The 57,671-nt window shown below is 39.5% G+C and carries 50 protein-coding genes and 1 tRNA gene (1 of these 51 running past the window's edge); 24 read left to right on the forward strand and 27 right to left on the reverse strand.

Annotation, left to right across the window (positions count from 1 at the left end; genetic code table 11):
- Positions 1-383: 383 nt before the first annotated feature.
- The 3 genes from DEU42_RS15965 to lepA form a co-directional block, all read right to left on the reverse strand.
- The gene (locus tag DEU42_RS15965; RefSeq protein ID WP_114759334.1) at positions 384-818 is read right to left on the reverse strand and encodes a hypothetical protein; all 435 of its coding nucleotides are present in this window, start codon (positions 816-818) and stop codon (positions 384-386) included.
- A 331-nt stretch (positions 819-1,149) separates the two neighbouring features.
- Positions 1,150-1,578: a response regulator gene (locus tag DEU42_RS15975; protein WP_114759336.1), complete on the reverse strand. Its 429-nt coding sequence runs from the start codon at positions 1,576-1,578 to the stop codon at positions 1,150-1,152.
- A gap of 176 nt (positions 1,579-1,754) precedes the next feature.
- The gene (lepA, locus tag DEU42_RS15980) at positions 1,755-3,551 is read right to left on the reverse strand and encodes a translation elongation factor 4 (RefSeq protein WP_114759337.1); all 1,797 of its coding nucleotides are present in this window, start codon (positions 3,549-3,551) and stop codon (positions 1,755-1,757) included.
- Between the two features lie 1,011 nt (positions 3,552-4,562).
- On the opposite strand from lepA, the gene dusB reads away from it, so the two are divergent.
- Complete coding sequence (gene dusB / locus DEU42_RS15985; protein ID WP_114759338.1) at positions 4,563-5,555, forward strand: tRNA dihydrouridine synthase DusB; 993 nt, start codon at positions 4,563-4,565, stop codon at positions 5,553-5,555.
- 5 nt (positions 5,556-5,560) lie between these two features.
- Positions 5,561-6,622 (forward strand): FUSC family protein, encoded by a 1,062-nt coding sequence (locus tag DEU42_RS15990; protein WP_114759339.1) that lies wholly within the window; start codon positions 5,561-5,563, stop codon positions 6,620-6,622.
- Positions 6,623-6,687: 65 nt separating this feature from the next.
- Here DEU42_RS15990 and DEU42_RS15995 read toward each other — a convergent pair whose 3' ends face one another.
- The 6 genes from DEU42_RS15995 to rbfA all read right to left on the reverse strand — a co-directional run bounded on the left by DEU42_RS15995 (position 6,688) and on the right by rbfA (position 12,044).
- Positions 6,688-7,299, reverse strand: a complete 612-nt coding sequence (locus DEU42_RS15995; RefSeq protein WP_114759340.1) for a hypothetical protein — start codon at positions 7,297-7,299, stop codon at positions 6,688-6,690.
- On the reverse strand, positions 7,289-7,720 hold the full coding sequence (locus DEU42_RS16000) for an RNA polymerase sigma factor (protein WP_410501025.1): 432 nt from the start codon (positions 7,718-7,720) through the stop codon (positions 7,289-7,291). The genes DEU42_RS15995 and DEU42_RS16000 overlap by 11 nt, the downstream gene beginning before the upstream one ends.
- Positions 7,721-7,818: 98 nt before the next feature.
- Positions 7,819-8,676 carry a TraB/GumN family protein gene (locus tag DEU42_RS16005; RefSeq protein ID WP_147278142.1) on the reverse strand — a complete coding sequence of 286 codons (858 nt, stop codon included), beginning with the start codon at positions 8,674-8,676 and terminating at the stop codon, positions 7,819-7,821.
- A 138-nt stretch (positions 8,677-8,814) separates the two neighbouring features.
- Positions 8,815-10,221: an MATE family efflux transporter gene (locus DEU42_RS16010; RefSeq protein WP_114759343.1), complete on the reverse strand. Its 1,407-nt coding sequence runs from the start codon at positions 10,219-10,221 to the stop codon at positions 8,815-8,817.
- 209 nt (positions 10,222-10,430) lie between these two features.
- On the reverse strand, positions 10,431-11,636 hold the full coding sequence (locus tag DEU42_RS16015) for an ABC transporter permease (RefSeq protein WP_114759344.1): 1,206 nt from the start codon (positions 11,634-11,636) through the stop codon (positions 10,431-10,433).
- A 15-nt stretch (positions 11,637-11,651) separates the two neighbouring features.
- Positions 11,652-12,044 carry a 30S ribosome-binding factor RbfA gene (rbfA, locus tag DEU42_RS16020; RefSeq protein ID WP_114759345.1) on the reverse strand — a complete coding sequence of 131 codons (393 nt, stop codon included), beginning with the start codon at positions 12,042-12,044 and terminating at the stop codon, positions 11,652-11,654.
- A 117-nt stretch (positions 12,045-12,161) separates the two neighbouring features.
- Here rbfA and mce point away from each other — a divergent pair, with 117 nt between their 5' ends.
- The 4 genes from mce to DEU42_RS16040 all read left to right on the forward strand — a co-directional run bounded on the left by mce (position 12,162) and on the right by DEU42_RS16040 (position 13,746).
- Positions 12,162-12,563 carry a methylmalonyl-CoA epimerase gene (gene mce, locus DEU42_RS16025; protein WP_114759346.1) on the forward strand — a complete coding sequence of 134 codons (402 nt, stop codon included), beginning with the start codon at positions 12,162-12,164 and terminating at the stop codon, positions 12,561-12,563.
- A gap of 117 nt (positions 12,564-12,680) precedes the next feature.
- Positions 12,681-12,754 (forward strand) — tRNA-Ile (locus DEU42_RS16030).
- A gap of 187 nt (positions 12,755-12,941) precedes the next feature.
- Positions 12,942-13,136, forward strand: a complete 195-nt coding sequence (locus DEU42_RS16035; RefSeq protein WP_114759347.1) for a cold-shock protein — start codon at positions 12,942-12,944, stop codon at positions 13,134-13,136.
- 91 nt (positions 13,137-13,227) lie between these two features.
- Positions 13,228-13,746, forward strand: coding sequence for a GNAT family N-acetyltransferase (locus DEU42_RS16040; RefSeq protein ID WP_114759348.1), 519 nt, complete (start codon positions 13,228-13,230; stop codon positions 13,744-13,746).
- 24 nt (positions 13,747-13,770) lie between these two features.
- Here DEU42_RS16040 and DEU42_RS16045 read toward each other — a convergent pair whose 3' ends face one another.
- The 3 genes from DEU42_RS16045 to DEU42_RS16055 all read right to left on the reverse strand — a co-directional run bounded on the left by DEU42_RS16045 (position 13,771) and on the right by DEU42_RS16055 (position 18,334).
- Entirely contained in the window at positions 13,771-14,355 is a 585-nt protein-coding gene (locus DEU42_RS16045; RefSeq protein WP_114759349.1) for a hypothetical protein, read from the reverse strand.
- A gap of 52 nt (positions 14,356-14,407) precedes the next feature.
- Complete coding sequence (locus tag DEU42_RS16050) at positions 14,408-16,822, reverse strand: PAS domain-containing protein (protein WP_114759350.1); 2,415 nt, start codon at positions 16,820-16,822, stop codon at positions 14,408-14,410.
- Between the two features lie 345 nt (positions 16,823-17,167).
- Positions 17,168-18,334: an MFS transporter gene (locus DEU42_RS16055; protein ID WP_114759351.1), complete on the reverse strand. Its 1,167-nt coding sequence runs from the start codon at positions 18,332-18,334 to the stop codon at positions 17,168-17,170.
- Between the two features lie 156 nt (positions 18,335-18,490).
- On the opposite strand from DEU42_RS16055, the gene DEU42_RS16060 reads away from it, so the two are divergent.
- The 3 genes from DEU42_RS16060 (at position 18,491) to DEU42_RS16070 (ending at position 22,803) form a co-directional block, all read left to right on the forward strand.
- On the forward strand, positions 18,491-18,937 hold the full coding sequence (locus tag DEU42_RS16060) for a very short patch repair endonuclease (protein ID WP_114759352.1): 447 nt from the start codon (positions 18,491-18,493) through the stop codon (positions 18,935-18,937).
- Positions 18,938-19,054: 117 nt separating this feature from the next.
- Positions 19,055-21,331 (forward strand): DNA cytosine methyltransferase, encoded by a 2,277-nt coding sequence (locus tag DEU42_RS16065; RefSeq protein WP_114759353.1) that lies wholly within the window; start codon positions 19,055-19,057, stop codon positions 21,329-21,331.
- A gap of 2 nt (positions 21,332-21,333) precedes the next feature.
- The gene (locus DEU42_RS16070) at positions 21,334-22,803 is read left to right on the forward strand and encodes a hypothetical protein (protein WP_114759354.1); all 1,470 of its coding nucleotides are present in this window, start codon (positions 21,334-21,336) and stop codon (positions 22,801-22,803) included.
- A 1-nt stretch (position 22,804) separates the two neighbouring features.
- Here DEU42_RS16070 and DEU42_RS16075 read toward each other — a convergent pair whose 3' ends face one another.
- The 3 genes from DEU42_RS16075 to DEU42_RS16085 all read right to left on the reverse strand — a co-directional run bounded on the left by DEU42_RS16075 (position 22,805) and on the right by DEU42_RS16085 (position 29,540).
- Positions 22,805-23,416, reverse strand: a complete 612-nt coding sequence (locus DEU42_RS16075; protein ID WP_114759355.1) for a 2'-5' RNA ligase family protein — start codon at positions 23,414-23,416, stop codon at positions 22,805-22,807.
- A 234-nt stretch (positions 23,417-23,650) separates the two neighbouring features.
- Positions 23,651-24,205: a 2'-5' RNA ligase family protein gene (locus DEU42_RS16080; protein WP_114759356.1), complete on the reverse strand. Its 555-nt coding sequence runs from the start codon at positions 24,203-24,205 to the stop codon at positions 23,651-23,653.
- Positions 24,206-24,665: 460 nt separating this feature from the next.
- Positions 24,666-29,540: a PKD domain-containing protein gene (locus DEU42_RS16085; RefSeq protein ID WP_114759357.1), complete on the reverse strand. Its 4,875-nt coding sequence runs from the start codon at positions 29,538-29,540 to the stop codon at positions 24,666-24,668.
- 332 nt (positions 29,541-29,872) lie between these two features.
- On the opposite strand from DEU42_RS16085, the gene DEU42_RS16090 reads away from it, so the two are divergent.
- Positions 29,873-32,347 carry an AsmA-like C-terminal region-containing protein gene (locus DEU42_RS16090; RefSeq protein WP_114759358.1) on the forward strand — a complete coding sequence of 825 codons (2,475 nt, stop codon included), beginning with the start codon at positions 29,873-29,875 and terminating at the stop codon, positions 32,345-32,347.
- 30 nt (positions 32,348-32,377) lie between these two features.
- On the opposite strand, the gene DEU42_RS16095 is transcribed toward DEU42_RS16090, so the two are convergent.
- The 4 genes from DEU42_RS16095 to DEU42_RS16110 form a co-directional block, all read right to left on the reverse strand.
- The gene (locus DEU42_RS16095; protein WP_114759359.1) at positions 32,378-32,959 is read right to left on the reverse strand and encodes a tRNA-(ms[2]io[6]A)-hydroxylase; all 582 of its coding nucleotides are present in this window, start codon (positions 32,957-32,959) and stop codon (positions 32,378-32,380) included.
- A 79-nt stretch (positions 32,960-33,038) separates the two neighbouring features.
- Positions 33,039-33,806 (reverse strand): TIGR03915 family putative DNA repair protein, encoded by a 768-nt coding sequence (locus DEU42_RS16100; RefSeq protein WP_114759360.1) that lies wholly within the window; start codon positions 33,804-33,806, stop codon positions 33,039-33,041.
- A 96-nt stretch (positions 33,807-33,902) separates the two neighbouring features.
- A complete protein-coding gene (locus DEU42_RS16105) occupies positions 33,903-35,165 on the reverse strand; it encodes a putative DNA modification/repair radical SAM protein (protein ID WP_114759361.1) in 1,263 nt (420 codons plus the stop codon).
- 195 nt (positions 35,166-35,360) lie between these two features.
- Entirely contained in the window at positions 35,361-35,951 is a 591-nt protein-coding gene (locus DEU42_RS16110) for a riboflavin synthase (RefSeq protein WP_114759362.1), read from the reverse strand.
- A 51-nt stretch (positions 35,952-36,002) separates the two neighbouring features.
- Here DEU42_RS16110 and pdxA point away from each other — a divergent pair, with 51 nt between their 5' ends.
- The 9 genes from pdxA (at position 36,003) to DEU42_RS16155 (ending at position 42,595) form a co-directional block, all read left to right on the forward strand.
- Positions 36,003-37,052 carry a 4-hydroxythreonine-4-phosphate dehydrogenase PdxA gene (gene pdxA, locus DEU42_RS16115; RefSeq protein WP_114759363.1) on the forward strand — a complete coding sequence of 350 codons (1,050 nt, stop codon included), beginning with the start codon at positions 36,003-36,005 and terminating at the stop codon, positions 37,050-37,052.
- Between the two features lie 135 nt (positions 37,053-37,187).
- Positions 37,188-37,730 carry a YceD family protein gene (locus DEU42_RS16120; RefSeq protein WP_114759364.1) on the forward strand — a complete coding sequence of 181 codons (543 nt, stop codon included), beginning with the start codon at positions 37,188-37,190 and terminating at the stop codon, positions 37,728-37,730.
- Positions 37,731-37,739: 9 nt separating this feature from the next.
- Positions 37,740-37,934, forward strand: a complete 195-nt coding sequence (gene rpmF / locus DEU42_RS16125; protein ID WP_026993360.1) for a 50S ribosomal protein L32 — start codon at positions 37,740-37,742, stop codon at positions 37,932-37,934.
- Between the two features lie 162 nt (positions 37,935-38,096).
- Positions 38,097-39,095, forward strand: coding sequence for a beta-ketoacyl-ACP synthase III (locus tag DEU42_RS16130; protein ID WP_114759365.1), 999 nt, complete (start codon positions 38,097-38,099; stop codon positions 39,093-39,095).
- A 33-nt stretch (positions 39,096-39,128) separates the two neighbouring features.
- Positions 39,129-39,620, forward strand: coding sequence for an acetyl-CoA carboxylase biotin carboxyl carrier protein (gene accB / locus DEU42_RS16135; RefSeq protein WP_114759366.1), 492 nt, complete (start codon positions 39,129-39,131; stop codon positions 39,618-39,620).
- An 89-nt stretch (positions 39,621-39,709) separates the two neighbouring features.
- Complete coding sequence (gene accC / locus DEU42_RS16140; RefSeq protein ID WP_114759367.1) at positions 39,710-41,056, forward strand: acetyl-CoA carboxylase biotin carboxylase subunit; 1,347 nt, start codon at positions 39,710-39,712, stop codon at positions 41,054-41,056.
- 112 nt (positions 41,057-41,168) lie between these two features.
- Positions 41,169-41,594 carry a hypothetical protein gene (locus tag DEU42_RS16145; RefSeq protein WP_114759368.1) on the forward strand — a complete coding sequence of 142 codons (426 nt, stop codon included), beginning with the start codon at positions 41,169-41,171 and terminating at the stop codon, positions 41,592-41,594.
- A gap of 106 nt (positions 41,595-41,700) precedes the next feature.
- Entirely contained in the window at positions 41,701-42,084 is a 384-nt protein-coding gene (locus DEU42_RS16150; RefSeq protein ID WP_114759369.1) for a hypothetical protein, read from the forward strand.
- Between the two features lie 106 nt (positions 42,085-42,190).
- Positions 42,191-42,595, forward strand: coding sequence for a hypothetical protein (locus DEU42_RS16155; RefSeq protein ID WP_147278143.1), 405 nt, complete (start codon positions 42,191-42,193; stop codon positions 42,593-42,595).
- Between the two features lie 27 nt (positions 42,596-42,622).
- Here DEU42_RS16155 and DEU42_RS16160 read toward each other — a convergent pair whose 3' ends face one another.
- The 3 genes from DEU42_RS16160 to DEU42_RS16170 form a co-directional block, all read right to left on the reverse strand.
- A complete protein-coding gene (locus DEU42_RS16160; RefSeq protein ID WP_114759371.1) occupies positions 42,623-44,206 on the reverse strand; it encodes an FMN-binding glutamate synthase family protein in 1,584 nt (527 codons plus the stop codon).
- A 181-nt stretch (positions 44,207-44,387) separates the two neighbouring features.
- Complete coding sequence (locus DEU42_RS16165; protein ID WP_114759372.1) at positions 44,388-45,587, reverse strand: aminopeptidase C; 1,200 nt, start codon at positions 45,585-45,587, stop codon at positions 44,388-44,390.
- A gap of 83 nt (positions 45,588-45,670) precedes the next feature.
- The gene (locus DEU42_RS16170) at positions 45,671-47,578 is read right to left on the reverse strand and encodes a S9 family peptidase (protein WP_114759373.1); all 1,908 of its coding nucleotides are present in this window, start codon (positions 47,576-47,578) and stop codon (positions 45,671-45,673) included.
- Between the two features lie 210 nt (positions 47,579-47,788).
- On the opposite strand from DEU42_RS16170, the gene DEU42_RS16175 reads away from it, so the two are divergent.
- Genes DEU42_RS16175 through DEU42_RS16185 form a run of 3 tightly spaced genes read left to right on the forward strand, consistent with a single transcriptional unit; the run spans position 47,789 to position 50,901 of the window.
- On the forward strand, positions 47,789-49,021 hold the full coding sequence (locus DEU42_RS16175; protein WP_114759374.1) for a dicarboxylate/amino acid:cation symporter: 1,233 nt from the start codon (positions 47,789-47,791) through the stop codon (positions 49,019-49,021).
- A 33-nt stretch (positions 49,022-49,054) separates the two neighbouring features.
- Positions 49,055-49,792, forward strand: coding sequence for a DedA family protein (locus DEU42_RS16180; RefSeq protein ID WP_114759375.1), 738 nt, complete (start codon positions 49,055-49,057; stop codon positions 49,790-49,792).
- Positions 49,789-50,901, forward strand: coding sequence for an NAD(P)/FAD-dependent oxidoreductase (locus tag DEU42_RS16185; RefSeq protein WP_114759376.1), 1,113 nt, complete (start codon positions 49,789-49,791; stop codon positions 50,899-50,901). The genes DEU42_RS16180 and DEU42_RS16185 overlap by 4 nt, the downstream gene beginning before the upstream one ends.
- Here DEU42_RS16185 and DEU42_RS16190 read toward each other — a convergent pair.
- The gene (locus DEU42_RS16190) at positions 50,898-51,866 is read right to left on the reverse strand and encodes a hypothetical protein (protein WP_114759377.1); all 969 of its coding nucleotides are present in this window, start codon (positions 51,864-51,866) and stop codon (positions 50,898-50,900) included. The genes DEU42_RS16185 and DEU42_RS16190 overlap by 4 nt on opposite strands.
- Positions 51,867-51,997: 131 nt before the next feature.
- Between DEU42_RS16190 and mtgA the strand changes: the two genes are divergently transcribed.
- Positions 51,998-52,681, forward strand: coding sequence for a monofunctional biosynthetic peptidoglycan transglycosylase (mtgA, locus tag DEU42_RS16195; RefSeq protein ID WP_114759378.1), 684 nt, complete (start codon positions 51,998-52,000; stop codon positions 52,679-52,681).
- The gene (locus DEU42_RS16200) at positions 52,678-53,625 is read left to right on the forward strand and encodes a lipid A deacylase LpxR family protein (RefSeq protein WP_114759379.1); all 948 of its coding nucleotides are present in this window, start codon (positions 52,678-52,680) and stop codon (positions 53,623-53,625) included. The genes mtgA and DEU42_RS16200 overlap by 4 nt, the downstream gene beginning before the upstream one ends.
- Before the next feature lie 220 nt (positions 53,626-53,845).
- On the opposite strand, the gene DEU42_RS16205 is transcribed toward DEU42_RS16200, so the two are convergent.
- The 4 genes from DEU42_RS16205 to DEU42_RS16220 all read right to left on the reverse strand — a co-directional run.
- On the reverse strand, positions 53,846-55,951 hold the full coding sequence (locus DEU42_RS16205; protein ID WP_233506719.1) for a prolyl oligopeptidase family serine peptidase: 2,106 nt from the start codon (positions 55,949-55,951) through the stop codon (positions 53,846-53,848).
- Between the two features lie 61 nt (positions 55,952-56,012).
- The gene (locus DEU42_RS16210; RefSeq protein ID WP_114759381.1) at positions 56,013-56,390 is read right to left on the reverse strand and encodes a DoxX family membrane protein; all 378 of its coding nucleotides are present in this window, start codon (positions 56,388-56,390) and stop codon (positions 56,013-56,015) included.
- A gap of 142 nt (positions 56,391-56,532) precedes the next feature.
- Positions 56,533-57,096, reverse strand: a complete 564-nt coding sequence (locus tag DEU42_RS16215) for a type 1 periplasmic binding fold superfamily protein (protein ID WP_114759382.1) — start codon at positions 57,094-57,096, stop codon at positions 56,533-56,535.
- A gap of 18 nt (positions 57,097-57,114) precedes the next feature.
- A protein-coding gene (locus DEU42_RS16220; RefSeq protein ID WP_114759383.1) for a TonB-dependent receptor crosses the window boundary here: on the reverse strand, positions 57,115-57,671 show its end. The gene runs 1,828 nt beyond the window's last position; only the last 557 of its 2,385 coding nucleotides appear in the window; its start codon lies off the right edge, out of view; its stop codon occupies positions 57,115-57,117.

Here is a 57,671-nt window from a genome sequence, read left to right on the forward strand (position 1 = left end):
AAATATGGGCATAAAAACCCAGACCGCAGCATAGTTTACTTTTGCTTCCTTCTCATTCATAAATTTAAGATTTATCTAAAAACAAATCTAAAGGAACCGAAGCGTACCGCAGTGGAGAAATCTCTTTCTTAAATTGTCCTTTTGTCTTGCCTCAAAAGAACGAAAAAGGCACGGCTGAACTCCTTAGGCTAAAAATTATTACATTCGGCTAAACCATCCGAACTCGCTACGCTCAGACAGCGGATGCTTCTTAACACCTCACTTATAATTTTCTTAACGCCACAGAGTTTAATGCCGAAACTTCACTCATACCTGCTTACAGTGCTGTTGTTGCGAAGAGGAACGACGTGGCACCCGAGGCTAAAACCCAATGAACTAATCTCTTAAGATATGTAATCCTTTAAATTAAAGGGTTCAAAATTTTCCGGGACAATATTACTCGATACTATTAGTGAATTATCAATTTTATATTTTTTCAAAAGCTGGTCAGGAAGAATACAATTTTTTGGTCTGGCAACTAAATGAAACGTCGTGTCCTGAAAGTTTCCCAAATGGTATTTATCGTATGAGTAAAACCCTTTTTTTGCTAAGGAAATAAAACTGCTTATGTCGCTATTTTTCAGATTGGGATTTATTTCGATTTCAAATTCATTTGGTTGGATTGACGTTTTTTCAATGATAGATTGATTGTATGTGTCTGTATCTGTTAGGCTTTTGGGCAAATTTCCACCAGCCGATGTTATGTGAATCAGCTTTTTGTTGTCTGTGAAAAAGATGTCTAAATCTAGTGTTTGGAGATTAATATCTGTATAGGCCATAATCTTTATATTGTATTATAAGTGTTCTTACATCGGTCCCTGCATCATCCAATAAAACAATAGATAAAATAGGGACAAGCATATAAGTACAGAAATTACTCCTGTGCCTATGTTTTTATAGCCTCTCCTGATCAGAATTATTCCTGCAGCTAAACACATACTTACTGATGTAAAAACAAAGAAGAGAGTTCGATATTCGGTGTCAATTAATACAGTTATCTCTAACAATATATAAAGTGCTATCATCGTTGGGATAAATCCTATCGCTATATACATTCCCTTTACCATAATGCAATATAACAAAAAACCTCCGTAAAAGGAGGTTTAGTTGTTATGCCTGGTCTTTATCAGGAACTTTTGCGGCTTTCCAGTATTCAATAATTTTCTTAATGACATCTTTATAGTCGTCGTAATTACTGAGTTTTGTAAAGAATCCCTGTGCAGCTTTCTTATATGCTGTTTTTATAGTGTCCGGGTCGCTTGCAGTACTAAAAAAAATATAAGGTACTGTTTTGTCGCTTAGGTTTGGGTCGGCCAATACCTCGTCCCTAAGTTCGTAACCGCTCATTTTAGGCATATTGATGTCCGAGAAAATAAGGAATGGGGCAATCTCAGGCCTTTGTAAAAATTCCATTACCAATGTACTGTCAGGAAGTATTATTACCTCATTTTCATATCCCAGATCCTCAATTACTTCTTTCAGGATATCGCCATCATCTCTGTCATCTTCAATAATAATAATCTGTCCGTCTTTCTTCATTCTAAAATATTTTTTATCGGGCTAAGATATATATTTAAACCTTAAAATTTTGTTAGAATAATTCTATAAAACGATTCTGCTAGTTCTTAAAGACTAATTGGGAGGTTAATATAATAAACAAAAAACCCGGCACAAAGGCGCCGGGTTTCTAATATCTAAATTTTCAATACTGAGGTCTAATCATTAAGTTTCAATACCGCCATGAAAGCTTCCTGCGGGATCTCTACGTTACCTACCTGACGCATACGTTTTTTACCTTTCTTCTGTTTTTCAAGAAGTTTACGTTTACGGGAGATATCACCACCATAACATTTTGCGGTAACGTCTTTACGTAGTGCCTTCACGGTTTCACGCGAAATTACTTTTACCCCGATTGCAGCCTGGATAGGGATGTCAAACTGCTGGCGCGGTATAAGTTCTTTCAGTTTCTCACACATCTTTTTACCGATGTTGTAAGCATTATCCTCGTGGATAAGTGCCGAAAGTGCATCTACCGGCTGACCATTCAGCAGCACGTCAAGGCGTACAAGTTTTGATGTACGCATCCCGATAGGAGAGTAGTCAAACGATGCATAACCTTTAGATACTGTTTTTAGCCTGTCGTAGAAGTCGAATACGATCTCGGCAAGCGGCATGTCAAAGTTAAGCTCAACACGCTCCGTAGTAAGGTAGGTCTGATTCGTGATCAGTCCGCGTTTCTCAATACAAAGGCTCATTACGTTACCTACGAAGTCGGCTTTGGTAATGATGGTTGCTTTAATATAGGGCTCTTCTACGTGGCTTAGTTTAGATGGCTCCGGAAGGTCGCTTGGGTTATTAACTATAATCGGTCTTTCAGGATCTTTTTTGGTATACGCAAGGTACGATACGTTGGGAACCGTAGTAATTACCGTCATATCAAATTCACGCTCTAAACGCTCCTGAATGATCTCCATGTGCAGCATTCCCAGGAATCCGCATCGGAAGCCAAAACCAAGTGCAGCAGAACTTTCAGCTGCAAATACTAATGAAGCATCATTCAGCTGAAGTTTCTCCATGGAGTTACGAAGCTCTTCGTAATCTTCAGTATCTACCGGATAGATACCGGCAAATACCATTGGTTTTACATCTTCAAAACCACTTACCATGTTTGAGGTAGGGTTTTTGGCATCGGTAAGCGTGTCACCTACTTTTACCTCTTTTGCTTCTTTGATTCCCGAGATAAGGTAACCTACGTCACCTGCACTTACAACCTGTTTCGGAACCTGGTTCAGTTTTAGCGTACCAATCTCATCGGCAAAATATTCGTTGCCGGTAGCCATAAATTTAATTTTCTGGCCTTTGTTGATGGTTCCGTTAATAACTCTGAATATAACCTCAATTCCACGGAATGGGTTGTATACTGAGTCAAATATCAATGCCTGAAGCGGTTCGTTCGGATCACCTTTTGGTGGTGGAATACGCTCAATGATAGCAGCAAGTATTTCTTCTACCCCAAGTCCGGTCTTACCCGAAGCAGGGATGATGTCTTCCAGTTTACATCCTAAAAGGTCTACGATATCATCGCTTACCTCTTCAGGGTTGGCACTCGGAAGGTCAATTTTATTTAGTACCGGAATAATTTCCAGGTCGTTTTCTAAAGCAAGGTAAAGGTTAGAGATGGTCTGCGCCTGGATACTTTGTGCAGCATCAACAATTAGAAGGGCACCTTCACAGGCAGCAATAGAACGCGATACCTCATACGAGAAATCCACGTGGCCAGGAGTATCAATAAGGTTCAGGATATATTCCTCTCCCTTATAGGTATATTCCATCTGTATGGCGTGGCTCTTGATCGTGATACCTCTTTCTCTTTCAAGGTCCATGTTGTCAAGCAGCTGTGCCTGCTGTTCACGTTTGGTTACTGTTTGCGTAGCATCAAGAAGCCTGTCTGCCAGGGTACTCTTACCGTGGTCGATATGGGCAATAATGCAAAAATTCCTAATATGCTTCATCTTCGTCTGTTATCAGTTTTTGTTAGGGCGTGTCCCTTCGGGCTGCTATAGTTTAGCCTGCTCCTATCCCTCACGCATATTACCTGTAAAGGTAGCAAATTTAATCGGCAAATATAGTTTAAACTTAGCGAGTTGCAAACGGATAGGGGTAAATAAAAAAACAGCATTCGGTTGGGGGCTTCCGTATGCTGTTTTATACTTTTAAGTAATTGTAATTTACCCGAAAAAGTTATTTCGAAATTCAGGTTTCTGATTGGGGGGATTCAGAATCTGATCGTTTAGATAATTCCTTAAAACTACGGTGCAAATCAACAACAAAAAATAATACAAAAATACGCTTAGGTGTTATTTTTTTTTAAATCATAAAAATCCTTAACTACAACGTTGTAGTTGCGTGTTTATGTGTAGTAATTTACTGAAAATGCGCAGTTTGTTGATTATTTATGAATCGGAAAAGGATTACATTTAATCCGATAAAATGCGTATTTCTCCGTTGAACGGTAAATTTTATGAAAATTTTGAGATCTCAAATTTTTAATTGTAAAGTGTATATAAATGAAAAGTGCATGAAGAAAACTCCATGCACTAATCATAACCAATCAACCAATCTAAAAATTATTATTACCATTTGCTTCCCACCCTGTTCATTGGTGGTGAAATGATATAACCAATCTTAACACTACAAAGGTACAATGGTTAATGTGTTGATAATGAGTTTTATTATATTTTTATTCTATGCGTGCATATAAAAATCTTATAGCCGTTTATTTCTTACAAAAAGGCACATGACCAACGGAACATGTGCCAAAATAAGCAGTAAGTAGTGGTCTAATATCGTTGTTGTATGCCAACCGGGGGACTTTGGCTTTAGTTGTAGGCTTTTATAAATACTGCTCTTTTAAATCGGAATGAGCAAGTGACTAATGCTTATGTTCTTATATACGTATGCACGAATATATTGGTTTTGAAAGAAGTCATATAAATATTGTAATTTTGCACAAAATGAAGACGATGGTAAAGATTGGCAATATAGAACTGCCCGAATTTCCGCTATTGCTGGCTCCTATGGAAGACGTGAGTGATCCGCCTTTCCGCAGGTTGTGTAAAACGCATGGTGCTGACCTTATGTACAGTGAGTTCATTTCCTCTGAGGGATTGATCCGTGATGCTATGAAGAGCCGCCAGAAGCTGGATATTTTTGATTACGAACGCCCTGTGGGGATACAGATATTTGGTGGAGATGAGGAGGCGATGGCGCTTTCAGCAAAAATTGTCGAGACCGTAAACCCTGATATTGTTGATATAAACTTTGGCTGCCCTGTAAAAAAGGTGGTGTGCAAAGGTGCCGGTGCCGGTGTACTAAAAGATATCGACCTGATGGTGCGTCTTACCAAGGCAGTTGTAAACAGCACATCATTGCCGGTAACTGTAAAAACCCGTTTGGGCTGGGATGAGGATTCTATAAATATTGATGAGGTTGCCGAGCGTCTTCAGGATGTGGGTATCAAAGCGCTTACCATCCATGGGCGTACCCGTGCGCAGATGTATAAAGGGGAAGCCGACTGGTCTCACATTGCCCGTGTAAAGAATAATCAGCGTATCAATATCCCGATCTTTGGGAATGGTGATATCGATAGTCCTGAAAAAGCACTGAAATATAAAAATGAATATGGTATTGATGGTATCATGATTGGCCGTGCGGCTATTGGGTATCCGTGGATATTCAATGAGATAAAACATTTCTTCAATACTGGTGAGCACTTGCCTATGCCAACGCTCGAAGACCGTGTTGAAGCTGCGCGTAACCACTTAATGTGGGCTATTGAATGGAAAGGTGAAAGAGTAGGGGTGTTTGAAACACGTCGCCACTACACCAACTATTTTAAAGGTATTCCAAACTTTAAGGAGTACCGACAAAAAATGGTTACCCATGATGCCGCAGCCGATGTATATGCCGTGCTTGATGAGGTGTTGGAAAAATTTGCAGATTACAGACCTGTTTAGTGATTATGGGAGCAATTAGGACAAAAAAAAGAATAATTGTTGCTAAACGAGAAGCAAAGAATGTAATACAACTAAACGATAAACCCTGGAGATGGGTTGTAGGAACAGAGGCAGCGCTGACAATGGCGGTGCCTCTGTTGTTTTTTACACTGATTGGACATCAACAGCTCGGTTTTATTGCTTCTCTAGGAGGTCTAACGGCTTTACATTCTCCTCAACTGACCCGAATGGAACGGGCTGTAGTGTTGCCTATGGTTGCGGTTTGTATAACTCTTTCTGCTTTGTTAGGCAGTCTAATGGGGCATGATATTTGGCTTCGGGGTTTGTGTATAGTAATGGTAACATTGCTGGGCAGTGTATTCATGGTTGGCTACAAGCTGGGGCCTCCAGGTACGCTTATGTTAGTTTTGGTGACTGCTGTAAGCGGAAAAATTGCTTCATCCGGGACTTTTGAATGGTATGTTATTCCAGAGCTCGTAGGTTTGGGATCTATTGTTGCTTACTGCATAGTAATAGTTCCGATATTTTTTACGTATATAAGGTGGGGAGTAGTGCATCCACCCAAATGGTCTGTGCATTTTTCAGGAATTCATTTTGATTCAGTTGCCAAAGCTATAACTATCAGGATAGTGGTTGGGGTAATAATTGCCGTTGTTGTAGCCTGTGTTTTTAAGGAGCAGCGTTCCTATTGGATCGTACTTCCGGTTATTGCGGTTTTGCAGGCAAGCCATTCCAGGAGGCTGACGGTTATAAAAGCCATACACAGGGTTGGAGGTTCTTTACTGGGAGTGATCTTGTTTGGTATTATTCTTTATGTGAATCCGCAGGGCTTGTGGCTGGTGCTTGTCATTGCAGTGCTTCAATTTGCAATAGAAGTTGTGGTAATGAAACATTATGGTCTTGCGCTTATGTTTATAACTCCTATGGCTCTTACTATTGCATTGGCAGGAGGCGAAACGAATGTTGCTGATACAGTTCAGTCCAGAATAATTGATACTATGATCGGAGTAGCTATAGCTTTGGTTGTATTTTTTATATTCGAAAAGACAAGGTTTAAAACGGAATAATATCGTATATCCATAAAATAAAAAAACGCCGCATGAGCAGACGTTTTTAAAAGGGCTGTTACTTTCTATTCCTCGTCGAGCTGATCCAGTACAGATTTTACCTGCTTCAGGTGTTTGCCGTAATACCAACGAGGTATAAATTCGGCCATGAAAAGCGAAAATAATATTAACCCGGCTAATAATGCAATGCCTGTAATTCCTGCCGCTTTTTTGTCAAGGAAATTACTGATGGTATTCTGATTTTTTGTTACTGTTCCTGCCAGGACACCAAACGAAAATCCCAGAAAGAACATAATGTAGGTAAGTGCTTTGTAAAGCTCTATATTTAGTTTCAGCTCATAAAAAAACCAAAGCAGGTTTTTACGGCTGTCAAATGTCATGTCATACGATTTTTTATAGAACACAAAAAACTTATAAAAATAGTAGGTCATAAATCCTATCATTATGGCATAGAAAGGAATAAATAGTGAAATAAGCTTATCTGAAAAATCAAATATAAGAGGAGCGAAACCTACAAGTACCAGCATGAAAGCCTGCATGAAAAAGTCTGCTTTCATTTTTTTGCGCACTTTATCAATTGGAGTTTGTGCTTCTTTAAGTGTGTCTATAGTATTTGGAACACGAACGTTATCTGTAGGTTCGTTATTCCATTGTTGTTGTAATTCGTTAAAATTCATAACCTTGTTTTTTAATGATTTCCTGTAACTTGTCTTTCGTTCGGTTTAGTTTTACGCGGGCATTTACTTCGGTAATACCCAGATTCTGGCCAATTTCCTTGTGCGACTGTCCTTCGAGAAAAAGAAATATCAATGCCTTCTCTACCGGATTCAGCAACTGTACGGCTTTGTAAAAATAGTCCAGTTGTGTTTCCCGGTGCGTTTCGTCATTTTCGTCTTTAAGATCCATTTTGTCATGCATCCGGGTATTGTCGGGCTTTCTTTTTTCTTTTTTGAAAAATGTAAGCGCGCTGTTTACGGCCACCCGGTACATCCAGGTTGATATCTGACTTTCACCCCTAAAGGTGCCGTACGATTTCCAGAGCTGCAATACGATTTCCTGAAACAGGTCTTCCCTGTCTTCGGGTTCGTCCATATACATTCTCGAAACCTTATGGATAAGACCCTTGTGCTTTTCGATCAGCGCTAAGAATTCCTTTTCGTTGGTTTTCAAATCTGTTGGTTTTGGTTGGTTTGCTTTTATTTTACGGGAGTTACTTTATAACCCTGTTGTTTCAGTAATTCAATTACTCCATTTTTGCCGTATAAATGTCCTGCGCCCACCGCAAAGAAAGTACTTTCTTTTTTTGCAATTGCAGGTATTTTTTTAACCCATGCCTTGTTTCTTTCGTTAAGCATCAGGTTTTCGGCTGTTGTGTTCATAAAACGTCTGTCTGTTATGGTTCTGTAGAGTTCCGGCAGGTTTTCTTCTTTGTGAAAACGTACCAGGTTATCCATTATCTGTGCGTAGTCTGCTTTTATTTTTATCTGGTTTAGTATTTCGGAAAGGGTGTAGGATTTTTCCATAACAACAATCTGGCTGTCTATGGTTTCCAGTCCTCCTATGGTTTTATGCTGTGTCTGCGCCATAGCTACAAGTTCGCCTTCAAAAAATTTCATCTTAGCGGGAGGGCATTTCATTGCATTTGCTATGGCTATACTCATTAACCCTGAAGGAGAAACATGATCGGCTTGCTCAAGAGTTATGCCCATTTGAGAAGTCAGAATTTGGTTTGCTTCTTTTCTTTCAGCTTCATTAAGTCTGCTTGAGAGAGTAATTTCGCTTCTCATCATTTTTTGCATGGCCTCCATTTCTTTGGGGTCGGTAGAGTTTACCTCAAGTACAAGGTTAGAAGTACTGTTAAAAGCAATGCTTACTTTTTCCTTGATCTGAAAGTCTTCTTCGCAAAGTACGTGAATGGTGCCAAACAGGTACGAAGGTTTTTCAATTCCTTTGCCTTCAATTTTCCATAGCATGGAGTTGTTGTCATTAGCTTGTTGTGCGTTGCCAAATAATGTTGATGCTACTGCTGCGATTAAAAAGATTGCTTTTTTCATGTTTTTCGTTTTTTGATTGTGATTTATAACAAGTATGTAAAGCAATCGTTCATTCGTTACAAAAAATATTGAAAAAAAATAAACAGAAATAAAAAAGTCCCAGTAAACACAGGGACTTTTGGTGAAAATATTTTAAAGTTACACTTCAACTTTTTTCCATTTTCCGCGTCTGAAAAGTATAAAGCTGATTATCGTCATAAAGGTTTCGGCTATAGGAATGGCCCAGAATACACCTGTTGGCCCCCAGTTGAAATGCTTAGCAAGTACATAGGCTAAAGGTATCTGGATGATCCAGAAACCGAAAAAGTTAACCCATGTAGGGGTTTTAGTGTCACCGGCTCCGTTAAAGGCGTTCAATAATACCATGCCTATCCCGTAAAAGATATATCCGGCACTTAATATCCTTATGGCTTCTACAGCTATATCGTGTACCTGTGCGTTGTTGGTAAAAAACCACATCATTGGGTCGGCAGCCAACAGGCATATCACCATAATGATTGCCATATAGCTTACGCTGAATTTTGCAGTGACAAATACCGAACGTTCTGCCCTGTCTACCAGTTTGGCGCCAAGATTCTGACCTACCAGAGTAGCCGCTGCACCGCTCATTCCCCATGCTGGAAGCATAAAGAACATCATGATACGTATAGCGCTCTGGTATCCGGCAGAGCCTTCATCGCCTCCCGTTGTAGCTACGAGCTCTGCAAGGAAAATCCAGCTGCATGAGGCTATTACAAACTGTAATACTCCCGGTGCTGCAATTTTTACCAGTGATTTTATCTGTTCCCAATCCGGCAGGAAATAAGAAGCAGCAACTTTAAGGATGCCTTTACCATTAAACAGGTTGTATAGCTGGTATAGTACACCAATGCTTCGTCCTATGGTTGTGGCTATTGCTGCACCTGTTAGTCCCATGTTAGGAACCAAAATGGTACAAAGTATAATGTTGCATAAGTTAGCAATCCAAAGGCTTCTCATCGCGATGGCAGCATTACCTGCGCCACGAAAAATACCATTAAAGAGGAAAAGCAGCATGATTATGAAACTTCCGCCCATCATAATACGCATAAAAGGTGTTCCAAAGATGGCTGATTCTTCGGATGATCCCATCAGGATTAAAATATCTGTAGCATATATCAGCCCGAAAATGGCTAAAACAACGTTTACGGCTACGGCTATGATTATGGCCTGCATACCGGCCTTTGAGGCAGAGACAGGGTCTTTTTCGCCTATGCGTCGGGCAACAACTGCAGTGGCTGCCATGCTCATACCTATAGCTATAGAATAGACTACAGAAAGAACCGATTCTGTTAAGCCAACCGTTTGTACGGCAAAACTGCTGTTTTCTAAATGACCTACAAAGTAAAGATCTACCAGTGCGAAGACCGATTCCATAGCCATTTCCAGCATCATAGGAATAGCAAGCAGGATAACCGCACGGCGGATGCTGCCTTGTGTAAAGTCTATGTTTTCTCCCTTAAGGGATTGTTTGAGCAGTGCAAAAAAACGTGATAATGCACTGGTGTGTTGAATGTCCTGTGTCATTGGTTTGATTTGATAAGATTGATGAAATAGCGAACGTGGGCATTACGTAATGCCGTAAAAAATTTATGTGCGGAGGTGGCAATCCCTAGCGGATAGGGATAACAAAAATTTTCATAGTTCGTAAAGAATTGACGGCAAAGAAAATGAATTTCTGCAAAAAGAAAAAGTTATTGTGTTATTTTTTAGATAATTAATAACTATTTAAATAATTATGCTGACTCCATAAGCTTTTTGCTTACACGGGCTGCGGCTATGCGGGAAGCAAAAACACCAAGGATAAAAATCGTAAGTAATACGATTACAATATTCATAACACTGAATTCAACCGGATATGCCATGGTATTGGTAATCATAAGAAGGCTGAATTGCTTTTGGACAAATATTACACCTGCGCCAAGCAGCATTCCAAAAGTTGCACCCAGTGTAGTGATAAAGATCCCTTGATAAAAAAAAATATTGCGAAGTGCTTTTACTTCGGCACCAAGGCTGTAAAGTGTTCTGATGTTTTCTTTTTTATCGAGTATCAGCATGATAAGTGCTCCTGCAAGACAGAACAAGGTAAGTACCACTACTAACGAGCAGAAAAGGTAGGTCACCAGATTCTCGGCATTCAGCATCTTGTAAAGCGAGTCGTTTAGCTGTTCCCTGTTTTTTAATATCACCTTATTACCAAATAGCTTTTCAATGTCTTTACGCATATCGGCTTCATTGGTTCCGGGCATCAGTTTAAATTCTATCGAAGTATACTGATTGCGTTTAAACTGAAGCATTTCTTGTGCAAGAGCGACGTCTACAAAAACATATTTGCTGTCCTGTTCGTCGTTGATGTTGTAAACGCCTGTAGGGATGAGTAAGGTCTTATTAAAAGCATCTTCCGGATTCTGAATGGCACCTTTGCCCGCTTTGGGTACAAATACCTCGAAATCCCTGTTGAATTCGCCAATGAACATTGAAAATTTGTTCATGATGTTTGCCCCAACCACTGCCTGTCCGGTATAAGGCTTAAGCCATTGTCCGTAAGGAACGCTTTTTTTGATAGGGGTTACGGTTGTAAAAAGGCTGTCTACGCCCTTCATGTAAGCCACCTGTTCTTTCCCGTCAAAATAAAAAAGTACTCTTTCTTCGGCTATTTTGCTGTATGCAGTAATGTTTTTAAACTGGTGAAGTGTAGCTTCCTGCTCAGGTGTAATTAACAATGACTTTCCTGTTGCGGGAGTAAGCTTCAGATCGGGATCGGTAGTATTGGTGAAAGAAAGGCTGAAATCCTTTAGTCCGCTAAAAACCGAAAGGATAATAAAAAGAGCTGCCGTACTTACTACAATACCCGTTGCTGCAATACCAGTAATAATATTAATGGCAGTGCTCTTGCTTCGGCTTATGGTATACCGACGGGCTATGTAAAACGGAAAGCTCAAATTATGATTCCGGAATTATGATTTTTTACGTCTGTCTAAAAGCTCAGGATTTGTAATAGGATTGTTTTCTCCTTTAAGCTCATTGTCAATTTTTTCTATCTGATCCAGAGAGTCGTCTATGTAAAATACCAGGTTAGGTACTTTGCGCAACTGAAGCCTTACACGTTGTGCAAGATCGTGTTTAATAAGCGGTGCATTAGAGCGTACTGCTGCAAGTATTTCGCCACCACGCTCCGAAGGGAATACGCTAAGGTATACTTTAGCTATAGAAAGATCGGTAGTAACCGCAACTTTAGATATAGAGATGATAAGATTAGTGATGCCGTTTTTACGTATCTCACCCTGTAATATATCTACAAGGTCATTCTGTAAGAGGGCGCCTATCTTTTTTTGTCTGTTTGTTTCCATCTTGCAAAAGTACTTAATTTTCTTAGAAGTTGCAGAGTCTCAAAGATACAGAGTTGCAAAGTTTAAATGATTACCCAAAGTTTTATATTTGCTTCCACAAACAACAAACTAAATAGTATGAGAAAAATTGAACATATAGGTATCGCTGTAAACAGCCTTGAGGTTTCTAACCAGCTTTTTGAGAAACTTTTCGGCGCGCCGGCATACAAAATGGAAGAAGTGGCAAGCGAAGGGGTAAAAACTTCCTTCTTTATGAACGGACCTAACAAAATAGAGCTTTTAGAAGCGACAACTCCGGATAGCCCAATTGCTAAATTCCTTGAGAAAAAAGGGGAGGGTATCCACCATATCGCTTTTGATGTGGAAGATATCGTTGCTGAAATCGCCCGATTAAAAGCAGAGGGTTTTACCGTGCTTAACGAAATACCTAAAAAAGGGGCAGATAATAAACTGGTAGCATTCCTGCATCCAAAAGGTACGAACGGCGTGCTGATTGAGCTTTGCCAGGAAATAATTTAAGGTTGCAAAAACTTCATTATCAGTCAGTATTTGTGGTTGAGGTGTTGTTGATGTAATAATCCTTTAAAATTATTTGCATTGCATGAAAAATAATAGTAATATTGCAACCTCAAAACTGGTCCTATAGCTCAGTTGGTTAGAGCACCTGACTCATAATCAGGTGGTCCCTGGTTCGAGCCCAGGTGGGACCACTGGTTTTACAAAACCCTTCACAGCAATGTGGAGGTTTTTTTTGTTTGTATTTTCCTTCTTTATTATTGGATTTAGGCCACAAGTATTAAAAAATGAATAAATTTTACATACTTGATGAAAAATAATTAAATAAAAATGTTGTATAATCAATTAATTATTACATTTTTGCGCCATTAATTTATTTTTATGAAATCAGGAGTTGTAAAATTCTTCAACGAAGAAAAAGGATTTGGATTTATTGTACCGGAAGATGGTTCAGCTGATGTGTTTGTTCACATTTCAGGTGTGGTAGGACAAATCAGTGAAAAAGATGCTGTTGAATACGAAGTAGAAGACGGCAGAAAAGGCCCTACGGCCGTTAATGTTAAAGTAGTAGGCTAATTCAGCCCGGAGGATTTTTACTCCGGCTTCCCTATAACTTACCAGCACAGAGTCCCTTGCCACGGCAAGGGACTTTTTTTATTTTTACACCATGCAAAACCGTATTCTCCAAAAAGTTGATGTATCCCGGGTTAAAATGCTAAGGGAAATAAGTATTGAAACTTTTGTGCATACTTATGCCCAATTCAATACCGAAGAAGATATGCAGCATTATATTGCAACCGAATTTTCTGAGGAAAAACTATTACAGAGTATCACAAGCGCTTCTTCTGCGTTTTATTTTGCTATGGAGGACAATGAGGCTATTGGTTATATAAAAGTCAATTATGCCCCTTCGCAAACGGATATTAACGATCCTGAAAGCCTTGAGCTGGAGCGGATTTATGTTAGTGCTCAACATCAGGGGGAAAGAGCAGGGCAGTTTCTGCTTAATGCTGCCTGTAATATCGCTTTAGAAAATAATTTTAATTATTTATGGTTGGGTGTATGGGATAAGAACACCAATGCTCAAAAATTCTATGCTAAAAATGGTTTTGTGGCTTTCGGGACCCATGATTTTATGTTGGGCAATGATGTTCAGCGCGATATTTTGCTGAAATTAAAACTATAGATATAAAAAAATAGGCTTAAAAGCCTATTTTGATGAATCAGAGTTAAGCGTTTTTGATACAAGTTCAAAATTCGCTTTCATATAATTTCTTGATTTTGATCCTATTTTGTATTCCTGAGTGGTTTCAGTTGTGATGAGCTTTATTTTTGAAATACCTACTGTCTGTAGTTTTTTAAAGTTCTTTTCGTTTTCTTCAAAGTGGCTGTTTTTTTTGCTAAGTGCAAAAGCTGCTTTGTATTCTTCCTGATTGCAATCAGTGTCTGATATCTGGAAACATTCTATCTCGCTATTGTCTTCAAGGACAAGTATAAGGTTGTTGGCTGATTGCCTGATGCATCCAATAGTATTGTTGTGATGGTAAATATTCAGGTCTATAAAGTAGGTTTTAATGTCGTTATTCCCTACATGATGGCTTTGATAACCAGCAGAGAAAAACACCAGTCCTCTGTTAGCAACGCTATCTTCAACTTCAGCTTTTTTGCCCTTATAGCTTTTTGTTAGTATTACCCGTGAGCCTGTTTTAGTATCGTTTGTGTTTACGGCAAGAGTTTGTGCTGTTGCAGTAACTGAAGAAAGCAGCAGCAAAAAGATAATTTGTCTAAGTTTCATTGGTTTCAGTTGGTTTAATTATGACAAATATAATTGTTTGTCGCAACTGAATTTAATTTAGAGGGAAATAAATATTAAAAGTGGCTCCCTCTCCGGGTTTTGATGACGCATTTAAAATAGCCTTATGGTTTTCTGCAATTTTCATGCATATAGCCAGTCCGATTCCTGTGCCTTCATATTCTGTTTTGCCGTGCAGGCGTTGGAAAACTTCAAATATGCGTGATGCATACTGTGGGTTAAAGCCAATGCCGTTATCGGTTACTGAAATGTGCAGATAATTAATGTTACTGTTAGCGTTAACATTGTCAATAGTGGTTCCGGCTACGGTTTCGGATAATATGGTTATCTCGGGCGGAATGCCATCACGGGAGAATTTAAGCGCATTAGATACCAGATTGTTGAATAGCTGCCTGATCTGAAACGGAATAGCTGTAATTGTAGGCATTAGGCCAATGGATATTACTCCGTCCTTTTCATTTATGGCATCAGCAAAGTCTGAAGCAATTTCCCTTAGCATGATATTGAGGTCAACGTCTTCAAAAGTTTTTTCCGTAGCATTAGAACGCGAATAGGTAAGCAGATCCTGGATTAGTTTTGTCATCCTTCCTGCTGCGAGCTGCATACGGGTAAAGTTTCGTTTGCCTGATTCTGATAGGTTTTCAAACTCATTAGCCATAATAATACCTCCAAAAGTATGGATTTTTCGTAATGGCTCCTGTAAGTCATGACTTGATATATAGGCGAATGAGGACAGTTCTTTATTAGTGCTTCGCAGTTCCTGATTGGCAATCTTAAGTTCGTTAGTGCGTTCAGAAACAAGTGTTTCCAGAGATTCTGATAAAAGTCTGAACTTCTCTTCGCTTTTTCGTAATGCTTCTTCAGCTTCTTTTCGCTCTGTAATATCTATCATTACCTTAGTGGCGCCTATGGTTTTGCCATTTTCGTCAAATAGGGGCTGAGGGTGCACAATAACATGGCGGCGGTCGCCATTGCTGCGGTACATGTATATTTCAGTTTCTATAGAGCGACTTTCCTTGAAAGCCATTGCCATAGGGCTGTTATCGTGGGAAATAGGTGTGCCATCAAAGGCAGAGAGCTTATATGATCCACACCAACGGTCGATGCCGGGTTCGGGCTTACGTGCCCAAAGGGTTTCGGCAGCTTTATTGTATAGGTCGATATAACCATTTTCGTCAATGGTGTACATGGCAATTGGCAGCGTTTCAATGAGTTGTGCATAACGTCTATTAGCTGCCTTTTCCACTTCACGGGCTTTGACACGCGGAGTGACGTCATTAACCGTACACATAATACCGTTTATCGATCCGTCTGTTTCATACAGAGGAGCGTATTCATAATCAAGGTAGTACAGGTTTCTGCCATCATGCGAATCTACATAGGCGGGTGACTCTGAAGCGCGGTGTGGAATACCGGTTTTCATAACCTTTCTGAGTAACTCGGGATAGTCCTGTTCCAGCAATTCCGGGAAAACTTCAAGGATGCTTTGTCCTACAACTTCATGGAATTCTTTGCGCCATAGGTTTTTAAGCATAACTTCGTTGGCAATATCAATAATAAAATCTTTGCCTTTAAGAATGGTCATCGCTATGGGTGACTGCATTACTATGTTTCTGAATTCCTGCTTTTTAACGGTTAATTCCTTCTTGGTGTTTACGATATCTGTCACTTCAGTACAGACAACAATAATGCCTGATACGCTGTTATCTTCCTCATAAATAGGTTGGTATACAAAGTTAAAGTAACACATCACCTTATGTCCGTTGCGCATCAGGTAAACGCCAAGCTCGTTACCTACATATGGCATTCCTGAGGTATAAACCCCTCTCATGATCTCTTCGATAGCCTGGCCTTTTATTTCCGGAAGGGCTTCAAATAATGGCCTGTCGATAAAGTCTTTTGCTTCACGATCAACGAGTTGCAGGTAAAGCGGATTGGCCATTTCTACCATCAGTTCCGGGCCTTTCAGGATGAGTATACCTATGGGAGCCTGTTTAAAGTAGTTGTCAATTTTTGTTTTAGCTGACTCATTTTCAGTGCTTTTGTCGGAATACAACTGATTAATCCCTTCGATGCCTCGCGTAAGTTCACTATGGTGGGTTAAAACAGGGTTATCTTTTTGCTTGTCAGTAGTTTGAGTAGTGTTGGCTTTAAGTTCCTGAAGCTGGAGTTGCAGCAGATAGTTTTCCGCTTTAAGGTCCAGTATTTCAATGGTTTTATGTGCTTCGGGAGTATTGCCTTCGTCGTGTAAGTTTATAGCTTTGGCTGCTGTATCTATAATGCTAAGCCTTATGTTTTCAAGACTTTCGGGGACTTCTGTTTGTGAAAATGTATAATCCGTAAGGATGACTTTTGCGCCATTTCCGGACACATAATCCTTAACAGATTGTACTAATCTGCCGGTTAAATTACGGGGTGTAGCAAAGTTCATTTCGTTGCGGGTATTCATATAGTAAGAATTCTTTTGGGTAAAAGAGGTGCATCCGCTAAGGTAGCTTATTTGGTTGTTAAGTATTCATTAAAAATGTTATTTTGTAACGAAATATGCAAAATCTCATAACCAGTCCACAGTTGTTAATTTTACGCTTTTTGTTCTCAAAACGCCATTTTCGTGCGTAAAATTAAAGGTAGTCAAAATATTGAAAAACAGTCAAATAAAATTTAATATTACTTTTGCCGACTCTAAAAAGAAAAACGGTTTTACAAAACCTCCAAAACACATTTTTTGACCAAAAAATAACCCCGGAAAGTGATTTCCGGGGTCATTCGATATTCAAAAATTAAAGACGTCTTTTTATGCTGTTTTCAGCTGTGCCGCTTTTCTGTTTCGGCTAATCAAAACCAAAGTGGTAACCGAACCCGTTAATGCCATAGCAACACCCACCAAATTTGGCGAAGCATAGCTATAACCCATAACCAACGGTAATCCACCCAGGAAGGCTCCAAGTGCGTTCCCTGTATTAAAACTGGCTTGTAACGATGCCGACGCGATCATCTCTGAACCTTTAGCAGCCTGAATGATAAGCATCTGAACGGGTGCGACTACCGCAAACGACAAGGCTCCTGTAACAAATACCAGTATAAGTGATATAATCTGGTTGCCGGAGAACAGGTATACGGCCAACAGGTTTGTTGCCATGATAAGCAATACCGAAAGTACCGTAGTGGCAGGTGAGAAACGGTCGGCTAGGCGGCCTCCAATGAAGTTGCCTACTACCATTCCCAGTCCGGCGAGGATAAGGATGTAAGGGACATTTTCTGCAGAGAAGCCTGATATTTCTGTAAGTAGCGGGGCAATGTAGCTGATCCAGCAGAACAATCCGCCCGTGCCTATGGCAACGATAAATATGATGAGCCATGCATCGACCTTAGTGAAGAACTGCAACTGCGTTTTGATGCTGTCTATCCTTTTCGATTCGAACTTTGGCATGAGAAGTAGCAGGGTAATTACGGTAATGAGCCCTATAACGGTAACCACCACAAAGGTATAACGCCAGCTATAGTTGTGGCCTATATACGTACCCAGCGGAACCCCAACCACGTTAGCGATGGTAAGCCCCGAGAACATAATAGCGATTGAACGCGCTTCTTTACCGGCATCGGCGAGGCGAGAGGCCACTACGGCACCTACACCAAAGAAGGCCCCATGCGGCAGCCCTGAAAGGAAACGTGACGCAAACAGCAGGTTGTAACCCGGTGCGACAATAGAAAGCGCATTGAAAACCGTTAGCATAATGGCCATAGCCAGCAGCATCTTTTTGGGAGGGAAGTTACGCCCGGCAATAACCAGTAGCGGTGCGCCAATGACCACACCCAGGGCATACGCCGAGATAAGATGGCCCGCCTGCGGGATGCTGATGTTAAGGTCGTGTGCGATATCGGGCAGAAGGCCCATCATTACGAACTCTGTGATGCCTATGGTAAGGCCGCCCAGAGCGAGTGGTAGCAAACTTAGTTTCATGGCACAAAGGTACTACATCTTTTTAGTGTAATAACTAAAATTACAGTTACAGTTTGTTTACGAAAAGGTTATTGTTGATAAAAGTTTAATTTTGAAAAGAAATACAGTTTAAAGTCTGTTTATGTCTTGCCAAAATCTAATAATTATTTTATAAGCATGAAAAAAGAGAAACAAGAAATGTCACAAACAAAACGATATATTTTCGAAACGACTTTAGCTAGGTCTAAACAAATGAGTAAGATCAAGTGCAAAAACACAAAACCGGAAATGAGTTTAAGGAAAGCTCTGTGGAAGCTTGGGATAAGATATAGATTAAATGTAAGCAAACTTCCAGGAAAGCCTGATATTGTTATTGAAAGAAAAAAAATTGTAATTTTTTTAGATGGTGAATTTTGGCATGGATTTGATTGGGAAAATAAAAAAGATAAAATTAAAGCAAATCGTGACTATTGGATACCGAAAATTGAGAAAAATATGATGCGAGATTTTGAAAATAATAAAAATTTAGAATTGAAAGGTTATAAAGTTTTGCGTTTTTGGGCTCAAGAAATTCATAAAAATTTGCCTAAATGTGTATCTCTAGTGTTGTCTTGTGTAAATTAATCCGAGTGTTTATTATGGTTGAAAAGTTTCTATATTAAAATGAAACTATATTGAAATTCAAATTATATTTGAGGATTATTGAATGCTTTTTTTTTAACACAAAATAACTAAAAAGGGATGGCGAAACAGAGTCAAGAAAATGTAAAAGACCTTTATGGTTATAGTTTATTTAGTGGAGGTGGTGGATTTCATATAGGCATGAAAAAGGCTGGTTTCAAAGTTTTGGTTGCCAATGATATAGAGCCGAAAGCTGAAGAAACACATAAAAAAAACTGGCCAGAAACACCTTTTTTATTGAAAGATATAAGGCTTGTTACTAGTGAAGAATTATTAAATCTTGCAGGAGGAATAAAGCCAGATATAATTTTTGGTGGACCGCCATGTCAAGGCTTTTCTACATTAGGTGCGAAACTATCAAGTGATCCCAGAAATATATTGTTTGATCATTTTGTAAGGATAGTTGATGAATTAAATCCGAAATATTTTCTATTTGAAAATGTTAAATCATTAACCACGATGTATAATGGTCAGTTTAAAGAAAATATTATAAAAAAATTTGAGGCTATTGGTTATAATGTCACCTATAAAATCATAAACGCAGCAGATTATGGGGTTCCTCAGCATAGGCATAGAGTCTTTTTTTGTGGAACAAGATTAGATCCTGCTTTTGAGTTCCCAGAACCAACCCATGGCCCAAAATCGAAAGAGAAAACGCCATATAAGACTGTAGGGGAGGCTATAATGGATTTGGCAAATCTAAAAGAACAAGATATTGAAAATCATAAATCTTTAGAGCATTCTCAAATAGTTGTTGAAAGATATAAATTAATAAAGGAAGGAGGTAAATTACCTCCTAAAGAACTTCTTCCAAAAGAACTTCAACGAACTAATTTTGGTAATACATACAAAAGATTGGATAGGAATGAACCATCATTAACAATGGTTCCAGGGAATAATGCATTTCCTATTCATCCTGTATTAAATAGAAGTCTTACGCCTAGAGAAGCTGCAAGAATACAAACTTTTCCGGATAATCATGTTTTTATGGGTGACAGGAGGAGGCAATGTATTTTAGTGGGCAATGCAGTTGCGCCTTTATTAGCAGAGATTTTAGGTAATCAAATAATTAAACATCTTTATAATTCAAAAGAAAAAGTGATAAAGAAAGGACTAAATAATAAACAAACTTTTGAGGATTCTTTATTAGAAAACACATTTGCTTTAAAAAAATTTAATAAGCTGAGTTCGAAAGATGGATTTATAGATTTGTTTAGTGGTGCTGGCGGATTTACTATAGGATTTGGAAAAGCCGGATGGAAACCACTTCTAAGCGTAGATATAAACAAAAACGTAACTGCAACTCATGAATTTAATATGCCTTCTTTTCCATATTTGGAAGGTAATCTTGGAGAAGACAATTTCAGGAATTCAATTATTGAAAATTTTAAAGGCAAGGAAATTGGTATAATAGTTGGAGGGCCGCCTTGTCAAGGTTTTTCTATTTTTGGAAAAAGGAGATTTGTAAATACAAAAGGATATGATCCTCATATAGATCCTAGAAACAAATTAGTGTATGCCTATTTAGATGTTATAAAAGAACTTAATCCAAGATGGTTTTTAATGGAAAACGTTCCGGGATTAACAAATCTTGATAATGGTTTATTTTTAGAAAATCTGATTACTGAATTTAAATCGTTAGGGTTTAATAATACGGAATTCAAAGTTTTAAACGCAGCAGATTATGGAGTTCCACAATTGAGGAAACGTCTGATAATAATTGGTAATAGAACTGGACACATTATCCCATGGCCTAAAAAAAAATATTTTGAAAAGCCTAAGGACTGGCAAAAGCCATATAGAACTGTTGGCGAAGCTATATCTGATTTAATGAGTGATAATTCATATCAGAAAGTTCCGAATCATGTTCCGATGAATCATAAACCACTTTTAATAGAAAGGTATAAATATATAGAAGAGGGCTGTAGGCTTGATATTTCTAAACTTCCAGATGAACTTAAATCTGGTTATAGGACTGATGAGGTAAAAAATTTTAGTCATGTATTTAAAAGACTTCATAGAGAGAAGCCTGCAAATACAATGGTTCCTGGCCATAACGCTTTTCCTATACATCCTGTTCTTAATAGAGCATTAACTGTACGCGAAGCTGCAAGAATACAAACTTTTCCAGATGAAATTATTTTTCAAGGAAATAGACAAGAACAGTGTATACAAGTAGGAAACGCTTTCCCTCCCATGTTGGCCGAAATTTTAGCGAATAGTATTATGAAAGCTGAAATTAATAATTGGTATCCAAATGAGGTGCCTGCTTCAGCTTGGTACAGCCTTTTGGATAAACAAGGGTATGAAGAACAACCGATTGAAGAAACTTTTTAGATATGAGTCACGATTTATATGCTTCATGGGCAACGGCTGAAATCTCAAGGATGATAAGGGATACCCCTCAATTTATGTTTGATAACATTGAAGTTAATAATTTTGATGTTTTTGCAAATAGGGAAAGTGGAAGAATATGGCCAATTCCTGATGGTAGATTAAGTGCTGAAATTAATCCATCAAAATTTGAAGTAGCAATTGAGTTAAAAAGAACGAATGAAGGTTTGCATGGAGTATTAACAGCTATTGGTCAAGCTCAAGCGTATATACACAAAGGATATTCTGGTGCAGCTATAATTGTGCCAAACAGTTATGATTCATTCCCAGACCCAGGAACATATATTTCTAATGTTCTACATAATACTAGTGGGAATTTACCTATCGGAGTTTTTACTTATGATAGCCCTGATACAACAAATTCATCACCGTTCCTCAATAAGGTTAGATGTATTAGGCCTATCAATTTATCTTTAGAATCAAGAATTGGGAGAGAAAATTTTTTGTCAAGGCAGAGGTCTGTTACTCAATGGGCACATTTAAGAGAGGGTAGCACAGAAGCTTATGCTTTTTATAAATATTTACAGATTGCTAAGCAATTAAATGCGAATGATCTTGTAGAGCCAAATCCTCATCTTCCACAACAATTAATTGATGCAGTTTCGCGTATTAATGTGAGTCTTAACCCTATATCCTATTTATCTTTTGCTACTGGTATTGCTTTTCATGATGTAGTGTGGAGAACCTTCTGGTATAATAATGTTTTAACTGATGAAGTTGCTATACCTTGGTTTATAAGGGATGGAGAATATGTGGTAAATTCAGTTAAGACTAAATTGAAATTACCAGACGGAACATATCAGGAATTCTTTTCCTCAAGAGTGGACTCTGTTAAGCAAAAAATTGTTTTAGGTTTAAATAATAATGGATTAACTGAGGAAGAGGCTTGGGATATTTTTGCTAATAACATTCATAATAGGGCGCATAGTTATAGAGAAGATATTGATTCAGGTTTGGAGCATTTGGGGCTAATAAATTCTGACGGTAAACCAAGTGAAAATGGTTATAAATATGTAGATGCATGTGAGAGAACAAATAATTGTCATTTAGGAAAACCGAAATTGATACTTGGGGCTTCAATATTAAAAGAAGGAAGTTTAGGAGCTTTCCTGCATTATGTATATAAAGTCTCTGAGAATCGATTTAAATTAGACCCATTAGCTTTTACTGAAATACTTCCAAATGGAAGAAGAAGATTTAATAAAAATACTTATTTAGCATTTATTAGAGAAGAACTAGCTAATACATTACATGTGATGAATACAGCGACTATAAGAGGTGGAGCAGCTAGAAATCCTTTTCAAGGTGAATTAGCAATTTTAAGAAAATTTGATTTTGTTTCAGGATTTCGAATTGGAGTTGGACTAGAAATTAATTGGCCGCTAGTTCAAGAATATCTTGAATATAAAATATAACCTACCCCAACTTCACTTCCTTTACCGGACTAAAAATCCCCGTACTTCCGTCAAGGCGGCGTAAAATGGTAATGCGGTCGCACAGCCATTCGGCCTGGTAGTCAAAAGGCGTCAGGTCTTCAAGGCGGTCAAAGTCGGCCGTAGCAATGTTGCGCGCAATGGTAACGTGTGGGTGTATCACCTTTTTGGCGCGTGGCCTTTTGTCCAGTATGCTGGTCTGGCGGTAGCTGCGCTTTGCCTCGGGTTTCGGGTCAAGCAGCGCTACAATATTGTTTATAGGTTCGGGGTCTTCTATCTTCAGGCACAGCGTACGCGAAACACCTCCGTGTTTCAGCACTTCGTGGCCGTCCAGCTTTATGGTAAAAGGCTGCTGTGCGGCAGCAGCTTTTTTTACAAGCTTCAATACCTGGGTGTCGGTGGTGGCTTTGGTCTTAAACAACGACACATGCGCAATGCTCTTGCGGTTATAATCTTCCAGGCCTATCATGCCGTGCAATTGTTCCTTTAGCCCGTCTACCGCCTCCTTAATGGCTTCGTCGGGAGAGAGCAGCACGAAGTACTCGTACACATTCTCGTTAAAAAGGGTTAATTGCGCGTTGTTCTTTTTGGCCATGTTTGATTGTTGTGTTGCAAAAATAGAGAATTTGTTTAAGGTTTAATGTTTAAAGTTGCCACTGTTGCGTTTAGAGATTCTTCGACTCCGTTCCACTCCGCTCAGAATGACAGAACGTAAAGATAAGGAGCGCAGATTTTTCATTATAAGTGAGCCGGTTGAGTGCTCCCCTCTCCTTTGGAGAGGGGCAGGGGGTGAGGCCTAAAGCAGGAGTAAGCAACCATCAACCATCAACTAAATACTTCTTTCCGCTATTACATTCCATTGTTCGCCGTTGTGCTGTAGCAGGTAAAATTTGTCGGCACGGAAGGTGGCACTGTATTTCTTGTGCTGGTAAACGTCCATGGCGCGGGCATACTGCTCGGGCGTAAGGTCGCGAAAGGCAATCGTCATGTGCGGGTGAAAGTTGCGTTCGGTATACGGTATGCTAATGTCGGGGTAGGAGTGCTCAAAGGCATTCAGTATTGATTTTTGCAGGCGTTCCAAACCGGGTGTCATTACGGGTTTTACATAAATAACAGGGTTGTCCTTATTGGGGAAACTGCCAAAGTCTTCCAGTTCTACTATAAAGGATTCTGCCATTGGGCGTATGCCGTCAAACCAGTTAAGGAGGTTGTTGTGTTCGCGTGCCTCAAGCTTAAAGGGAGCCTTCAGCGTGATGTGCGGCATGGTGCGCAGGGCACGGCTGCTGTTGTAATTGGCGGCAAAATCATTTTTAAAATCTGTTACCTCTCCGGCTACGGTTTCATGGGGTATAAGGGCTATAAAGTATAAATTCTGATCAGACATATTCGTGTGTGTTGTATTACAAATATAAGTCTTATGGATGGTCAATTTTGGTGGTATTATGTTATTTGTTTTGGCTTTAAGTGCTTTTTAACGATTTTTTTAACAAAATTTTCAATCGTATATTTTTTTGTTATATATTTCCTAGAGAATTGGTAGAGTTATAAATATCACTTAATACAGTGGAATTGTGGAATATAGAATTTTTCTGTCTTTTTGTTATGTATGATTTGATTTATAATTTATATTTGCACCACTTATTTGTTAATTCATAAATTAATTGAATTTTAAAAGTAAGAATAAAACTCATTTACAAGTATACCTTTAAGATAAAAAAGTGATAGGCAAGATTTAGTAGTTTATGTTTTTATTACTTTTAAATGCGGCTCCGGCCGCATTTTCTATTTACAGCAAAAAAAGGAGGCCCTGTTAAGGGCCTCCTCGGGTTTAGGTATTGAAGGTTTTACTGAACTATGATCGCTTTCTGATCTATTAGTTCGCCGTCTTCTTTCATGACAACAATATATTGTCCTGCAGCGTAACGGCCTAAATTAATATTCCATACACCATTTTGGGTTTCAGGAGTGTATTTCTCAAGAAGTACACCCATCAGGCTGTAAATTTCAAGAGATCTTACCTGTGCTTTTTCGTTAGCAAAAGTATAGCTTAGTCCTGTTGCATCCCTTGTAGGGTTAGGAGATACTGTAAGTCTGTTCTCAAGGATTGTTTCGTCAGATACTTCACGAGATTTCATCCTACAGCCAGGGAAATCGAATTTCTGCGTTGTTTTACACAGATCGCCTTTTTCATTAACTGCTGAAAGAGTAATTTCAAGCGAACCTCCTATGAACCAACCAGGAATGAACTGTACTGTAAATCCTGCTCCTCCCGGTGGTACTGAAACTGCACCCGGAACAAATGTTCCGCTTCCGGCAGGGCCACTCAGGTTCACTGTTATAGGTGTTCCGTAAGGGTTGTCGATATAGATATCTATAACATAGAAGCAGAATTCTTTGTATTCAGCTTTGATAGATTTGATGTCATACCTTACATCACATTTACAGTGGTTCATGGTTACGTTCATCTCGTCTGTCGTTTTCTTACATGTACCATTGTCAAGAGACATCTGGTATGTGCCTGATTGCGAAACAGTGTAGTTAGGAACAGAGCCACTTCCGGCAACATCAACACTGTAGTCTCTTATCCATTCCCATCCAGCAAATATAGCTCCCGGTGCAGGGCCAAGGATTTCAAACGGACTGTTTTCTTCTTTTTCGCTACAGAATTCGTAACAGCCTGTAGGGAATATCCAGAAGTAAACTTCAGGATCTTTAGGTACGTCAAACTGATATGTTGCAGTACATCCTCCAGGGTTTGTAAATGTAAGCAGGTAAGGACCTCCTTCTGTTACCACAACACTTTGTCCGCTCATACCATTGCTCCAGTTGTAAGTACCAGCTCCTGAGGCAACACCGTCAAGCTGTACCTGGTAAGGATTGCAGCTGATGATATGCCAGTTAGCATATATACCTGTTGGAGCAGCATAGGTTGTAACCTGGTAGTTAGCAGAACCAACACAGTAACCTGAACTACCGTCAGAAACTCTTACTTCAACAGTAAAGGTTGCTGTAGCAGGGCTTGTTATGTATGAAGTGTAGTTAAGGATTGGCGATGAGCTCCATGTTGTAAGTGCAGTGCCGTTTCTTAACCATCTGTACTGAAGAGTTCCTGCTCCGGCATAACCAGATAGCTGGAATGATTCTCCTGCACAAACTGAATCTGGGCCTGTAATAATAGGATCCGGACTCATGATGTATGCTGCATTAGTACCCTGAAGCTGCTTCGTACAACCATTAGTGTTATTAAGCATTACCCAGTAGTTTCCAGAAGTTGGTGGAGAATATGTTGGTATTGTCGTTGTTGCCATAACAACATTTTCTTTCATCCATGTATACGAAGAAACCGGAGTTCCTGTATTGTTAAATGTAATTGTTATTGGACTTCCCTCACAATTAGGAGAGTCTGATGACAATGTACCGGCTAGTCCGTTAGGAGCTACGGTAACAGTATGGGTATCAGTTAATGTACAAAGTCCTAAAACTGAAACCGAAACTGATACTGTATAAGTACCCGGTGTTGAATATACCTTGTATGGTGATGGCATACCGCTGAAAGTTCCGTCGCCAAAGTTCCAACTGTAAGATATGCCCGATGCAGCGGCAATATTAGTAGTAAAGTTAAATGCTGAGTCGCTACATGCACTTGTTGGTCCTGAAATAACAACAGGAGCAATTACAGGAAGTGACTTAGGTGTGAAGGCAGAACATGTTTGGAATCCTGCTCTTGATAACTCTATACCAAAGTTATAGTTGCCACCCGGTATTGTAACAGTGTACTGTGTTGCACTGGCAGGTACAGAGTATGGCGTTCCGTTTACATAGAACGTTTTGCCTGTTGCCGGTGTAGGAGGATAGTACTGAGACTGGTCGTATAGCGTAACATCATACATTCCCGGTGTTGAACTACATTGTACCTGATACAGTACTTTAGGAATAAATGGTATGATCATGCTTTTGTAAGTAGGTATTACACATGTACCTCCACCAACAGCATTGTATGTTGAGTAGTAAATAATAGTGTGGTTACCTGCTTTTAGATAATCAATATTCGCCGTTGTAGAAGTTGAACTTAACAAGTTAGCTTCTGGCCCTACTGACCATGAAGTTGCCAGCGGTGCCGGGCTTGCACTTGCAGTTGCCGATACCTGAGTACATGAAGTTTGTGTAGCATTTACAGTTATTGATGGTGTAGGTGATACAGTACAGTTAGCACATCCGTTAAGGACTTTTACTGTATTGGTATAAGATCCACATCCATTACTGTTAGCAACATACACTGTATATACACCAAAAGCTGATACCGTATAGCTGCTTGATGTTTGTCCGGACTGTGCTACACCGTCTTTATACCACTGGAAAGTTGTTGTACCAAAGCTTCCGTAATTTACAGTAGCTGTAAGTGTAAATGGTGTTACTGTGTTACAGAATATTACATCCGGAGCCGGAGAAATAAAAGCTACCGGTGTAGGCATAACTGTAATGGTTCTTGTAACAATAATAGGTGTGGAACATCCATTTGCACCTGTAACAGTTGCAGTAATAGTGTAATTAGTGTTTGAAGTCTGCAGTGGGAAATAATGTGTTTGCGGAGCGCCGTTATAAGGGAAAACGTCATCCGGAGTACCGTCGCCGTAGTTAAGGCTTATAGTTCCTGATGTTAATCCTGGAGTTGAAGAAATTGTAGGTATTAACGGGCTGTTGGCACATATGCTGTTCGGTGCAGTTAGAGTTATTGTAGGCAGGCTGATAAATCCTACGTTTAGCGATGCAGTATAATACGTGTCGCATTTTCTAACCCTTACTTTGATTTGTGTACCGGCTGAAGGACTTTGATTCCATTGAATCATTGCCGAAGCGGTATTTTGTCCTGAAATCACACTTCCAGAAGAAGCAGGTGATATTGACCATTCATAAGTGTCTCCTTCTAAATAGCTTGCGTTATAAGGGCCAGATATTGAGTTTGGACAAATGTTTGAAACCTGTGATCCTGAAATGGTAAGAGGAGTAGCAGTGTGAGGTACTACCGTTTTGCTCACAGTACCGGATGGACAATGAGGATCAGTTGCGTTTTCTCTTCTTACAGAAACAGTATAGCTGCTAAAACCAGGGTTGAAAGTAACGGTTACTGCATTACCATAGTTAGATCCGCTAAAAGTACCATTAGTAACCGACCATACAAGAACAGTACCCGGCTCAGTGTTAACCATGCTGTATTCTACCGGAGTAGAAGGGCATATTTTTGCAGGTCCTACAATAGCTGCCGCATTTGGAGTTACAGGTATTTTGTCTACTCGTATGATAAACGGTTGATCAGGAGGACAGAAGTTAGTTCCTGTTACGTCAAGGCTGTAGTTTCCAACCATGGTAAATACATGGCTAAAGCTATTTCCTGTTCCGCTTACCGTTGTGTTGTTAGGACGTTTTAGAGTCCATGTACCGCTAAATCCTGCGTTTAAGGTATAAGTATTGTTACTATTTTGGCATACTGCCTGAGGTCCTGTAATAACACCCATTGGTCTTACATAGATGTTATATTCTGCTGTTCCACCGCAGCCTAACATTGTGTTAGTATAAGTGCATCTCAGGGTAATGTTTCCAGTGCTGCCTGTTGTTAAGATCACTTCATTACGTTGGTCGGTGTCCATAACCCAGGCTCCTGTACCATTATTATCTACTGACCAAACAAAGTCTGTTGTAGGCCATTGAGGTAATTTATACCTGTACTGACTGCCTTCACATACCACAGCGTCGCCCACAATTGTGCCTACACTTTTTACAACAGGAACTTTTATTGTTACTGATGAACATGGTGAATTACAGGCGCTGGCATCAAACATTACATAACCAAAACCGCTATCGTCAACATTATCCCAAACAACATCTATAGATTGTCCATAAGGCATTGGGCTTAATATTGTTCCGCCAAATACTTTCCAGTCAAACTGGCTACAATCTTTTGCTACACTATCCGGGATGCTGTAGGTGTCTGTTGCATTTTCGCAAACCACAGAATTACAGCTTATTTCGAATGCTTTAACGTCATGTACGTGAATTATTTTTGTAATAGTTGCTGTACAGTTACAAGAGTTGGTAATCGTTAAAGTTACTTTGTAATCCCCACCCTGATTATAGGTGTGTGAGGGTTCAAAAGCTGAAGAGTATGTGTTATCCCCAAAGTCCCAATAATATGAAACTATTTCTGATCCGCCTCCGTCATTTGAAAGATTTGTAAAATAAATTTCTTCAAGTGCACAGGCATAATAATCGTAGTCTTGTTCGCTATATGGGAATACAGTGAACTGTGCATAAGGCCCTTCAATAATTTCAATACAGACTTGCTCTGTTTTTGGACCGTTAGGTGTGGTAATGGTTGCTGAAACCGATCCCGATCCTGCATTACCCCAGGCAACTACACATGAAGTGTTGTTTGATCCCTGAATTGTACCTCCCGGTGCCGACCATGCTACTGGCCAGGAAGGGTTAGATCCTGTAAGGGTGTAAACTACAGTGCTTAGTTCGCACACTTTTACACAACCGCCAGTGCCAATGTCTTCCTGAAAACCTTTACGGTCATCTGGTTTGTAGGTTTGACATCCCGATTCGCTGTTCCAGGTGAGACTAATGTTTTGTGCCTGGAGGGGAATGGTAAATAAAAGAAATAGAAAACATGCTAGAATTGGCAATTGCCGAATTCTACTACGCGAAAGGTAATTTTTCATTGATAGTAGGTTTTTTTAGTTGTTAAACAGTGTTAAAGCTAACTAAATGTTTGCCTATAAAATGTTAAAAAAATGATAATATTAACGTTTGAAAATGCTTATTGTTCGGAATCGGTTAATTTTAAAGGTGTTTTCAATGTTTAACATTTTAACAAAAAAATGTTATTTATTTAACAATGTAGTTGAATTCTGAATCTTTTTAAAACATTTCGTTTTTAAAATTAATAGGTTCTTAATTGTTTTATAATGTTAATGTTTTGCAGTTGTTTAGCATTTTACTGAGTAAATATTTTTAATTTTAAGACAAGTTTTTTGGTTTTATAAGTAAAAAAATGATTAAAAATTACCCATTTAACATCATTAAAAATAAATTTCCACTTTGGATAAAGCGAGTATTGCTTTTTCTAACGGGAGTTTTTTTGCTGGTTATAATGCTCTATGTAGTGCTGGGTGTATATGTAAATAACAATAAAACCGAACTTCAGGCCCGACTTCTTAAGGAGCTGAATGGGGGAATTTCCGGAACACTTAAGGTGAAAAGCATGGATCCTACTTTTTTTACCGGATTTCCTCATGTCTCATTAAAATTAAAACAGGTAATTCTTCGTGATAGTCTTTATGCGGTACATCAAAGGACATTTCTTAAGGCGGGAGAGCTGGATGTAAAGGTTAATCTTATGGCGTTGTTGCGAGGTGCTATAGATATCCGGAAGATGAGTATCCGTAATGCAGCGATTGACTTGTATACTGATGCTTCGGGCTATAGTAATAGTGCTGTGTTTAAGAAGAAAAAAAATGCCGATTCAAAAGATAAATCTGAAGGGAGTTTTCCTGAACTGCGCAGCCTTATTCTTGATAATGTTACCTTAGGTATTGAGGATGTCAAAAATGGTAAAAGCTATAGCTTTACTGTACATGAACTTGATGCCGAAATTGGTTATACTTTTTCCGGTTGGGAAGCTGAAGCTAATCTCGATGCCCGTGCCCATAGTATGGCATTTAATACAGTGCATGGGAGTTTTATAAAAGAGAAAACCTTAGAAGGCAAGTTTGACCTGATATATGATGAGGATGAGGGTTTTATAACTGCACTTCCTAACACGTTGGAAATAGGGGGTGATGCTTTTGTGATAGGAGCTAAAATAAGGGTGGGCAGTGAAAAGGCTGATTTTACTTTTACTATCAGTAATGAAAGTATACTTTGGAGCAGAGCATCTCATTTACTGTCTCCTAACATATCAAGTAAGCTGGATATGTTTGCAATCGATGAGCCTATTGCTGTAACATGTGATCTTATAGGAGACTTTAATGCTGAGGGAGATCCCTCAATACTTGTAAAAGCAGAAGTAAGAGATAATGTATTGCATACTCCCGGAGGGAATGTAACTGATTGTAATTTTAGCGGTGTATTTACCAATCATCATGTAAAAGAAAAAGGGCTTAGTGATGCCAATTCGGCTATAAAGCTTTATAATTTTAAGGGTTATTACAACGGATTGCCTGTAAATATGAAGAAGACATTCATCCTTAATCTTGAAAAACCTATTGCTGTTGGTGATTTTTCCTCGCAGTTCGAAATGACGAAGCTCAAAGGGGTTGTAGATGAAGATTTACTGGCTTTTGCATCGGGTACTGCTGAAATGAATGTTGATTTTAAGGCCGATATCGTGAATTTTATGATAGCGCGTCCCTACATAAAAGGTAAGATAAATGTGAAAGATGCAGATATTACCTACGTGCCCCGAAAGATGAAATTTAAAGATGTTTCAGTGCTGCTCGATTTCACCAGTGAAGATCTTACTATAAGTACCATTTCGCTTACAACAGCAAAAAGCACCATAAATATGGATGGGTATATTAAAAACTTTATGAATTTGTATTATACCGATCCGCAAAAGATAATCCTTCATTGGAATGTGAAAAGCCCCAGCCTGAACGTGGCTGAATTTATGCACTTTTTAGGGAGCAGGGGTAAGGCTAAAGCTGCTATCCGGAAGACTGATAAAGGTAATTTTACGAAAGAGATGAACGAGTTTTTTGAGAAAACAAATGTAGATATTCACCTGAATGTAGATAAATTGTATTACAATAAGTTTTTGGCAACTGCTGTAAAAGCGAATGTGTTTTTAACGGATAACGGTATCTTGCTAAAAGATTCAGGACTTAATCATGCGGGAGGTACATTAAGGCTAAGCGGTAGTATGGTACAACAGGGCAATCGTAATAAATATAAGGTTCAGGCGAATGTGAATAATGTTGATGTGAACATGTTTTTTCATGCCTTCAATAATTTTGGATTGGAAACGCTTAAGGCAGATAATCTGAGAGGTAGATTTTCTTCTGATGTAAATATCAGCGGGAGCGTTACCAATGCCGGAGAACTGGTGCCCAAAACAATATTCGGAACGGTTTCTTTTGGGTTAAAAAATGGTAAGCTGCTTAATTTTGATCCCGTACGGAAAGTAGGCAAGTTTGCCTTTCCGCTACGTGACATGAATACAATTGAATTCGCAAACCTGAAGGGTAGTTTTGATGTTGCCGGAGAGAAGATAACCATTAAGCCTATGCAAATTAATTCAAGTGTGCTTAATATGGATGTGCAGGGAGTTTATTCTTTGGGTAAAGGTACTGAGTTGTATGTTGATGTTCCTTTGCGAAATCCTAAAAATGATGAAGGTATTACCGATAAAAAAGAATTGGCCAAACGACGCAACCGTGGTATTGTAGTGCATCTTAAAGCGGAAGATGGTGATGATGGCAAAGTAGGGATTAAACTTGTTGGGAAAAATGCCGATGGTAAAAAGTAAATGCCTGCTGGTGGCAGGCATTGTGTGTTTTTATCCGTGTATCGTTTCCGATTTTCCGTAGCTCTGTATTAGTTCGCCTTCAAATTCCAGCCATTCGGCCCAGCGTTTTTCTACGTCAACATCTTCAGCATATTTTCGGGCGAAGCCCAAAAACGTAGTGTAGTGTGTTGCTTCCGACACCATCAGGTCATAATAGAATTTTGCCAGCTCTTTGTCGGCGATGTTTTGTGAAAGCACTTTAAAGCGCTCACAGCTTCTCGCTTCGATCATGGCTGCAAACAAAAGGCGGTCAATAAAGGATGTGTTTCGGCTCGCATTTTTCTTCATGAATTTTGCAAGCTGATTTACATAGTCGTCACGCTTTTCTCTCCCCAAAGTATAGCCACGTTGTTTGATTATATCAATAACCTGATTGAAATGATCCATCTCTTCCATAGCAATTTCCGCCATTTTTTGAATCAGTTCGATATGTTCAGGGTTATTGGTAATGATGTATAATGCATTAGCTGCCGCTTTTTGTTCGCACCAGGCATGATCAGTAAGGATGTCTTCCAGGTTCGATTCGGCTATATTCGCCCAACGGGGGTCGGTCAAAAGTTTAAGTCCAAGCATGATATTGATTTGAAATGCAAAAATAGCAAATTAGATATTTGGATTGTTAGATTATTCGATCCTTCAAAAAATCCAAGAATCAATTCTTCTCATTCAGGTACTTCCAATACCTCTTTGGCACATGCTGAATGTGCAGTTTCATGTTCTTTCGGGCAGGGATGTTGGTGCTGTTAAAGTAGTCTTTCCATAATATAGAAGCCAGTTCTTCTTTCTCATCGGTTAGTTCAGCCGGGAGTGCTACTTTCTTGGTGTCAATTTCTGAAACAAATTCATAAGTTATCTCCTGAACCGTATGCAGGTCGTAAAACAAACCGTATTTGCGTTTAATATCATATATTATCCATTGTTGGTCGGCATAGCGGTTCCTGAAAAAAGAAGCAATGAGAGGGAGTACATTAAAATCAGGTTCTACGGGACAATAGTAAATGCCATCGGCAGTTTTCTGGAAACGGATAAAAGCCTTCATGCGGTGTTTTTCACGGTTTACTTTTTTATCCATTTTTGAAACTGCCATCACAGAAGGATTGCCAAAGTTGGCTTCGGCACCTTCTGGATTGTCAAAGATATAACGGGCAAAATCAAACAGGTCCTGAAAAGTTTGGGAGTCTTCCGATAAATATGCTTTGTAAAAGCGGGTGCGCCATTCGGGCGAAAGCTTTTTCTTCAGGCCTTCCCATACGCGTTTGGCTTTGGCTTCATCATTAATTATTTCCAAAGCTTCATCCAGCATTGAGGGCTGGTAATATTTATCCCATACCAACTGAACGGCTTTTTCTTTCCGGTCGTAAGACTCGAAAATTGCGGTAAGAAGCCCTTCAAAAGAGCCGTCGAAGGTGTAGGTTATCATCTTGTTTTTATTTCCTGCAAGGTCTCTAAGGCCTTGTAGGTATTATTTTGATTAAACCTACAAGGTTTTCAAAACCTTGCAGGTTGTATGCCGGGTCTAAAATAACGACAACTGATTCTGCGCTACTTTCAAATATTTACTGTTGCTGTCTGCAAGTATAATATTCTTTAGATGAGGTGCGTCGGGCTCGTTTAGTATAATGGGGCTATCGGCACAACGTATAAAATGTTTTGCTCTGTTGTAGGCAATGCCTATTTTCTGTAGCTGGTCGCTGCGCAATTTTCCAAACTTACGTGCCTGTACAATCTTGTTGGCCGATTGAACACCTATTCCAGGTACACGCAGTATCATGCGATAGTCGGCAGTATTAATGTCTATGGGGAACTGGTCGAGATTACGCAAAGCCCAACTCAGTTTAGGGTTAATATCGGTATCCAGATGTGGATTATTGCTGTTTAGAAGCTCCTTTACATTAAAACCGTAAAAGCGCATCAGCCAGTCGGTCTGGTACAACCTGTTTTCACGTAATAGCGGTGGCTGGCTGCCAATCATTGGCATGCGTTCATCATAGCTAATCGGGATATATCCGGAATAATATACTCTTTTAAGAGAGAAGTTTTTGTAGTACTCATCGGCGCTATACATAATTTCCATATCGGTTTCAGGTGTGGCGCCTATCACCATTTGGGTACTTTGGCCGGCAGGAACAAACTTTGGGGTGCTTTTTATTAATCCTGTTTGTTTCTCGTCTTTAAATTGGGTAATCGTATTTTGTATAAAGCCTAAAGGCTTCTTTACGTCTTCGTGCGATTTATCAGGGGCAAGTAGCTTCAGTCCACTCTCTGTAGGCATCTCAAGATTGATGCTCATACGGTCAGCATACAATCCGGCTTCGGTAAGCAGTTCCTGACTGGCTCCCGGAATAGTCTTTAAATGGATATAGCCGTTAAAGCGTTCTTCAATACGCAGTTTTTTTACGATACGTACCAAACGCTCCATGGTAAAGTCAGCATTCTTGAAAATACCTGAACTAAGAAATAATCCCTCGATGTAATTTCGGCGGTAAAAACTCATGGTAAGCTCTACCACTTCGTCAACGGTAAAAGCTGCGCGTTTTACGTCGTTACTTTTGCGTGAAACGCAAAAAGCGCAATCGTATATGCAATGATTGGTGAGTAGTATCTTTAGTAATGATACGCAGCGTCCATCTTCGGTATAGGTGTGGCATATACCGCTACTGCTGCTGTCGCCAATGCCTTTATTGTCATTCTTACGGGAGCCGCCGCTCGAAGAACAGGACACATCATATTTAGCGGCGTCAGCAAGTATGTTGAGCTTTTCTCTAATCCTGTCGTACATATTGGGGGTGTTTTATACAAAAATAAGCAATAACCGTTCCTGCTAAATCGCAGAAATGTTAAATGTGAGGGGTGTTGAAAAGTTGTTCAGAGTCAGATGTCCGAAGTCCGATGTTTTTTGCGTAATAGCTCCCTCTCCTTTGGAGAGGGGCTGGGGGTGAGGATGAAAAAAGCCCCACTTTTGTGAGGCTTGGTATTAGTTTCTTAAAGCGTGTAGCCTGGCTACATATTTGCCTATTACGTCAAACTCAAGGTTAATGATGGTTCCGGGTTTGATAGCGTTAAAGTTGGTATGCTCAAAAGTATAAGGAATGATAGCAACGCTAAACTCGTTCTCTTTTGAGTTTACTACCGTAAGGCTAACACCATTTACGGTTATGGAGCCTTTTTCGATGGTAATATTGTTAGCGGCTTTGTCGTATTCAAACGTAAAGTACCAGCTTCCGTTGGCATTCTCAACCGATTTGCATACTCCTGTCTGGTCTACATGCCCCTGAACAATGTGCCCGTCAAGGCGGTCGCCTAATTTCATGGCGCGTTCAAGATTTACTATTCCGCCCACAGCCCAACCTTTTAGGTTGGTTTTTTCGAGTGTCTCTTTTATGGCGGTAACAGTATAAGTGTCATTGTTTATGGCAACCACGGTAAGGCATACTCCGTCATGGCTTACGCTTTGGTCGATCTTAAGCTCATGGGTAATAGGAGATGTAATGCTTATGTGAATATTGTCGTTATCTTTTACTATTTCTTTTATTGTTCCCTGGGTTTCTATAATTCCTGTAAACATGCTGTTTATTTTACTAAATTTGTGGCTTCAAAAGTACAACAAAACAGCATCATGACAAAAAAGGCAGAAAATGTAATTGTAGGTATATCAATAGGAGATCTTAACGGGATAGGGCCTGAGGTAATCCTGAAAACCTTTGAAGATAACCGTATGCTTGAGTTTTGCACACCAATTATTTTTGGCAATGTAAAAGTGCTGTCTTTTATTAAAAAAACATTTGAGCTTACGTGTAACCTGCATGGTATCGATAATCTTGATCAAATGGTGATCGGGAAAATAAACGTATTGAATATCTGGAAAGAGAGCGTAAATATCGATTTTGGTAAAAACGATGAAAATGTCGGTAAATATGCAGTTAAGTCGTTTACGGAAGCAGTTGCCGCTTTAAAAAATAAAAAGATCGATGTGCTTGTAACGGCACCTATCAATAAGTACAATATACAGTCGGAAGATTTTAAGTTTCCGGGCCATACGGATTATCTTGATCAGGAACTGGATGGGGATGCGCTTATGCTGATGGTTCAGGATAAACTTCGTGTAGGTTTGCTGACAGATCATATTCCGGTAAATGAAGTTTCGGTTCATCTTACAGAAGAGCTTATCCGCAAAAAACTACTAACGGTTAACCATTCGCTTAAGCAGGATTTTGCTGTTAACAAACCTAAAATTGCTGTACTTGGCGTAAATCCGCACAGTGGCGATAATGGTGTTATTGGTAAAGAGGATGATGAGGTAGTAAAGCCGGCTCTTAAAAAACTCTTTGAAGAAGGGGTACTGGTTTTTGGGCCATTCTCTGCAGATAGCTTTTTTGGTAGTGGGCAATATGAAAAGTATGATGCCGTAGTTGCGTCATACCATGATCAGGGGCTGATTCCTTTTAAAACACTTGCGTTTGGTGGAGGTGTAAATTACACAGCAGGCCTTGAAGCTGTTAGAACATCGCCGGATCACGGTACGGCTTATGACATCGCCGGAAAGGGTATTGCCGATTTTAATTCGTTTAAAGAAGCCTTATATATGGCATTGGATATTTTTCATTCGAGGCAGCAGTATGAGGAAATGACAAAAAATCCTTTAAAAATCAAGGAAAAGCAGTTGTAAACAAAAAAATGTTGATAACCGTTTTGGAATTGCGATAATTTTATATCTTTGCACGCTCAAAAGTGTTGTAACGAAATGAGTTGCGGTGTTTTAGACCGTAAATATTGAGTTTAACGAAATAAAAAACCAACTGGAATGAAAGTGAATAAAGAATTTTTGATTCCTTTTGTGGGATTGAAACAGGGAAAGCACCAGTTTGAGTTTGAGATAAATAAAGAGTTCTTTGATGACTTTGGTTTTGATGAGTATAACGACGTCAATGTCAAAGTGAATTTAGTTTTGGAGAAAAAAATCACAATGCTGGAGCTTAGCTTTAAGCATAAAGGAACGGTAAACGTGCCTTGTGATATCACTAACGAGGATTTTGATTTGCCAATAAAAGGTAAGTTAAAGCTTGTGGTGAAGTTTGGAGATGAGTATAACAACGATCACGATGAGATACTAATTCTTCCGCACGGTGAGTATCAGGTAGATGTATCACAGTATATTTATGAGATGATCGTGCTGTCGGTTCCTTCAAAGCGCATACATCCAGGAGTAAAGGACGGTACCGTCGCCGCCGATATATTAGACAAACTGAACGAGCTTGCCCCGAAAGTGGAAGCGAAGAAAGAAGAAACAAAAGAAAATACAGATCCCCGTTGGGACGAATTAAAAAAACTATTAACGGATAAATAATATAGTAAAATGGCACATCCTAAAAGAAAGACCTCGAAAACAAGAAGAGACAAGAGAAGAACGCACTATAAAGCGTCTGTACCTCAAATCGCTACATGTCCTGTGACAGGAGAAGCACATTTATACCACAGAGCTTACTGGCATGAAGGTAAAATGTACTACAGAGGCCAGGTTGTAATAGACAAAGCAGAAGCTGTAGCTTAATTGCAGTAAAAAATAGGGTAAAAACTCTCACGCCGTGAGAGTTTTTTTATTACATGCCAATTTTTTTAATTTAAAGGAGGCTGATTACAAGTCAATTTGCAATTTTTTTGTAATTTCCACCGCTTTTTCAAATTCCTCAACCTGAGTTGAAATAATTGACCTATGAGTAAACTAACAGCCGCCATTACAGCAGTAGGGGGATATGTTCCGGATTTTGTGTTATCGAACAAAGTTTTGGAAACAATGGTAGATACCAACGATGAGTGGATTACTACCCGTACTGGTATTAAAGAAAGGCGCATTCTTAAAGATAAAGATAAAGGAACATCTTTTTTAGCTATCAAAGCTGCCGAAGACCTGATACAAAAATCAGGTGTTAATCCAGCAGAGATTGACATGGTGCTTTTAGCAACCACAACACCGGATATGCCGGTAGCTGCAACAGCAGTTTATGTTGCAACACAAATTGGAGCAGTTAATGCTTTTGCCTACGATCTTCAGGCAGCATGCTCCAGCTTCCTATACGGTATGAGTACCGCTGCAGCCTACGTACAATCGGGCAGATACAAAAAAGTATTGCTGATAGGTGCAGATAAAATGTCTTCAATTATAGATTATACTGACAGAGCAACTTGTATTATCTTTGGTGATGGTGCAGGTGCTGCATTGTTTGAGCCTAACGAAGAGGGCCTTGGTCTTCAGGATGAAATTTTAAGGAGCGACGGTATTGGCCGTGAATTCCTTAAGATAGAAGCGGGTGGTTCGCTACTTCCTCCGTCGCATGAAACTATCGATAATGGTCAGCACTATGTGCACCAGGACGGTAAGACAGTATTTAAGTACGCTGTTTCTAACATGGCTGATGTGAGCGAAAGAATCATGCAGAGAAACGACCTTGGACATGATGATGTAAACTGGCTTATAGCGCACCAGGCTAACAGAAGAATTATTGATGCTACTGCTTCAAGAATGAATCTGGATGAGTCTAAAGTGCTTATAAATATCGAAAAATACGGAAATACAACCTCGGCTACACTACCTTTGTTGTTAAATGATTTCGAACACCTTTTTAAAAAGGGAGATAATCTTATCTTTGCTTCCTTTGGAGGAGGCTTTACATGGGGTTCGATTTACCTTAAATGGGCTTACGACAAAAAATAGAAACAAAACAAACTATACAAAATAACGGAAATTATGGACATTAGAGAGATTCAAAACCTAATCAAGTTTGTAGCAAAATCCGGAGCTACAGAAGTTAAGTTGGAGATGGATGATTTTAAAATCACCATAAAAACAACTGAAGCCGGCGCTGCTGAAGCTACAACTTATGTTCAGCACGTACCAATGGCACAGCCAGTACAACAGGCTATTGCTCCTGTGGCTGCTCCTGCTGCTGCACCGCAAGCTCCTGCTGCCGCTGCTCCTGCTGCTGATGATAACTCAAAATATATTACTATCAAATCGCCTATTATTGGTACCCTTTACAGAAAACCTTCACCGGACAAACCTGTGTTTGTTGAGGTAGGAACTACAATCTCTAAAGGTGATGTTGTGTGTGTTATCGAGGCTATGAAACTATTCAACGAAATCGAGTCTGAGGTATCTGGTAAAATCGTTAAGGTTTTAGTTGATGATGCTTCTCCGGTAGAGTTCGATCAGCCATTATTCTTAGTAGATCCGTCTTAATATTATTTTGAATGATGAATTTATAATGTCTTTATCAGGCATTAATGAATTTAAAATTTAAAATTTAACATTTAAAATAATCAAACAGGATGTTTAAAAAAGTATTAATTGCAAACAGGGGAGAGATTGCACTTCGTGTAATCAGAACCTGCAGGGAGATGGGGATTAAAACCGTTGCGGTTTACTCAACTGCTGATGCGGAAAGCCTTCACGTAAAATTTGCTGATGAAGCAGTTTGTATCGGGCCACCGCCAAGCAACCTGTCTTACCTTAAGATATCTAATATCATAGCTGCTGCAGAAATTACTAATGCAGATGCTATTCACCCGGGTTACGGGTTCCTTTCTGAAAATGCTAAGTTTTCAAAAATATGTGGTGAGCACGGTATCAAATTTATTGGTGCTTCGCCGGACATGATTGATAAAATGGGAGATAAAGCTACGGCTAAAGCTACCATGAAAGCTGCAGGTGTACCTTGTGTACCGGGTTCAGACGGTCTTCTTGAATCGTATGAACATGCTGAAAAACTTGCAAAAGAATTTGGTTACCCTGTAATGCTTAAAGCTACTGCCGGTGGTGGTGGTAAAGGTATGAGGGCTGTATGGAAACAGGACGAGCTTTTAAAAGCTTGGGAAAGTGCTAAACAGGAAGCGGCTGCTTCGTTTGGTAATGATGGTATGTATATGGAGAAACTTATCGAAGAACCTCGTCACATCGAGATTCAGGTTGTAGGTGATTCATTCGGTAAAGCATGTCACCTTTCTGAAAGAGACTGTTCTGTACAAAGACGTCACCAAAAACTAACTGAAGAAACACCTTCTCCGTTCATGACTGACGAACTTCGTGATGCTATGGGTAAAGCTGCTGTTAAAGCTGCTGAGTTCATTAAATATGAAGGAGCAGGTACAGTTGAGTTCCTTGTTGATAAGCACAGGAATTTCTACTTTATGGAGATGAATACACGTATTCAGGTAGAGCATCCAATTACTGAGCAGGTAATTGATTACGATCTTATCCGTGAGCAAATACTTGTTGCTGCAGGTGTGCCTATCTCTGGTAAAAACTACCTTCCGCAACTTCACTCTATCGAGTGTCGTATCAATGCTGAAGACCCGTATAATGATTTCCGTCCGTCTCCGGGCAAGATCACTACCCTTCACATGCCGGGTGGTCACGGTGTAAGACTTGATACTCACGTATACTCTGGTTATACAATTCCGCCAAACTACGATTCAATGATCGCTAAGCTGATAACTACTGCCCAAACAAGGGAAGAAGCTATCAACAAAATGAAGCGTGCCCTTGATGAGTTTGTAATTGAAGGTATCAAAACTACTATTCCTTTCCACAGACAATTGATGGATGAGCCGGATTATGTAGCTGGTAATTATACTACAAAATTCATGGAATCTTTTAAAATGAAAGATCCTGCATAAATAAAAATAGGCCCTGCTGATAAGCAGGGCTTTTTTTATTTTATATTAGTGCCTGAAAAAAATGGCACAAAACTTGCCATGCCAATAAAAACCTATTTAAAAAATTATAATTATGTTCAAGACTCTTATTTCAGCAGCTAAAGCTATGCTTAGCGTAGTTGCTTTATCGCTTGCATTTACATTAAATGCATCTGCACAGGACCGTTCAGCAAATGCGGCCCAAAGAATGACTGACAACATGAAAGCAGAGCTGTCTCTAACAGATGCTCAGTATGCTAAAGTGTTAGATATTAATAAAGATTTCACTGCAAAATCTGCTGAAGCAAGAAAAGCTTCTACAGATAAAACTGTAGTTGGTAAATCAGTAGTAAGCCTTAATGAAGAAAGAGAAAAGCAGCTTAAAGCAGTACTTACTGAAGAGCAGTACAAAAATTATCTTTTAAAGAAAGATGAGAAAAAGAAAATGGCAAGACAGCGTTTTGACGGGCAGGCAAAACCTATGAGGACAGCTCAACCGGTGGAATTGAGAAAAGAATAATAAGAGCCTCGTTTAGCGAGGCTTTTTTGTGTACTATTCCTTTCGTTTTTCTGTTATATTTGTAACCACGGCTTTGCCGTTTATCATTAACCAAATAATAAAACCAATGATTAAAAAACTTACTACGAGTGTGAGAAATGTTTTAACGGCAGCTGCTTTATTGCTTGCAGTAACAACAACAGTAATGGCTCAGGAAACGGATGTTATTGCTGAGGCTGCTAAAACATCGGCAAACCAAATGAAATCGCAACTTACTTTAAATGATAATCAGTATACACAGGTTGTAGAGGTAAATAAGTATTACCTGAAAAGAGTGAAAGACTGTAAAGCTTCGGCCGATTCTACACAGGCAAAAGCAAAAAAGATGCAGGCGATTAATGAAGAAAGAGATACTAAACTTAAATCAGTACTTACAGTAACTCAGTATAAAAAATATGCTGCTGTAAGAGCAGAGAATGTAAAGAAGCTTAAAGAAGCCGCAAATATTTAAAAAAGCATAGCCCCGGTAAGGGGCTTTTTTTATGGATTTTTTCCTTTACATGTAGGGTTTTTTCTTTGATGGCTGTTATATGTTTCCGAGACCAACCACTACAGCTATGGAAACGATATCGCTGCTGCATAAAAGCAGGAAAAAACAACATGAGGCTTTTATTATACCTGCGAAAGTTTCAGGGCAAAGCATTACAGTAGATTTTGACGAAGTGAAATCGCTGAAATTTTCAACCATTATCAGTCTTAAATCCCTGCTATGGGCGCTGATATTCTTTTTATTCTTTCTTGATCTGTGCCTGAGAAGAAATCCGGATAACTGGTTTTTTTCGAGTATGGCCGCTATGGCTGTAGGTTTTGTAGTATTATCGTTTATTTTTTTAGACAAGCAATATTATATTTCATTATGCATGACCGATGGTACTAAACTTAAAATAAAGGTGCCTAAAGATAATAAGGAAGTTGCCGAAACATTTGTAATTGAGGCTAATGAAAAGATCACAAAAAAATAAATCCCCATTTATATGGGGATTTATTTTTTAAAATCGTTCTGAAGAAGCTTTCTTCCAGAAATAAATAAGTTTTTTTGGTACGGTGTCCTCGTTTAGGAGGCAACCGCTATCAAGTTCAGGATAAGTTTCCATAAACGTTTCAATTTTGGTCCTGTCTACTCTCATGCTCACCACGCTTCTGTCTACTTCGTCAGGATGTTTAAGTCCCGCCGAAGCCATTAATTCCATTGCGCTTTTTACCGTCTCATGCTGGAAACGGAATACACGCACGCTTTTTTCTTCAGGAACTAGTCCCTTAACGAGTTTTGGGTCTTGGGTGGCAACTCCGGTAGGGCAGGTGTTTTTGTGGCATTCCAGGGCTTGTATGCACCCTAGGGCAAACATCATCCCGCGTGCAGAATTACAAAGATCGGCACCTGTAGCCAGTGTTTTGATAATGTCAAATCCTGTAACTATTTTGCCGCTACAGATAATCTTAATTTGCTTACGAATACCAAAACCTACCAATGCATCATGTACAAAAGCCAGAGCGTCTCGTAGAGGCATGCCTACGTGGTCGGTATATTCCTGAGGGGCAGCACCTGTTCCACCTTCTGCTCCATCAACGGTAATAAAGTCAAGGTAGGTTTTAGTTTCTACCATTGCCTTACATATCGAAAGAAACTCAGATTTGTTACCAATGCATATTTTCATGCCTATGGGTTTTCCGCCAGATCCTTTTCGTAATGTTTGTATAAAATCCATTAGCTCAAGAGGTGTGGTAAATGCAGAGTGATAAGGAGGTGAAACAATATCATGTCCTTTGCTCACAATACGGATAGCGGCAATTTCGTCGGTTACTTTCTCTTTTGGTAAAATTCCTCCATGACCCGGTTTAGCACCTTGTGAGAATTTAATCTCGATCATTTTTATTTTATCCAGAACCGCACGTTTGGCATATTCATCATACGAGAATTTACCCTCTCCATCACGGCAGCTAAAATATCCCGTACCTATATTCCATACAATATCACCTCCGGGCTCAAGATGGTATGGTGAAAGTCCTCCTTCGCCTGTATTATGATAGAAGTCTCCCATTTTTGCACCTGTATTAAGTGCTAATATTGCGTTTTTGCTCAGTGAGCCATAGCTCATGGCGCTTATGTTGAAAAGGCTTGCTTCATAAGGTTGTGTACATTGCTCAGAACCTATTCTTACCCTTGGGTTATGATCTATTTCATTAAGAGGTAAGGCTCTTATGCTGTGGTTTATCCACTGGTAACCTATTTGGTACATGTCAAGCTGGGTGCCAAAAGGTATAGTGTCAGTTTCTTTTTTGCTTCGTTGGTAAATAAGGCTTCTCTCAATCCGGTTAAAAGGTTTACCGTCGAGATCGGTTTCTATGAAATACTGACGCATTTCCGGGCCGATGGATTCTAAAAGGTATCTAAGCCTCCCTACGAGCGGAAAATTTCTTCTGATCGATTTTTTTGACTGATACATGTCGTATAGTCCCATGATGTAAAGGGGTAGGAATATCAGTAAAAGAAAAATTGATTTCCAGTTAATAAAAGTCAGAAGGGTGATAATGGCTATAGATGTGGTACAGAAAACTACAAATACTTTTCTCATACTTGCATGGATTTGTGCTTTCGAATTTAATCAAAAGCGGTTAGTTTGTTGTTTTATTTGAGTAGTGATTCCAACAAAGATAGCGAGTATTTTTGCTGGTTTAACTTTTGAAATCGTATAAATAAGGCTATAAAAAATCCCGAAGTATTGCTTCGGGATCTTTCATCAATAGTGTAGCTGATTATTTAATATCAAGCTTTTTAGCTATCGAAGATGGGATTCCGCCTTTGTGAAGCAGGATGGCTGTAGACTTATATTTTACAAAATTTTTAGTCATGTACATGTATCCTTTGTAATCGTTAGATGCGCCCCATGAGTTTTTGATGATGTAGTATTCTTTACCACCCTGATCTTTAGCGATGCCAACAATGTGCATACCATGGTCATCCTGAGTTTGGTAGTTGTCAAATGCTTTCTGGCGAAGCTCAGGAGTAATTTCAAGCTCGTCTTTTGGTCCAAGGAACATGCCTTCTTTTTCTTCAGGAGTCATGTCGGCAACGTTTTTAGCCGGGATGTAAGCTACACCATTTTTCCAGCTAAAGCCTTTTTCGCTAACGTCTCCTGCCCATCCTACTGTATAACCGTTTTTAAGAGCGTTGTCAATAACGTCTGTAAGTTCGTTTAGTTTTACGTTGTATACCTGATCAAGCGACCAGTTGTCCGGTACCATAAGAACAAATTTAGAATAGTATGGGTGGTCTGAGAATGAAGATAATTCAACATAGTCATCCGGATTGATTCCGATAACTTCTTTTGCGAATGTTTGCGGAGTATATTTTTTACCTTTCCATTCAAAGTTTTGAGGAACTTCACCAAGATAAGAGTCGATAACGCTTGTGTAAGCTTTAATCCAGTTTGGAGAAAGCTCACCGTTAGGGTTTTTAACTACAGCTTCAAGAACACCCTGTCCCATAGCCTGCATCTCTGCAAATTTGTTGTTGGCAGTACCATAATTAAGACCTGTGTAAAGGTTTTGCGGAAGAGCTCCGTACTGACGGTACATGTTGATTACATCGTGAAGAGCACCACCATCACCAAGTGTGATAGCACCATGCATACGAACGTAGTTCTTTCCTTTTTCGATATATGCATTACGTGCAGTATATATTTGAGAGATCTCAACCGGTTTTTTGCCCATACGGATCATTTCTGACTCAAGGAATGAGTTAGCAGAATAGCTCCAGCAAGTTCCTGAAGAACCCTGGTTTTTAACAGGGGTATTCTCTATATTGATAACATCTGTAAATTTAAAGGCAGCGGCACTGTTAGCGCTCTGGTTGTTTTTTAATGAATTTACAAGGTAGTCCTGTGCTTGTATTGTTTGTAGTCCTGCAAATAGCAATGCAGTAGCAACAAGCGGTTTAACTGAAAAATTGTACATTATTCAAGCAGTTTTTGTTAAGGTTTTTATTATTCGCGCTAAAATACGGAAAATTTATAAAAAAGGTCTTTTTTTTGAAGTTTCTATAAAGTTTCCTTTAGCCATTTAAAGAACTCACGTTGCCAAACCAGCGCATTCTGTGGTTTTAGTACCCAGTGGTTTTCTTCCGGGAAAAGCATAAAGCGGCTCTTGATGCCTCTTAACTGTGCTGCCTGAAAAGCCTCCTGTCCTTGTCCTATCGGTACACGGAAATCAATGCCGCCCTGAATTACAAGGATCGGTGTATTCCATTTGTCAACATTGTTGATAGGGTTAAATTGGTTATATGTTTTTTGTGCAGCTGCATTGTTTTTCTCCCAGTACGGTCCGCCACTATCCCAGTTAGTAAAAAATACTTCTTCGGTAGTGCCATACATGCTCTGAAGGTTAAATACACCACAGTGCGATATAAATGTCTTGAATCGGTTGTTGTGGATGCCGGCAAGATAGAATACCGAATATCCACCATAGCTTGCGCCTACGGCTCCAAGTCTCGCTTTGTCTACATAAGGTTCTTTAGCAACATCGTCGATAGCTGAAAGGTAATCATCCATAACCTGACCGCCCCAATCTTTACTAATCTGCTCATTCCATTCCACACCATGCCCTGGCATGCCGCGACGGTTAGGTGCTACAACAATGTACCCCTGTGCTGCCATAACCTGGAAGTTCCAGCGGAACGAGTAGAATTGTGTCAGTGCACTTTGAGGCCCTCCCTGGCAATATAAAAGGGTAGGGTATTTCTTTTTAGCATCAAAGTTTGGTGGAAGTACTACCCATACCAGCATCTTTTTGCCGTCGGTGGTAGTAACATAACGCTTTTCGGTTTTACTAAGGGCAATTCCGGCGTATGCCGCTTCGTTTACTTTAGACAGTTGCGCCCATTTTTTCTTTTTAAGGTCGTAACTAAATATCTCATTAGCGTGATTCATATCGGCGCGCTCAACAATTATTTTATCACCGCTAAAACCAGTAATGCCGTTGATGTCAAAAACACCATCGGTAAGTTGTCTTACGGTAATAGCAATTTTTGTCATTCCCGGAAAGTTTACCTCAAACAGCTGTTTTGTACCATCGGTAGCAGCAAGGAAATATATCTTTTTTCCATCCGGACTCCAAGTAAAGCTGTCTACCGTACCATCCCAGTTTGCGGTAAGATTCATGTCAATGCCTTTAAAGCGAACAATGATGTCGTTTTTATCAGCCTCATACCCATCGCGTTTCATTTGCAACCATGTAAGGTCGCCTTGCGGAGAGTAAGCAGGTGCAGTATCATACCCCGGGTTGCCTGGGGTAAGGTTTACAGTTTTTTTAGTTTCAATATTATATTCATACAAGTCAGTGTTGGTACTTGTAGCATATTCTGTACCCGCTTTTTTCTTGCATACATAAACAATGCTTTTGCCGTCAGGAGACCATGTATAATCTTCTTCGCCGCCGTGAGGTTTTTGCGGAGAGTCATACGGCTCATTTGGCATAATGTCTACAAAAGACGTTTTGTCTTTATCGCCGGGCTTGGTGTAACCAACATGGTTGTGAGTGCCGTCATTCCAGGTATCCCAGTGGCGGTAATCAAGTCCGTTATATACCTGGGCATTGCTTTTATCCAGTTCTGGGTAAAGGTCTTTTCCAAGAACTTTTTCAACTTTTACTTCTTTAGAGGTAAGCGCCCATTTTCCTTCTGCAGAAAGGTATTTGTCGTTCAATAGTGCAGCATAATCGGTTACTTCGGTCGCAGTACCTCCCGTTACAGGAATACTGTAGAATTTTGAAGCCGATTTGTTCTCTTCCATATTGGGAGTTGAAACTTTGTATACTATGCTTTTTCCGTCTTTGGTAATACCCAGTGCGCTCACACGTCCCAGTTTCCAAAGCATTTCCGGAGTCATGACCTGTTGTGCCGAAGCGGTTAATCCCATGATGCTTACTGTTAGTAGAAGTAGTTTTTTCATTGAAAACATTTTTAATAGGGGCTAAAAGTACTCATTTTCTTTGATTATTTTATTTAATGAAAGATGGGGGTTTTTTAGAAAGCTGCTGTGATAAGTTTAGTTGTTGATGTTAAATGTTTGTGAAAAATATAAAAGAATGCCCTAAATATAATAAGGAAAGTCTTTTTTGAAAAAATATGAGTATTTTCACGCACTTAAAACGAATATTTAGTGAAAAGCAACTCTAAACTATTTATAGCTATCCTGGCCGGACTTTTTTTTGGTGTGGCACTGGGTCTGGTTGTATATTATCAATATCCGAAAGAAACAGCAGCCGATTTTGCGAAGAATGTTAAGCTGTTAGGTACTATATTCATCCGTTTGGTACAGATGATTATTGCGCCATTGGTGTTGTCTACCCTTGTGGTGGGTGTTGCCAAGATGGGCGATATGAAGATGGTAGGTCGTGTAGGGGGTAAAGCCATGGCGTGGTTTATTTCCGCTTCTCTTATGTCGCTTTTGCTTGGTATGGTATTGGTAAACTGGTTGAGGCCAGGCGAAAATACTGCTGTAACAATGGCCGATGTTAAGCCTGCCGATGATTTAGTTAGCAATGTACACGCTTTCTCACTAGAGCAGTTTGTTACTCATGTAGTTCCTAAAAGTATTTTTGAGGCCATGGCAACTAATGAGATATTACAGATTGTTATTTTCTCAATATTATTCGGGATTGCTTTGGCATCAATGGGTAAAGTTGCAGAGCCAATTATAAAGTTATTTGACATCATTGCACATGCAATACTAAAAATGGTAAGTTACGTTATGTGGGTAGCTCCATTGGGAGTATTTGGTGCTGTATCGGCAGCGGTAGCAGTTTATGGTGGCGGAATATGGAAATTGTATGCTAACTATCTTGTGGCATTTGCCTTTGGTATGCTTTGCCTTTGGGTAATACTGTTGGGTGTAGGATACCTTATATTAGGCAACAGGCTATGGCCTCTTCTTAAAAGACTGGCGGGTCCGTTGCTGGTTGCATTCTCTACTACAAGCAGTGAAGCAGTATTCCCGAAACTTACAGAAGAGCTGGAACGTTTTGGGTGTGACCCTAAGATTGTTTCGTTTACCCTGCCGCTTGGTTATTCTTTTAACCTTGACGGAAGTATGATGTACATGACTTTTGCAAGTTTGTTTATTGCGCAGATCTATGGTATAGATATGCCCCTCGAAAAACAAATACTAATGTTGCTGGTGCTAATGCTTACCAGTAAAGGTATTGCCGGTGTGCCCAGGGCTTCTCTGATAGTAGTAGTAGCTACTTGTGCGATGTTTGGCATTCCGCCGGAAGGTATCGCGCTTATACTGCCTATTGACCATTTTTGCGATATGGGCCGCAGCATGACAAATGTATTGGGCAATGCCCTTGCAACCACGGCAGTAGACAAGTGGGAAGCTAAAAAAGATTAAAGATTATTCATTACCAAAAAGACACGAATTATTATGGACAGTTTCCACTGGACACAGCTACTGAACCCTGAGTTTTATATCAACCTGCAAATAGCAGGGGTACCCGTTGGTATCTATGTTGTATTGTTTATTGTTTTTGCCGAAACCGGCCTTTTTGCCGGATTCTTCCTGCCCGGAGACAGCCTTTTGTTCCTTGCAGGTATTTACAGCGGTGAGCTTATGGCTACGCTTTTTTCTATAGAAGGAGATTTTCTTAATGTATTGTTGTTGTCAGTGCTTGTTGCCTGTGCCGGAATCGTAGGAAATACCTTTGGATACTGGTTTGGTGCTAAAAGCGGAACTTACCTTTATCAAAAAGAAGATTCATTTTGGTTCAAGAAAAAATACCTGGTACAATCGCATGAATTTTTTGAAAAACATGGTGGACGTGCTATTATCTTCGCGCGTTTTCTGCCTGTTATCCGTACGTTTGCCCCTATTATTGCGGGTGTTGTTAAGATGGATAAAAAGAAATTCATGTTTTACAACATTCTCAGTTCTTTCCTTTGGGCTGTAACGCTGATATTTGCAGGTCACTATCTGTATGGTTTCTGCCGTGACCAGTTTGGTATCGATCTTAAATCGTACATAGAATACATTATTCTTATCATTGTTGCTGTAACTACAGTGCCTCTTTTAATCAATGCACTTAAAGGTAAAAAGATTACCGAAGAAGAAGCAAAGGCAGAAGCGACTGATGATGACGATTCTAATATAATCCCGCCGGCATAATGTTTAGCTATTGGGAAATCAAGAACTGGTTTACCGATGTAGATTATACCATCGTTGGCAGCGGTATAGTGGGGCTTCATGCTGCACTACGCCTTCGCGAACGTTTCCCTGATGCTAAAATACTTATTATAGAGCGTGGGCCGCTTCCTCAGGGAGCGAGTACCAAAAATGCCGGTTTTGCCTGTTTTGGGAGTCTTTCCGAAATCAATGACGATTTAAAAACACACACAGAGGAAGAAGTACTGGCGCTCATCCAAAAGCGTTGGGCAGGACTTCAGTTATTGCGTAAACGCCTTGGCGATGCCGTAATTGATTTTAAGCCATTCGGCGGATATGAGCTTTTCCTGAAAGACGATACCGCAGGTTATGAAGAATGTCTGCGCCGTATGCCTTTTGTAAATGAAGTACTGAAACCGCTTTTTAAAACCGATGTGTTTGCCAGGGAAGTAGACCGTTTCGATTTTAAAGGCATACATGAATACTTAATCTTCAATCCGTTTGAAGGGCAGATCGATACCGGTAACATGATGCAGGCGTTGCTGAAAGAAGCGGTAGCCAACAACATCCTTATCCTGAACAGCCAGACCGTAACGTCATACCATGAAAAAGCTGATGGAGTAGAAGTTGCCCTTGGCGATTTTAGTTTCTTTACTAAAAAACTGCTTTTTGCAACCAATGGTTTTGCCGAAAAGCTAACCAACGGTATGGTAAAACCAGCCCGTGCACAGGTGCTTATTACCGAGCCTATACCGAACCTTGATATAAAAGGGACTTTCCATATTGACCGTGGCTATTACTACTTCCGAAATATAAACGATAGAATTCTTTTTGGCGGGGCACGAAATCTCGACTTTGAAGGTGAGACCACTACTGAATTCGGTAATACTGAACTTATCCAAAACCAACTCGAAAAAGTATTGCGTGAGGTGATCCTTCCCAATACCGACTTTACCATTGCCCATCGCTGGAGTGGAATCATGGGTATGGGTAATCATAAAAAGCCTATTATCGAGCAGTTATCACAGCATACCTATTGCGGCGTTCGCCTTGGTGGTATGGGTGTGGCTATAGGTAGTATGGTAGGTGCTGAGCTAGGGGATTTGGTTTAAATGCTATCTTGTTTTGAGGGAATATTTTTTTCTTTACAAAAGTTTTCAATTTCGCTATCGGTCATAAAATAAGAGTCGCAAAATTCGTCAAGTTCTTTTTCAGTAGATTTATAATATCTCTGCTCTGCAACCATTAATTTTTCTGTTTGTTCAATAAATTTTTCAAACTCTTTATTAATGTTGCAAAGTTTGTCAATAGTTTTAAAGTCTAATTCACGATATCTTGCGGGATATAGAATTTTGCTTTGGTATGGGTTTGCATCTAATTCTATAATGCCTATTCCAAATGATTCATTTAAACGAGCAATTTCCTCATTTAAATTATCGCTAAATTCGAATGCTACTAAATACCCATAATTTGCCCAACTTGAATTAGATACTGCTTGAAAAAAAGCTTTTTTTAATTCACTATCAGAATTGATTTCTCGTTTGATTTCATAGGAACTTAACTTGAAAGTATCAACTCTATTTATTGATTTTAAAAAATTTTGACTTGCCTGTGTCTGTAGGTTTAGAAATTTTATACCTATCATGTCAGGATGTGTCCATATTTGATTACTGTCTTTTCCATTGGATTGCTCGTGAAAAATAGTTTTGGAGTAAATATCTATACTTTTTAAATAGCTACTGAGTAGTTTATGAAGGTCACGTTCTTCATAAATTTTTATTTTTGGAATTGGAACTGATGCATCGTTTTCATATTCAGCTAATAATTCAGTTAAGTTTTTTATTTCGTTTTTCGTTAAATAATAAGAGTAGGATCCATTAGTGTTTTTAATGCGTTTTACTCTTGTGTCGCCGTTGCGAATAAATTCCCCTAATGTTGCTGAAATTGTTGCACGTGGCGTGCGGGCTTTTCCAAAGTCAAAATATTTTTGTTTAATGATATGTTCAGTAACAATTTTATAATTGGTTAATACTCCAATATCTTCAAGACTTTTTAAAACGGCTTCTTTGATTTTCATTATATGATTGATGCTATAAAGTTTAAATGTATTAATTTTTTTCGAAAGTTAAGATTTAATACAAAACTATAAGATTGCTTATTAGTCTTACAACTAATTCGTAATTTCGCTTCCTGTTAACCAATTGTTCTATGTTCAAAAAAATAGCCCGTTTTCTTTTTAAGGTACTTTTATGGTTTGTTGCCCTTTCGGTCATTTCGGTTGTTATTTTCCGTTTTGTACCGGTTCCTTTCACGCCATTGATGATTACCCGTGCTTTTGAAATGAAGGAAAACGGCAGGGAAATGACTTCAAGCCATGACTGGGTGCCTATTGAGGAGATTTCCAAAAACATGCAAAGGGCGGTTATTGCCAGTGAAGACGACCTGTTTTTAGAACATAACGGCTTTAACTTCGATGCCATGTATAAGGCATACAAAAGCAACAGTAAGGGTAAAAAACTTAAAGGGGGTAGTACCATATCGCAACAAACGGCTAAAAACGTTTTCCTATGGCAGGGCAGAAGCTATCTTCGAAAAGGACTTGAAGCTTATTTTACCATGCTTATTGAACTCCTTTGGAGCAAAGAACGCATTATGGAGGTGTACCTTAACAGTATTGAAATGGGCGATGGTGTTTATGGCGTTCAGGCTGCTGCTAAACATTGGTACCATAAAGACGCTAAAGACCTTACTAAATATGAGGCTGCGGGTATAGCGGCCATTCTTCCTAATCCAAGAAAATTCAGGGCTACGCGTTCATCGGCTTATACCGAAAGGCGTAAAGGCAGAATCGTGAAATTAATGCGTTACGTTAAGCTCGATTACGAAAAGTGAGACAAAGCCTAACCCTATTCATTACCCTATTATGCTTTGCCCCGTCATGGGGACAAAAGCCGGCAGAAATTGGCCTTATTACCGATAACGACCTCTATACTTCACCTATAAACGATCAGTACTACACTGCGGGAATGGAATTCTTTTACCGCTATCTTAGTGACACAGCAAACGATAAGCTGGCTAAAAAGATCTACGATTTCAGGGTAGGACAATATATTTACAATCCGCAATCGGTACGTGCCGAAGATATCAACGTAAATGACAGACCTTTTGCCGGATATCTTTTCGGTGAATTTGGTATTAACTATTACTACACTAACGAAAGTATACTCAAACTGAATGTTCAGGGCGGGGTGGTAGGACCGGAATCGGGAGCCGAAGAAGTGCAGCGCGGACTTCATAGCATGGTGGGTTATCCAACGGTACGCGGATGGCAACATCAGATTACGACCACTATTGGCGCACAGGTTGGGGTTTATTACTCACACAAGATCCTGGAAAACCGCTTTCACGAAAAAGTCGATTTCCATCTCTTAGGCGAACTAAATCTCGGTACGATATGGAACAGTGCCAATGTGGGCGGAATGATGCGTATAAGCCTTAAAAACAACCTGCATGCCATGTATGATTCGAGCCTGCACAATGCTGTACTCAACAAGGATAAAGAATCATACAAGCAGCACCGCGAACTTTTCCTGTACCTGAACCCCAATCTGCAATACATGCAGTATGATGCCACGATCGAAGGCAGCCATTTTAACGATACCAGCCCCGTAACTTTTCCGCTGATACCTTTCCGCTTTAATGCCGAAGTGGGTGTAAAATACCGTTACAACAACTGGAATTATTCCTATTCCTTTAATTACCGTGGCAAGGAACTTTCTAATAATGTAATTACAGGATTCTATTACGGATCGATACAGGTTTCGTATTTTCTATAAGAAAGTCTTTGTGTTTTTAACCACCAGGAACACAACGAAGCATTAAGGACACAAAGCTTTGTGTCCCGTTAGCTATCGGGATTGTGTAAAAATCTTTGTGAGCTTTGTGGTTAAATTAGAGAAAAACAAAAAAAATCTATTACCACATTGCTGCAATAATAGATTTTCAATTTTATACTAAACTATTTAGTTCAAAGTTGTCGTACTGACCACTGACCACTTACTTCTTCACATTCGGAGTAACACCCATGTTGTAAAGCGTAAATGCCTGAATGTCGCTGTACTCATCAATCATCTGTGCGATAGATTTTCCTGCTCCGTGCCCAGCCTTAACACCAATGCGAATCAATACCGGATTGTTACCTGTTTGTTTGTCCTGAAGCTCGGCGGCAAACTTAAAGCTGTGCGCCGGAACCACACGGTCATCATGGTCACCTGTAGTAACAAGTGTTGCAGGATACTGAACTCCTTTTCTAACATTATGTACCGGTGAATAGCCTTTCAGGTAGTTAAACATTTCGGGGTTGTCTTCGGCAGTACCGTAGTCATAAGCCCATCCTGCTCCTGCGGTAAACGTATGGTAACGAAGCATATCAAGAACACCAACAGCCGGTAATGCTACTTTCATAAGGTCCGGGCGTTGTGTCATTGTAGCACCTACAAGCAGTCCACCGTTTGAACCGCCGCTAATCGCAAGGTAGCCTGACGAAGTATAGTTGTTTGCGATAAGGTATTCGCCTGCGGCAATAAAGTCGTCAAACACATTTTGTTTTTGTTGTTTGGTTCCGGCATCGTGCCATTTTTTACCATATTCTCCACCTCCGCGAAGGTTCGCTACAGCATAAATTCCGCCATTTTCCATCCATACAGCATTAGAGATGCTGAAGTTTGGTGTAAGGCTTATATTGAAACCACCATAACCATACAGTATCGTTGGGTTTTTGCCATCAAGCTTAAGGCCTTTTTTGTAGGTAATGATCATCGGGATCTTAGTGCCGTCTTTAGAAGTATAAAATACCTGTTTCGATTCATATTCATCACTGTTGAAATCTACTTTTGGTCTTTGGTATAATTCCGATTTTCCTGATTTGGCATCGTATGAATAAATTGTTCCCGGTGTAGTGTAATTGGTAAAAGAATAATAAAGAGTCTTTTCTTCTTTCTTTCCGCCAAAGCCACCAGCCGTACCTAATCCCGGCAACGTGATATCGCGAACAAGCTTACCGTTATAGTCATATTGTTTTACTACCGATACGGCATCTTTCATGTAGGTGGCAAATATGAATCCTGAGCCGGTAGATGGCGAAAGTACATTCTCTGTTTCAGGGATAAGGTCTTTCCAGTTCTTCTGCTGCGGATTGGCGGCATCTACAGTTACTACTTTAATGTTTGGCGCATTATAATTGGTAGCGATGTACAATGTACTTCCGTTATTGTCTATAATATGACTGTCAGTATCAAAGTTGTTTGTAAGAGCTATGAATTTGCTGTTAGGTTTGGTCAGGTCTTTAATGTAAAGCTCATTACCTGAAGTAGCTTCCGATGCCGATACGATAAGGTAATGCATATCCTCGGTTACACCACCGCCTACATAACGCCTTTTAATATCATGTCCAAAAATTACTTTGTCTTCTTTTTGAGGTGTACCCAGTTTGTGGTAGTACAGTTTGTGCTGGTCGGTTTTAGCCGATAGTTCACTGCCTGTAGGCTTGTCATAGCTTGAGTAGTAAAAACCTTCGCTGCCGTACCATGAGATACCACTGAATTTTACATCTACTAATGGTTCACCAATTAGCTTTTTGGTTTTGGTATCCATAACAAATACCTTGCGCCAGTCACTACCTCCTTCTGAGATGGAATATGCCATCAGGTCGCCTTTTTTGGTGAAATTAGTTCCGCCTAACGATGTAGTACCGTCTTTTGACAGGGTATTTGGATCAAGGAAAATTTCTTCCTTGCCATCTTTGCCTTTACGGTATAAAACCGACTGGTTCTGCAATCCGTTATTTCTGTAGTAATAGGTAAAATCGCCTTCTTTAAAAGGGGCACTTATCCTTTCATAATTCCATAGTTTTTCCAGTCGTGCGCGTATGGCAGCACGAAACGGAATCTGGGCTAAGTAATTAAAAGTAACTTCGTTCTCGGCTTTTACCCAGGCAGCGGTCTCTTCAGAGCGGTCATCTTCAAGCCAGCGGTAAGGGTCAGGAACTTTGTTTCCAAAATAAGTATCAACAACATCTCCCTTTTTAGTTACGGGATATTTAATAGTGGTTTTGCTATTTTCGTGCATCTGTGCATTTAAAGTCAGGCTGCAGGCTGCGGCCATAATTGTTACTGCTTTTTTCATTTAATTGTGATTGATACACAAAAATAGCAAAATCAGTTTCTTAAGTAGTAAACAAAGGCTTGTATTTTACCCTGTGTTTATACAATAAGATAGCATTTAACACTACCACCAGTAATGCAGTGCCTATGCCCGGAATGTCCAAGAAAAGGTGGAATAACAGGATGTTGAGCGATAACGGAATCAGTAGCAGCATGGCAAAAGGCACCCATATTTTACAAATAAGAAGGAAACCGATAATGATTTCAAAGATGGCGACCAGTGTTAGTACATAACCTGTATCTGCAAGAGATGCCATAAAGGCGCCCGCTTCAGGTGAGGGCTGTGGTAACGGAATAAAAGTGTAGATTTTGTTTGCTCCAAAAACAATCAGGATAAGCCCAAGCAATACCCTTACAATTTGAGTAAATTTTGAATTCATAGGCTAAAAGAATTTTAATTTAAAAATAAATTAGAGGCTTCTTTAAAGTTAATGAATTTATTATTAGGAATTTAACAAAAATCAATGGAGTGTGAAAAGAATACCCCTCTTCAAAGAAGAGGGGCTAGGGGTGAGGAAATATTTATTCAATAGTTACCGGAAAAACCACTTCGGCATCAGTGCTTCCGCCAGCATTAGTGATAATTCCATCGGCAACACCTTCTGCATCTTTGTTAGGTTCGTGTCTAAGAGTTACCGTCAGGTTGCCCGTTGCTGCATTAGCATTCGCAGTATATTTAAACTTCAGCCCAATCGGTTTACCATTAACGTCAGTGTCGTTATAGGTAAAAGTACCAAGACCGGTTTGAGAATAGAATATCTGGTGTTCATGGCCTTCTTCAAATATCTCTTCGGTAATGTTACCTGCCGGAGTTTCCAGTTCGTTAAGGAAAGTTATGGTTCCGTTATAAGCAGTACCTGTTACAAAGTTACCAGAAACAGTCACTATAGGTGCATTCGGTCCGTCGCCATCAAGATCACGTGAAGTAAGTACTATTGGTGTCCCTCCTGCTTCAGGTGTAAAGGTTGCTGTAACGGTAGTGATCACTTCTTCTTCATTTACAATTTTAGCCGTATCGTCGCTGCTGCATGAAGAGAAAGAGATGATTGTAATTAGTGCCAAAGCCGAAATTCTTAGGTTTTTCATTTTGATAGAATTTATTGATTAATAATTGAATTTTAACTGTAATTGAAAGTTGCGCCCGATATCATCGGTGTATAGTCGCTGGCGATTCAGGTAATCGCGGTAAGCATGATTGAAAATATTGAGAACTGAAAAGTTGATTGCCAAACCTGTATTGGCAAATGTTTTAAATGTCATACCTGTGCTAAAATGAAACAGGCTGTAGCCTTTAGGCGGAGTGCTTATGTCAACCAGCGTATCCACAAATTCCCCATTTACAGGCAGCTGAACGGTAAAGTTGTTGTTTGGGTAACGCTTTTGGGTAAAAACCGATTCGTTACGTATTTCTGCAAAAAAGTTATGCCAGTTATCCTGATTGTAGCGAATACTGTTCACCAGGTTCAATGGCGGCATTTCTATAAGTGGCAGGTCGTTTGTAATGTCCTGTCCATAAATATAAGCTCCGCTAAAAGTATGCTGCCAGTGCTTGCTTATTTTCCAGTTGGTATGCAGGTCAAGCCCGGCCATAAGGGCATCGGTCTGTTTGTACTCATACACAGGGAAAGCACCTCTGGTGGTATATTCTATATCTGTAGGCG

The sequence above is a fragment of the Flavobacterium sp. AG291 genome, from assembly GCF_003350375.1.
GTDB classification, from domain to species: Bacteria; Bacteroidota; Bacteroidia; order Flavobacteriales; family Flavobacteriaceae; genus Flavobacterium; species Flavobacterium suzhouense.

Coding starts and splice junctions, on each gene's coding strand:
- DEU42_RS15965 (WP_114759334.1), bottom strand. CDS start 818: ATGGCCTATACAGATATTAATCTCCAAACACTAGATTTAGACATCTTT.
- DEU42_RS15975 (WP_114759336.1), bottom strand. CDS start 1,578: ATGAAGAAAGACGGACAGATTATTATTATTGAAGATGACAGAGATGAT.
- lepA (WP_114759337.1), bottom strand. CDS start 3,551: ATGAAGCATATTAGGAATTTTTGCATTATTGCCCATATCGACCACGGT.
- dusB (WP_114759338.1), top strand. CDS start 4,563: ATGGTAAAGATTGGCAATATAGAACTGCCCGAATTTCCGCTATTGCTG.
- DEU42_RS15990 (WP_114759339.1), top strand. CDS start 5,561: ATGGGAGCAATTAGGACAAAAAAAAGAATAATTGTTGCTAAACGAGAA.
- DEU42_RS15995 (WP_114759340.1), bottom strand. CDS start 7,299: ATGAATTTTAACGAATTACAACAACAATGGAATAACGAACCTACAGAT.
- DEU42_RS16000 (WP_410501025.1), bottom strand. CDS start 7,720: ATGTATATGGACGAACCCGAAGACAGGGAAGACCTGTTTCAGGAAATC.
- DEU42_RS16005 (WP_147278142.1), bottom strand. CDS start 8,676: ATGAAAAAAGCAATCTTTTTAATCGCAGCAGTAGCATCAACATTATTT.
- DEU42_RS16010 (WP_114759343.1), bottom strand. CDS start 10,221: ATGACACAGGACATTCAACACACCAGTGCATTATCACGTTTTTTTGCA.
- rbfA (WP_114759345.1), bottom strand. CDS start 12,044: ATGGAAACAAACAGACAAAAAAAGATAGGCGCCCTCTTACAGAATGAC.
- mce (WP_114759346.1), top strand. CDS start 12,162: ATGAGAAAAATTGAACATATAGGTATCGCTGTAAACAGCCTTGAGGTT.
- DEU42_RS16035 (WP_114759347.1), top strand. CDS start 12,942: ATGAAATCAGGAGTTGTAAAATTCTTCAACGAAGAAAAAGGATTTGGA.
- DEU42_RS16040 (WP_114759348.1), top strand. CDS start 13,228: ATGCAAAACCGTATTCTCCAAAAAGTTGATGTATCCCGGGTTAAAATG.
- DEU42_RS16045 (WP_114759349.1), bottom strand. CDS start 14,355: ATGAAACTTAGACAAATTATCTTTTTGCTGCTGCTTTCTTCAGTTACT.
- DEU42_RS16050 (WP_114759350.1), bottom strand. CDS start 16,822: ATGAATACCCGCAACGAAATGAACTTTGCTACACCCCGTAATTTAACC.
- DEU42_RS16055 (WP_114759351.1), bottom strand. CDS start 18,334: ATGAAACTAAGTTTGCTACCACTCGCTCTGGGCGGCCTTACCATAGGC.
- DEU42_RS16060 (WP_114759352.1), top strand. CDS start 18,491: ATGAAAAAAGAGAAACAAGAAATGTCACAAACAAAACGATATATTTTC.
- DEU42_RS16065 (WP_114759353.1), top strand. CDS start 19,055: ATGGCGAAACAGAGTCAAGAAAATGTAAAAGACCTTTATGGTTATAGT.
- DEU42_RS16070 (WP_114759354.1), top strand. CDS start 21,334: ATGAGTCACGATTTATATGCTTCATGGGCAACGGCTGAAATCTCAAGG.
- DEU42_RS16075 (WP_114759355.1), bottom strand. CDS start 23,416: ATGGCCAAAAAGAACAACGCGCAATTAACCCTTTTTAACGAGAATGTG.
- DEU42_RS16080 (WP_114759356.1), bottom strand. CDS start 24,205: ATGTCTGATCAGAATTTATACTTTATAGCCCTTATACCCCATGAAACC.
- DEU42_RS16085 (WP_114759357.1), bottom strand. CDS start 29,540: ATGAAAAATTACCTTTCGCGTAGTAGAATTCGGCAATTGCCAATTCTA.
- DEU42_RS16090 (WP_114759358.1), top strand. CDS start 29,873: ATGATTAAAAATTACCCATTTAACATCATTAAAAATAAATTTCCACTT.
- DEU42_RS16095 (WP_114759359.1), bottom strand. CDS start 32,959: ATGCTTGGACTTAAACTTTTGACCGACCCCCGTTGGGCGAATATAGCC.
- DEU42_RS16100 (WP_114759360.1), bottom strand. CDS start 33,806: ATGATAACCTACACCTTCGACGGCTCTTTTGAAGGGCTTCTTACCGCA.
- DEU42_RS16105 (WP_114759361.1), bottom strand. CDS start 35,165: ATGTACGACAGGATTAGAGAAAAGCTCAACATACTTGCTGACGCCGCT.
- DEU42_RS16110 (WP_114759362.1), bottom strand. CDS start 35,951: ATGTTTACAGGAATTATAGAAACCCAGGGAACAATAAAAGAAATAGTA.
- pdxA (WP_114759363.1), top strand. CDS start 36,003: ATGACAAAAAAGGCAGAAAATGTAATTGTAGGTATATCAATAGGAGAT.
- DEU42_RS16120 (WP_114759364.1), top strand. CDS start 37,188: ATGAAAGTGAATAAAGAATTTTTGATTCCTTTTGTGGGATTGAAACAG.
- rpmF (WP_026993360.1), top strand. CDS start 37,740: ATGGCACATCCTAAAAGAAAGACCTCGAAAACAAGAAGAGACAAGAGA.
- DEU42_RS16130 (WP_114759365.1), top strand. CDS start 38,097: ATGAGTAAACTAACAGCCGCCATTACAGCAGTAGGGGGATATGTTCCG.
- accB (WP_114759366.1), top strand. CDS start 39,129: ATGGACATTAGAGAGATTCAAAACCTAATCAAGTTTGTAGCAAAATCC.
- accC (WP_114759367.1), top strand. CDS start 39,710: ATGTTTAAAAAAGTATTAATTGCAAACAGGGGAGAGATTGCACTTCGT.
- DEU42_RS16145 (WP_114759368.1), top strand. CDS start 41,169: ATGTTCAAGACTCTTATTTCAGCAGCTAAAGCTATGCTTAGCGTAGTT.
- DEU42_RS16150 (WP_114759369.1), top strand. CDS start 41,701: ATGATTAAAAAACTTACTACGAGTGTGAGAAATGTTTTAACGGCAGCT.
- DEU42_RS16155 (WP_147278143.1), top strand. CDS start 42,191: ATGGAAACGATATCGCTGCTGCATAAAAGCAGGAAAAAACAACATGAG.
- DEU42_RS16160 (WP_114759371.1), bottom strand. CDS start 44,206: ATGAGAAAAGTATTTGTAGTTTTCTGTACCACATCTATAGCCATTATC.
- DEU42_RS16165 (WP_114759372.1), bottom strand. CDS start 45,587: ATGTACAATTTTTCAGTTAAACCGCTTGTTGCTACTGCATTGCTATTT.
- DEU42_RS16170 (WP_114759373.1), bottom strand. CDS start 47,578: ATGAAAAAACTACTTCTACTAACAGTAAGCATCATGGGATTAACCGCT.
- DEU42_RS16180 (WP_114759375.1), top strand. CDS start 49,055: ATGGACAGTTTCCACTGGACACAGCTACTGAACCCTGAGTTTTATATC.
- DEU42_RS16190 (WP_114759377.1), bottom strand. CDS start 51,866: ATGAAAATCAAAGAAGCCGTTTTAAAAAGTCTTGAAGATATTGGAGTA.
- mtgA (WP_114759378.1), top strand. CDS start 51,998: ATGTTCAAAAAAATAGCCCGTTTTCTTTTTAAGGTACTTTTATGGTTT.
- DEU42_RS16205 (WP_233506719.1), bottom strand. CDS start 55,951: ATGGCCGCAGCCTGCAGCCTGACTTTAAATGCACAGATGCACGAAAAT.
- DEU42_RS16210 (WP_114759381.1), bottom strand. CDS start 56,390: ATGAATTCAAAATTTACTCAAATTGTAAGGGTATTGCTTGGGCTTATC.
- DEU42_RS16215 (WP_114759382.1), bottom strand. CDS start 57,096: ATGAAAAACCTAAGAATTTCGGCTTTGGCACTAATTACAATCATCTCT.